The 57,671-nt window shown below is 38.1% G+C and carries 50 protein-coding genes, 2 pseudogenes and 3 riboswitches (2 of these 55 cut by a window edge); of the genes and pseudogenes, 42 read left to right on the top strand and 10 right to left on the bottom strand.

Annotated features, from left to right (window positions below):
* A protein-coding gene (locus tag ACFHWD_RS02425) for a hypothetical protein (RefSeq protein ID WP_378060091.1) crosses the window boundary here: on the top strand, positions 1-430 show its 3' portion. 68 nt of this gene lie to the left of the window's left edge; the window shows 430 of its 498 coding nt (coding positions 69-498); its start codon lies off the left edge, out of view; the stop codon is at positions 428-430.
* Here the strand turns inward: ACFHWD_RS02425 and ACFHWD_RS02420 are convergent.
* Complete coding sequence (locus ACFHWD_RS02420; RefSeq protein ID WP_150356900.1) at positions 427-1,176, bottom strand: polysaccharide deacetylase family protein; 750 nt, start codon at positions 1,174-1,176, stop codon at positions 427-429. The two genes, ACFHWD_RS02425 and ACFHWD_RS02420, sit on opposite strands and share 4 nt — an antisense overlap.
* A 128-nt stretch (positions 1,177-1,304) precedes the next feature.
* On the opposite strand from ACFHWD_RS02420, the gene ACFHWD_RS02415 reads away from it, so the two are divergent.
* Both ACFHWD_RS02415 and thiI read left to right on the top strand, forming a co-directional pair.
* Positions 1,305-2,441, top strand: a complete 1,137-nt coding sequence (locus ACFHWD_RS02415) for a cysteine desulfurase family protein (RefSeq protein ID WP_229981326.1) — start codon at positions 1,305-1,307, stop codon at positions 2,439-2,441.
* A complete protein-coding gene (gene thiI, locus ACFHWD_RS02410; RefSeq protein ID WP_378060088.1) occupies positions 2,438-3,580 on the top strand; it encodes a tRNA uracil 4-sulfurtransferase ThiI in 1,143 nt (380 codons plus the stop codon). Before ACFHWD_RS02415 ends, thiI begins: the two co-directional genes overlap by 4 nt.
* A 52-nt stretch (positions 3,581-3,632) precedes the next feature.
* On the opposite strand, the gene ACFHWD_RS02405 is transcribed toward thiI, so the two are convergent.
* The 3 genes from ACFHWD_RS02405 to ACFHWD_RS02395 are packed head-to-tail and all read right to left on the bottom strand — an operon-like array spanning position 3,633 to position 6,439.
* On the bottom strand, positions 3,633-4,772 hold the full coding sequence (locus ACFHWD_RS02405) for a S1C family serine protease (RefSeq protein WP_150356897.1): 1,140 nt from the start codon (positions 4,770-4,772) through the stop codon (positions 3,633-3,635).
* On the bottom strand, positions 4,759-6,084 hold the full coding sequence (locus ACFHWD_RS02400) for an FxLYD domain-containing protein (protein WP_378060086.1): 1,326 nt from the start codon (positions 6,082-6,084) through the stop codon (positions 4,759-4,761). Before ACFHWD_RS02400 ends, ACFHWD_RS02405 begins: the two co-directional genes overlap by 14 nt.
* Positions 6,085-6,106: 22 nt before the next feature.
* Positions 6,107-6,439 (bottom strand): HesB-like protein, encoded by a 333-nt coding sequence (locus ACFHWD_RS02395; RefSeq protein ID WP_150356895.1) that lies wholly within the window; start codon positions 6,437-6,439, stop codon positions 6,107-6,109.
* Positions 6,440-6,618: 179 nt separating this feature from the next.
* On the opposite strand from ACFHWD_RS02395, the gene ACFHWD_RS02390 reads away from it, so the two are divergent.
* The 7 genes from ACFHWD_RS02390 to sufU all read left to right on the top strand — a co-directional run bounded on the left by ACFHWD_RS02390 (position 6,619) and on the right by sufU (position 13,595).
* Positions 6,619-7,800 (top strand): DUF4317 domain-containing protein, encoded by a 1,182-nt coding sequence (locus ACFHWD_RS02390; RefSeq protein ID WP_179977811.1) that lies wholly within the window; start codon positions 6,619-6,621, stop codon positions 7,798-7,800.
* A gap of 117 nt (positions 7,801-7,917) precedes the next feature.
* A riboswitch (SAM riboswitch) is annotated at positions 7,918-8,029 on the top strand.
* Positions 8,030-8,151: 122 nt separating this feature from the next.
* Positions 8,152-8,313 (top strand): YezD family protein, encoded by a 162-nt coding sequence (locus ACFHWD_RS02385; protein ID WP_150356893.1) that lies wholly within the window; start codon positions 8,152-8,154, stop codon positions 8,311-8,313.
* Positions 8,314-8,534: 221 nt separating this feature from the next.
* Entirely contained in the window at positions 8,535-9,281 is a 747-nt protein-coding gene (gene sufC / locus ACFHWD_RS02380; RefSeq protein WP_150356892.1) for a Fe-S cluster assembly ATPase SufC, read from the top strand.
* A gap of 29 nt (positions 9,282-9,310) precedes the next feature.
* On the top strand, positions 9,311-10,717 hold the full coding sequence (gene sufB / locus ACFHWD_RS02375) for a Fe-S cluster assembly protein SufB (protein ID WP_179977809.1): 1,407 nt from the start codon (positions 9,311-9,313) through the stop codon (positions 10,715-10,717).
* An 11-nt stretch (positions 10,718-10,728) separates the two neighbouring features.
* Positions 10,729-11,904 (top strand): Fe-S cluster assembly protein SufD, encoded by a 1,176-nt coding sequence (gene sufD, locus ACFHWD_RS02370; RefSeq protein ID WP_378060082.1) that lies wholly within the window; start codon positions 10,729-10,731, stop codon positions 11,902-11,904.
* A complete protein-coding gene (locus ACFHWD_RS02365) occupies positions 11,897-13,159 on the top strand; it encodes a cysteine desulfurase (protein ID WP_150356889.1) in 1,263 nt (420 codons plus the stop codon). The genes sufD and ACFHWD_RS02365 overlap by 8 nt, the downstream gene beginning before the upstream one ends.
* On the top strand, positions 13,146-13,595 hold the full coding sequence (gene sufU / locus ACFHWD_RS02360) for a Fe-S cluster assembly sulfur transfer protein SufU (protein WP_179977807.1): 450 nt from the start codon (positions 13,146-13,148) through the stop codon (positions 13,593-13,595). Before ACFHWD_RS02365 ends, sufU begins: the two co-directional genes overlap by 14 nt.
* 68 nt (positions 13,596-13,663) lie before the next feature.
* On the opposite strand, the gene add is transcribed toward sufU, so the two are convergent.
* Positions 13,664-14,704: an adenosine deaminase gene (add, locus tag ACFHWD_RS02355; protein WP_150356887.1), complete on the bottom strand. Its 1,041-nt coding sequence runs from the start codon at positions 14,702-14,704 to the stop codon at positions 13,664-13,666.
* A 238-nt stretch (positions 14,705-14,942) separates the two neighbouring features.
* Here add and ACFHWD_RS02350 point away from each other — a divergent pair, with 238 nt between their 5' ends.
* From ACFHWD_RS02350 to ACFHWD_RS02255, 20 genes and pseudogenes are all read left to right on the top strand, one after another.
* Complete coding sequence (locus tag ACFHWD_RS02350) at positions 14,943-15,098, top strand: aspartyl-phosphate phosphatase Spo0E family protein (protein WP_150356886.1); 156 nt, start codon at positions 14,943-14,945, stop codon at positions 15,096-15,098.
* A gap of 581 nt (positions 15,099-15,679) precedes the next feature.
* Positions 15,680-16,312, top strand: a complete 633-nt coding sequence (locus ACFHWD_RS02345) for a class I SAM-dependent methyltransferase (protein ID WP_150358029.1) — start codon at positions 15,680-15,682, stop codon at positions 16,310-16,312.
* 3 nt (positions 16,313-16,315) lie between these two features.
* Positions 16,316-17,458 (top strand): PLP-dependent aspartate aminotransferase family protein, encoded by a 1,143-nt coding sequence (locus ACFHWD_RS02340; protein WP_150358027.1) that lies wholly within the window; start codon positions 16,316-16,318, stop codon positions 17,456-17,458.
* Positions 17,459-17,503: 45 nt separating this feature from the next.
* Entirely contained in the window at positions 17,504-18,415 is a 912-nt protein-coding gene (locus ACFHWD_RS02335; protein WP_150358026.1) for a PLP-dependent cysteine synthase family protein, read from the top strand.
* 70 nt (positions 18,416-18,485) lie between these two features.
* Entirely contained in the window at positions 18,486-19,781 is a 1,296-nt protein-coding gene (locus tag ACFHWD_RS02330) for a LysM peptidoglycan-binding domain-containing protein (protein WP_378060078.1), read from the top strand.
* Positions 19,782-20,166: 385 nt separating this feature from the next.
* Complete coding sequence (locus ACFHWD_RS02325; protein ID WP_179977805.1) at positions 20,167-20,346, top strand: hypothetical protein; 180 nt, start codon at positions 20,167-20,169, stop codon at positions 20,344-20,346.
* Between the two features lie 259 nt (positions 20,347-20,605).
* A complete protein-coding gene (locus tag ACFHWD_RS02320) occupies positions 20,606-20,857 on the top strand; it encodes a TM1266 family iron-only hydrogenase system putative regulator (RefSeq protein WP_150358023.1) in 252 nt (83 codons plus the stop codon).
* 229 nt (positions 20,858-21,086) lie between these two features.
* Positions 21,087-22,205, top strand: a complete 1,119-nt coding sequence (gene hydE / locus ACFHWD_RS02315) for a [FeFe] hydrogenase H-cluster radical SAM maturase HydE (protein ID WP_150358022.1) — start codon at positions 21,087-21,089, stop codon at positions 22,203-22,205.
* A gap of 70 nt (positions 22,206-22,275) precedes the next feature.
* Positions 22,276-23,016, top strand: a pseudogene (locus ACFHWD_RS02310) (nitrogenase iron protein NifH); the annotation flags it as partial.
* Positions 23,017-24,374: 1,358 nt separating this feature from the next.
* Positions 24,375-25,523 carry a nitrogenase component 1 gene (locus tag ACFHWD_RS02305; protein WP_179977803.1) on the top strand — a complete coding sequence of 383 codons (1,149 nt, stop codon included), beginning with the start codon at positions 24,375-24,377 and terminating at the stop codon, positions 25,521-25,523.
* A complete protein-coding gene (locus ACFHWD_RS02300) occupies positions 25,520-26,284 on the top strand; it encodes an AAA family ATPase (RefSeq protein WP_150358019.1) in 765 nt (254 codons plus the stop codon). Before ACFHWD_RS02305 ends, ACFHWD_RS02300 begins: the two co-directional genes overlap by 4 nt.
* On the top strand, positions 26,277-27,566 hold the full coding sequence (locus tag ACFHWD_RS02295; RefSeq protein WP_236035212.1) for a nitrogenase component 1: 1,290 nt from the start codon (positions 26,277-26,279) through the stop codon (positions 27,564-27,566). The genes ACFHWD_RS02300 and ACFHWD_RS02295 overlap by 8 nt, the downstream gene beginning before the upstream one ends.
* The gene (locus ACFHWD_RS02290) at positions 27,567-28,610 is read left to right on the top strand and encodes a nitrogenase component 1 (RefSeq protein WP_150358017.1); all 1,044 of its coding nucleotides are present in this window, start codon (positions 27,567-27,569) and stop codon (positions 28,608-28,610) included. It begins immediately after the preceding gene.
* Between the two features lie 39 nt (positions 28,611-28,649).
* Positions 28,650-30,956, top strand: a complete 2,307-nt coding sequence (hypF, locus tag ACFHWD_RS02285) for a carbamoyltransferase HypF (protein WP_378060073.1) — start codon at positions 28,650-28,652, stop codon at positions 30,954-30,956.
* A 49-nt stretch (positions 30,957-31,005) separates the two neighbouring features.
* A complete protein-coding gene (locus ACFHWD_RS02280; protein WP_150358016.1) occupies positions 31,006-31,212 on the top strand; it encodes a HypC/HybG/HupF family hydrogenase formation chaperone in 207 nt (68 codons plus the stop codon).
* A complete protein-coding gene (gene hypD / locus ACFHWD_RS02275) occupies positions 31,212-32,267 on the top strand; it encodes a hydrogenase formation protein HypD (protein WP_150358015.1) in 1,056 nt (351 codons plus the stop codon). Before ACFHWD_RS02280 ends, hypD begins: the two co-directional genes overlap by 1 nt.
* Positions 32,260-33,264: a hydrogenase expression/formation protein HypE gene (gene hypE, locus ACFHWD_RS02270; protein ID WP_150358014.1), complete on the top strand. Its 1,005-nt coding sequence runs from the start codon at positions 32,260-32,262 to the stop codon at positions 33,262-33,264. Before hypD ends, hypE begins: the two co-directional genes overlap by 8 nt.
* A gap of 450 nt (positions 33,265-33,714) precedes the next feature.
* Positions 33,715-33,810, top strand: a riboswitch (guanidine-I (ykkC/yxkD leader).
* Between the two features lie 160 nt (positions 33,811-33,970).
* Positions 33,971-34,660: a radical SAM protein gene (locus tag ACFHWD_RS02265; protein ID WP_179977802.1), complete on the top strand. Its 690-nt coding sequence runs from the start codon at positions 33,971-33,973 to the stop codon at positions 34,658-34,660.
* A gap of 120 nt (positions 34,661-34,780) precedes the next feature.
* Positions 34,781-35,260, top strand: a complete 480-nt coding sequence (locus tag ACFHWD_RS02260) for a MarR family transcriptional regulator (protein ID WP_150359065.1) — start codon at positions 34,781-34,783, stop codon at positions 35,258-35,260.
* A 266-nt stretch (positions 35,261-35,526) separates the two neighbouring features.
* Complete coding sequence (locus ACFHWD_RS02255) at positions 35,527-36,105, top strand: NAD(P)H-dependent oxidoreductase (RefSeq protein ID WP_179978315.1); 579 nt, start codon at positions 35,527-35,529, stop codon at positions 36,103-36,105.
* Positions 36,106-36,357: 252 nt separating this feature from the next.
* On the opposite strand, the gene ACFHWD_RS02250 is transcribed toward ACFHWD_RS02255, so the two are convergent.
* The gene (locus ACFHWD_RS02250; protein ID WP_179977801.1) at positions 36,358-36,924 is read right to left on the bottom strand and encodes a hypothetical protein; all 567 of its coding nucleotides are present in this window, start codon (positions 36,922-36,924) and stop codon (positions 36,358-36,360) included.
* Between the two features lie 445 nt (positions 36,925-37,369).
* Between ACFHWD_RS02250 and ACFHWD_RS02245 the strand changes: the two are divergent.
* The 6 genes and pseudogenes from ACFHWD_RS02245 to ACFHWD_RS02220 all read left to right on the top strand — a co-directional run.
* Positions 37,370-37,861: pseudogene (locus tag ACFHWD_RS02245) on the top strand (HAD-IC family P-type ATPase); the annotation flags it as partial.
* A 457-nt stretch (positions 37,862-38,318) separates the two neighbouring features.
* On the top strand, positions 38,319-39,077 hold the full coding sequence (locus ACFHWD_RS02240; RefSeq protein ID WP_378060069.1) for an SDR family NAD(P)-dependent oxidoreductase: 759 nt from the start codon (positions 38,319-38,321) through the stop codon (positions 39,075-39,077).
* 89 nt (positions 39,078-39,166) lie between these two features.
* Positions 39,167-39,934, top strand: a complete 768-nt coding sequence (locus tag ACFHWD_RS02235) for an EFR1 family ferrodoxin (RefSeq protein ID WP_179977799.1) — start codon at positions 39,167-39,169, stop codon at positions 39,932-39,934.
* A gap of 307 nt (positions 39,935-40,241) precedes the next feature.
* Positions 40,242-41,723 carry a B12-binding domain-containing radical SAM protein gene (locus ACFHWD_RS02230; protein ID WP_378060067.1) on the top strand — a complete coding sequence of 494 codons (1,482 nt, stop codon included), beginning with the start codon at positions 40,242-40,244 and terminating at the stop codon, positions 41,721-41,723.
* Positions 41,724-42,037: 314 nt separating this feature from the next.
* Entirely contained in the window at positions 42,038-44,527 is a 2,490-nt protein-coding gene (locus ACFHWD_RS02225) for an MMPL family transporter (RefSeq protein ID WP_378060065.1), read from the top strand.
* Complete coding sequence (locus ACFHWD_RS02220; protein WP_378060063.1) at positions 44,517-48,068, top strand: GLUG motif-containing protein; 3,552 nt, start codon at positions 44,517-44,519, stop codon at positions 48,066-48,068. Before ACFHWD_RS02225 ends, ACFHWD_RS02220 begins: the two co-directional genes overlap by 11 nt.
* A gap of 60 nt (positions 48,069-48,128) precedes the next feature.
* On the opposite strand, the gene sugE is transcribed toward ACFHWD_RS02220, so the two are convergent.
* Positions 48,129-48,449: a quaternary ammonium compound efflux SMR transporter SugE gene (gene sugE / locus ACFHWD_RS02215; RefSeq protein WP_378060061.1), complete on the bottom strand. Its 321-nt coding sequence runs from the start codon at positions 48,447-48,449 to the stop codon at positions 48,129-48,131.
* A 57-nt stretch (positions 48,450-48,506) separates the two neighbouring features.
* Positions 48,507-48,610: riboswitch (guanidine-I (ykkC/yxkD leader) on the bottom strand.
* A 303-nt stretch (positions 48,611-48,913) separates the two neighbouring features.
* On the opposite strand from sugE, the gene ACFHWD_RS02210 reads away from it, so the two are divergent.
* Positions 48,914-50,125, top strand: coding sequence for a PLP-dependent aspartate aminotransferase family protein (locus ACFHWD_RS02210; RefSeq protein ID WP_179977796.1), 1,212 nt, complete (start codon positions 48,914-48,916; stop codon positions 50,123-50,125).
* Positions 50,126-50,190: 65 nt separating this feature from the next.
* Here ACFHWD_RS02210 and ACFHWD_RS02205 read toward each other — a convergent pair whose 3' ends face one another.
* Positions 50,191-51,084, bottom strand: a complete 894-nt coding sequence (locus ACFHWD_RS02205) for a LysR family transcriptional regulator (RefSeq protein WP_229981620.1) — start codon at positions 51,082-51,084, stop codon at positions 50,191-50,193.
* A 100-nt stretch (positions 51,085-51,184) separates the two neighbouring features.
* Here ACFHWD_RS02205 and ACFHWD_RS02200 point away from each other — a divergent pair, with 100 nt between their 5' ends.
* The 5 genes from ACFHWD_RS02200 (at position 51,185) to ACFHWD_RS02180 (ending at position 56,298) form a co-directional block, all read left to right on the top strand.
* The gene (locus ACFHWD_RS02200; RefSeq protein WP_179977794.1) at positions 51,185-51,286 is read left to right on the top strand and encodes a group II intron maturase-specific domain-containing protein; all 102 of its coding nucleotides are present in this window, start codon (positions 51,185-51,187) and stop codon (positions 51,284-51,286) included.
* 95 nt (positions 51,287-51,381) lie between these two features.
* Positions 51,382-52,803 carry a sigma-54 interaction domain-containing protein gene (locus ACFHWD_RS02195; protein ID WP_378060059.1) on the top strand — a complete coding sequence of 474 codons (1,422 nt, stop codon included), beginning with the start codon at positions 51,382-51,384 and terminating at the stop codon, positions 52,801-52,803.
* Positions 52,804-53,057: 254 nt separating this feature from the next.
* Positions 53,058-53,876, top strand: coding sequence for a 3-keto-5-aminohexanoate cleavage protein (locus ACFHWD_RS02190; RefSeq protein WP_179977792.1), 819 nt, complete (start codon positions 53,058-53,060; stop codon positions 53,874-53,876).
* Between the two features lie 17 nt (positions 53,877-53,893).
* Positions 53,894-54,841, top strand: a complete 948-nt coding sequence (locus ACFHWD_RS02185; RefSeq protein ID WP_229981623.1) for a 3-hydroxyacyl-CoA dehydrogenase family protein — start codon at positions 53,894-53,896, stop codon at positions 54,839-54,841.
* Between the two features lie 140 nt (positions 54,842-54,981).
* Positions 54,982-56,298 (top strand): gluconate:H+ symporter, encoded by a 1,317-nt coding sequence (locus ACFHWD_RS02180; protein WP_179977790.1) that lies wholly within the window; start codon positions 54,982-54,984, stop codon positions 56,296-56,298.
* A 106-nt stretch (positions 56,299-56,404) separates the two neighbouring features.
* On the opposite strand, the gene ACFHWD_RS02175 is transcribed toward ACFHWD_RS02180, so the two are convergent.
* Both ACFHWD_RS02175 and ACFHWD_RS02170 read right to left on the bottom strand, forming a co-directional pair.
* Positions 56,405-57,178, bottom strand: coding sequence for a sulfite exporter TauE/SafE family protein (locus ACFHWD_RS02175; protein ID WP_179977789.1), 774 nt, complete (start codon positions 57,176-57,178; stop codon positions 56,405-56,407).
* A gap of 1 nt (position 57,179) precedes the next feature.
* Positions 57,180-57,671 carry the 3' portion of a TetR/AcrR family transcriptional regulator gene (locus tag ACFHWD_RS02170; RefSeq protein ID WP_150358653.1) on the bottom strand. The gene runs 84 nt beyond the window's last position, so only the last 492 of its 576 coding nucleotides appear in the window; its start codon lies off the right edge, out of view — the gene reads right to left on this strand; it ends in the stop codon at positions 57,180-57,182.

Genomic DNA, 57,671 nt, shown 5'->3' with positions numbered 1-57,671 from the left:
AATTTATAGATATAGAATAGCTAAATATAACAATGGCAAAAAAAATAAAACAGATGTGACAAATGTTGATAAAAAAACAGGACAAAAATCGAAGAGTAAAGAAAATGGGAAAAAGTACGAGAAAAGTACTTCTACTGATACTGAAAACGCCATAAAGAGTGAAGCTGGTGTTTCTGATGGTTCACAGAAAAATATTACAGTAGAACAAGCGGTGAAAACAGCTTCGGAGTGTTATGGAGATAAAAATGAAAATACTAAATTTGTGTTTGATCATGAGACCGTAAGAGATAATATACACTATTATGTCATACAAGTTTTTGACAGCATGGAGGATCATTCTGCCACCAGCGGTTGGTATTATATAAATAAAAAAAATGGCAAGGCATATGAATGGGACCTAAATGAGGATAAACTTATTCCTGTAAATTAGTTATATTCTGACACTCTAAAATGGTATTCGGGGGTGTTTCTTGTGATAGTTTTAAATTCATATCCTAAATTTATGTAATAGTCAATTATTTTTGGCAGTACCTTACAAGTGTTTTTATTCTGGCTGTCACAGTGTGCAAGCAAGAATATTTTATTGGGATTGATACATTTTTCTGTGCCCTCACTATATAGTTTTTGAACGGGTGTCCTGTAATCTATGCCATCTGATAGACATAGGTTCCAATCATATATTTTATATCCACAGGAATGTAATTTCTCTAAAAGATATTCATCCAGATGCCCTTTGCTTCCAGTTGGGAATCTTATTATTTTTGGTGCAAATCCTAAGATGTTTTTTACCTCTTTACCTGTTTTATTCATTTCATTTAAAAAAGAATCAGGGCTCGAATATATTTTACTGTACTTATGTGTATAGGTATGAAGTCCTATGCTGTGCCCTTCATTGTATATTCTTCTCAATATTTTTTCATGACCGTTTATTTTATATCCTATTACAAAAAAAGTTGCTTTTACATTTTTTTCTTGTAAAATATTCAGTATTTTACTGGTAACCTCTGTGCTGGGACCATCGTCGAAAGTGAGGTATATTGTCTTGCCGGCGGGCAATGTGTTCGATTTACCTCTTATGGAAGGTGAATCTTCTGAAAAGGATTTTACAGGAGTTATACAGTTTAATAATACATATAAGGTACATAGTATGACTAACAGAAAGTGCTTGATTTTCATTTTGAATCCTCCTATTTTATTTCTTTGGTTAGTATGTGCTCTTATTATTTTTTTATAAGTGTGATAATATATGTTATATTGGTTTTATTATATTTTAATTATTTTTACATATAGGGGTGACAATGATAATGGAAGCTTATTTTGACAATAGTGCTACAACCAGGCCTTATGATGAAGTGATGGATTCAATGGTGGATACTATGAGAAATTATTACGGAAATCCATCTTCAGCATATTCTCTTGGATTAAAAGCGGAACTTAAAATGAATGAGAGTAGAGATATAGTTGCAGATACACTGAATTGTGACAGAGATGAGATAATATTTACTTCTGGAGGGAGTGAGAGCAATAACTTTTTGATAAGAGGCTTTGTAAAACCTGGAAATGAAATCATAACTACAAAAATAGAACATCCAAGTGTGCTGAATACCTGTAAAGCTTTGGAAAATAATGGGGTTAAGGTTATATACCTTGATGTAAACGGTAGGGGGAAGATTGATTTAGGTGAGCTTGAAAAAAGCATAAATAAGCAGACTCAGCTGGTCAGCATAATGCATACCAACAATGAAGTTGGCACGGTTCAAAATATCAAAGCTATAGGAGAGCTTATAAAGGAAAAGAGCAGCAGAATAAAATTTCATGTTGATGCAGTTCAGGCTTATGGAAAATATGATATAGATGTTAAAAAAATGCATATAGATTTATTATCTGCCAGTGGTCATAAAATACATGGCCCCAGGGGAGTAGGAATTGCCTATGTTAGAAAAGGGCTTATACCAAGACCTCTGATATATGGAGGTGGACAGGAAAGAGGATTTAGATCAGGTACTGAGAATTTAGCTGCTGTTGTAGGACTTGCAAAAGCTGCTGAAAAGATATATAAAAACAGAGAGCAGAATTTTCACCACGTAGATGAAGTGAAAAAATATTTCATGGAGAAACTCAGAGATATGGAGGAAGTTAAAATAAACAGCTGTGGAAAAGAATATTCTCCTTATGTATTAAGTGTTTCTTTTATAGGAGTTAGAGGAGAAGTATTGCTTCATATGTTGGAGGAGAAGGGCATTTATGTTTCTACAGGTTCTGCCTGTTCTGCCAAGAGCAGCAAAGACAGCCACGTGCTGGAGGCAATTGGACTTCCTAAAGATCATATAAGGGGTACTATAAGATTTAGCTTTGGCGAGGATAATTCAAAAGAAGAAGTGGATTATGCTTTAGATGTGATAGATGAATCTTTAAAGTTTTTAAGGAGAGTAGGTAAATGAGAAAATTATTGCTTGTAAAATATGCTCCGGAAATATTCTTAAAGGGATTGAACAAGGGAAAATTTGAGAGAAAATTAAAAGGTAATATAGAGAATACTTTTAAGGACAGCAGGTACTCTTTTGTAGTAGATCAGGGAAGATGGTTTATAGAATGCGATGATTTAAAAGATGGTATAAAAAAGCTTAAAAATATATGCGGCATATCTGAAATATGTGTGGTAGATGAAATAGATTCCGATATAGAAAGTATTAAAAAGCAAGCTCTCAGTAATGCTCTGAAAAATCAGGGAAAGACTTTTAAAGTTGTAACTAAAAGGGCAAACAAAAACTTTCCAGGAACTTCTATGGATGTAAGCAGAGAAGTTGGGGCTTATATACTGCAGAATACTGAAAGATTATCGGTAGATGTGAGAAAGCCTGATTTCTTTGTAAATATTGAGATAAGAGATAAGACCTATGTATATTCAAAAAGAATTAAAGGTATAGGTGGCATGCCTTATGGTACTAACGGCAGTACTATACTTATGCTTTCAGGTGGTATAGATTCTCCAGTAGCCGGTTATATGATGGCAAGAAGGGGAGTTAGATTGAATTGTGTGTATTTCCACAGTCATCCCTATACCAGTGAAAGAGCCAAGGAGAAAGTCAAGGAACTGGCGGGTGTGTTGAAGAAATACACCGGGAGCATAAGCCTTTATGTGGTTCCCTTTACAAAAATACAGATGAGCATAATTGAAAACTGCAGAGAAGACGAATTAACTATAATAATGAGAAGATTCATGATGAGAATAGCCTGTAATTTAGCTGAAAGACATGGTATAAATTCTGTAACTACAGGAGAAAGTATAGGTCAGGTTGCCAGCCAGACTATGGAAGGTCTTGTTGTAAGCAATGATGTAGCAGATAGACCGGTATTTAGACCATTGATAGCCATGGACAAAGTGGATATAATGGACGTGGCAAGACAGATTGGGACTTATGAAATTTCCATATTGCCCTATGAGGACTGCTGTACCATATTTGTACCAAAACATCCTAAAATTAAACCCAGAGTTGAAGAGATAAGGAAAGCAGAAAGTGTTTTGGATATAGATGCTCTGGTAAAAGAGTCCGTGGAAAATACTGAATTTTTTAGCTGAGATCATATGAAAATGCAGTTCACTAAAATATTAAGTGATCTGCATTTTTCATTTATTCTTGAGGTGTGCTTTTGCCGCTCAGGATCTTAAGATTATTATTTTCATATCCTATGGTATACACCACATTGTATTTACTGACTTTCGAATTTGATGTATTTCCTTCAACAGCCTGAATTACAGCGGAAACTTCTATGTTTCCATTTTCTGTCCCATGACAGATCATATTGTCTATTTTTACAGATAAAGTTTGAAGGTAGCCTTTTCTAAAGTCTTCATAGGTAGTACTTTGCTGCCAGTTTGCTCCAAGTAAAGAATAGGCAGTTACATAGTCATTGGAATTTAAACTGTTGTAGAAATATGAAACTAAATAAGCGGCATCCTCTGTGGAAAGCTTTGAATCTCCAGTTGAAGCAGTATTTTGGGATGAAAATTTATAGGTATTGGGATTAGCTGCCCAGTTGTCTATCATGGGAATAACTTGAGTTATTGGTATGCTGAAACCTATGGATTCATCGTCTACTTTTGCAGAGTTTATACCTATAACTTGTCCTGTGCTTCTATCCAAAAGAGGGCCTCCGCTGTTGCCTGGAGATACAGGGGCAGAAATTTGGTAGACATTTTTATACTGGTAATTTTCTAGGTTGAAATTTCTATTCAAACCGCTTATTATACCTGTAGTAGCTGTATTCTGAAGACCAAGAGGGCTTCCAAGGGCTATTATCTCATCTCCTATATCAGCCTTTTTGTTTTTTGAAATTTTCATCGGACTTTTTCCTTTTAAGTTATCCACCCTGACTAAAGCTATATCTGTAAGCTCACTTTTACCTATAAGCTTACCTTTATATGTTGCGGTATCGGCCATCTTTACAATTATGGCGGAGCCGTCTTTTACCACATGTGCATTAGTTACTATATCTCCTTTTGTATCATATAAAAAACCAGAGCCAGTTATATTTCCACTGCTATTCTTTACTTCTAAAGATACCACTAATTTTTGATTTTCATGTATTATTGTCTTTAAATCCTTGGATTTGGGTGTGCCGAGTACTTCAGACACATTTCCCAATTTAGATGAACCTCTGGAGGATTTAAGACTTATATTTTTATGTATAGCAAAACATGCTGTAATGCCAATTACTAAGAAGGTTATTGTGGTAAGAAGAGAAACTATAAAAATTTTATTTATTTTCATAACTATCCTCCTGCGGCAATATCCAGGTTATTTTTGTGATTTTAATGTGATGGCCTTTTGACATCCCATATTCTGTATTTTCAAATTGACCTGTGTCATTTATAGATAGGTAATTGGGATATACATAGGTAGAATCGTTTCCAAGTTCGGCATTACTGGAATTATATATGGTATAGTATATTTGTATAGAGCTGATGGGCTTTGTAGCTATGTTTTTGATAGTTCCTTTAATTACGAAATCTCCGTATTTATTTATATTAGTAGAAGTAGAAACTACCTCTACTGCATTGGTTTTATTGTTTTTGTTCTCCAGGGCAGCTGAAGCCATGGCGTTCTGAATTCTAGTCTGTTCAGCTGTTTCAAAAGAATTTTTCTCGGATATTATGACCTGTTTAAAATTGTTGAGTTTTTTATCATTTGGATTATAAACGATACCTTTGTCTATAGTTTGAAGGGCAGAGGTGAAATCATTGTTTTTCAAATATTCATTCGCAGTGTTGTAAGCCACAGCGCTTATTCTTTTTCTAAGTTCTGAAGCAGTTTCACTGGCCTCTTTCACATTGTAATTGGATATTTTGTTTAGCAGTCCAGCTAAATCCTCTATGCTGCTTTTATTATTCATTTCATTTTTTATTTGTAATACAGTTATGCCCATTTTCTTATTTTCTATATTTTTATTTAACAGGGAATAAAAAGCTCCGGTTTTATCCGATATTAAATTAACAGCTTCGTCTAATTCATTTAAAGCCCCATTGTAATTTTTATCCTTTATATAACTATCTACGGCACTTATATGTAAGTTTACAGCTTTGCCATCCTGCAAAAATATTTTATCTGCTTTTAGGGTTTCATTATTTGGACGTAAACTCAGGGCCTTGTCTATTATTGAATACGCACTATATATATTTCCCTGAAGAGCTATATTTTCGGCAGTAGTTCTATTTTTTTCAACATTTTTAGAAACAGAGGCTTCATATAAATAATAAGTGCAGGTTAAACTCACGGCAAGTACTGCTGACAAAAGGGGCATTGCTATATTTATATTTTTATAAAATGGAATTTTACAACAGGTATTATCTCCAACTTTCTTATTTAAACTAAAATTTGTTGTATTGTCTTTTGATTTATCTAAAGCTAGGGCGTTTAACTGATCCTCTTTTATATTATGCTTTAAGGCTTGTCTGATATTATGAATTTTAATTGTACTTTCATTTAAATTTTCTATTTCCAGGTTTTTATTTAACCTGGTTCCGCATTTTTCACAAAATAGAGCTTGATTAGAAACCTTGGCTCCACATTTATAACAAAACATTCTAGTATTCTCCTTAAATTTATTAATTTTTACATCCATTGCAGTTTTCACAGTCTGGAAGGTTAGGTTTAAATACGGGTTCTATAGAAAAACTTCCGAGTCCGTTTTCGCTTCCACATAGGAATATAAAACCACTAAACTGCATGAATAAGTTTTTGTCTACTATAAAATTTATATCCTTTATTTGCTGAGTCAAATCATTGTCGTTTTTTTTATCGGCACTCATGTTGAAATGAGGACCGTGACAGGACATACCATCTAAATAAATTCTTATTGTAGAATAGGTAATATTATTCTCAGTCAAAAATTTTTTAAATTCATTGTAAGCTGTATTACTTATTTTTATAAAATTCATATAAAATCCTCGCTTAATGATCAAATTTTTATAATTGTACAGATATACTTATATGTATTGTACCAAAAATTTTATAATTGTACTATAGTAATTTATTCATAGCAAATATTATTATATTTTGTTAAAATAAGTATGTATAGAATGGGATTAGAACTTATTTTTAGAGCGGAGATGTAAAAATGAACAAAAAAGATTTGGCGAATATAAGAAAAGAGTTTAAGTTGGGAAGTTATATGCTTCCTATTAAGGAAGTTTACAGCGTATATTTAAAAAAAGATAATGGAGAAATAATAACCAGGGAACTAGAGCATTTTGAAATGATGGAAATAGAGAAGAGGGAGCTTTACCTGAATAATTTCAAAAAGGTGCTTACAGGTTCTCTGGATTCCAAAATATTTGAATTGGATTTTAAGGAAACGGATGGGAAAGAAGGCCATGAGGTTGGTGAAAGCACACAGCAGATATTGTATGGTGCTTTGAATTCTGGGAAGAGTGCGGCTGAATTTGGAGATAAGATAGTGGATAAAATATCTAAAAATTATACCTATGATACGGATGTAGTGATAAATTTTATAAAAGCAGAGTATTATAACAGCAGAAAAAATAAGAATGGAGATGAAAGTGATGTAGAAGATTATGTTCAAGCTGTGGAGTTTATATTGTGCAGTGTAAACAAGGTGGAAATTCCCAAAAAGGTATTGAAATTTGATTATACCGAGATGAAATTCAAGCCCAATTCTGCACTGGATATGATCGTGAATTTAAATTCTCCTCTAGACGGATTCATGTTTCCAAGTTTTACATGTGAATATGTAGATGTGAACAAGATAATATATTATTCTTCTAAAACGAAGCAGGTTAACGGCACTTTTGTAGAAAAAGTCCTTGAGTGTACTGTAAAACCCACGGCTGTAGAAGAAAAAGAAAGTTTTAAAAGTATACTGGGTACAGTGACAGGAGGCAGAATAAAGCCGGATATCATGAAGGATGTATATGAAAGAATAAATGAAAAACTTGATGGAGGAGATAGGGAAGAGGAGGCAGTACTGGATGTAAATGAAGTTACCAGGGTTTTAAAAGAAAGCGGCCTTAAACATATACAGTCCGTCAAAAGCGCCTTTCAAGAGGTATGTGGTGGAGATCATGAATTTAAAGCCAGAAATGTAATCCCTGATTTTAAAAGTAAATCTGTAAAGATTGAAAATGAAAATACAAGTATAATTATAAGGCCTCAAGATCTGGGTAGTGTAAAGCAGGTAATAGACAAGAGAGGGAAAAAATGTTTATTGATAGAACTTAAAGAAGATATGGTTATAGACGGGCTTAATTTGGAGACTGAGAAAATGGAAGATTATATCTAATTGAAAACAATTCTTTTAAGGATAAAATTTTAATGTTAAACTTCTTAATTTGATTAAAAATTAATTTGACCGTAAGAATGTTATAAGGTATAATTAAAGTCAATAATTTAATATTAACCCTTATCAAGAGAAACTTAGGGAATGGCCCGATGAAGTTTCAGCAACCCATGTATTAATTGGTACATGTAAGGTGCTAAGTCCATCAGAACACAGTTCTGGAAGATGAGGTAAATATAAAACTTCAACTTGAACATTTTATATTTATTATAATATAGAAAAATCCTCTTCTTCATAAAAGGGGATTTTTTAGTTATTAATTTATAAATTAATGTAAAAGGGGGCAATATGAAAATGGGAGAAAAAACTGCGCGAAAAAATAACCAGATCTCAGAACAGTACATTAAAGAGATATTGCAGTCATTGAAGAGTATAAATTATGGTTCAATAACTTTGGTGATTCAAGATGGAATAGTAATTCAGGTAGAGACAAAAGAAAAAATAAGACTAAAATAGAGATTGAATAAACTTAAGATATTATCAGAAAATAAAAACTTTTAGAGAAAAATATAAAATGATATTTTAATTATTGATTATCCTTTAAATAAATAGTAAAATGTAATCAGATACAATGTTGAGTATTTAAGTCGGATATTTTATCCTGATGCCCATTTATAATGGGATTGATTTTTGGAATTAAATATGACTTAAATACTCGGATATAAAGGAGAGGTATAATGGGAAAAAAGTTACTGGAAATAAATAAGCTGAAAACGGAAGTTGAAGGTAATGAAATATTAAAAGGACTTGATCTAGAAATTGGCAAGGGTGAAATACATGCCATAATGGGTCCCAATGGGGCAGGGAAATCTACTCTTGTAAATACTATAATGGGTCATCCTAAATATGTAATATCATCAGGAGATATAGTATTTGATGGGGAAAAAATAAATGATTTAAAGGTGGATGAAAGGGCAAGAAAGGGAATATTCATGTCTTTTCAGTATCCGCAGGAGATACAGGGAATAACTGTTGAAAATTTTTTACGCAATGCTAAGGCTGCTGTTACAGGTAAGAGAGGTGGAATATTGGCATTTAGAAAAGCTTTAAAAGAAAAGCTAAAGCTTTTAAAAATAGATGAAAGTTATGCTAAAAGATATTTAAACGTGGGGTTTTCAGGTGGAGAAAAAAAGAAAAATGAAATACTCCAGATGGCGGTACTTGAGCCCAAGCTTGCTATGCTGGACGAAACGGATTCAGGACTTGATGTAGATGCAGTTAGAGTAGTATCGGAAGGGGTGAGCAAACTCCGAACAGAGGATAACTCCATACTTATAATTACACATCACGATAGTATATTAGAATATTTGAAACCGGATTACGTTCATATACTTGTAGATGGAAGAATAGTTAAAACTGGTGATGCATCTTTAGCTGAGGAAATAGAGAAAAACGGATATGACAGGTTTAAGGCATTGGCTTAACAGGATGTTTTAAAAGAGAGGTGTTTTTATTGGAAAAAGAAAAAACTCATATAGAAGATATAAGAAGAAATATTTATGATATAAAAAATGAAGACAAATCCAGTTATAAAACTGGCTCGGGTCTTACAAAAAAGATAATAGAAGAAATATCAGATGAAAAAAACGATCCTGAATGGATGAGGGAGTTTAGACTTAAATCCTTAGATATTTACAATAAGATGCCTATGCCGTCCTGGGGACCTGATCTTTCGGATCTGGATATGAATAACATAGTTACCTATGTAAGGCCTGATACCAGCATGAAACATGATTGGAAGGATGTGCCCAAAGATATAAAAAGAACTTTTGATTTACTTGGAATACCTAAAGCGGAGCACGAATCCCTGGCAGGTGTGGGTGCACAATATGATTCGGAGATAGTCTATCACAATGTAAGCGAGGAGCTGAAAAAGCAGGGCGTTTTATATATGGATATGGAAACGGCTATAAGGGATTACGAAGATCTGATAAGACCTCTTTTTATGAGGCTTGTGCCTCCAACAGATCATAAATTTGCAGCACTTCATGGAGCAGTTTGGTCTGGCGGCTCATTTGTATATGTTCCTGAGGGAGTTCAAGTTGATATACCAATACAATCTTATTTTAGATTAAATGCCCCTGGTGCAGGACAATTTGAACACACCCTTATAGTAGTTGAAAAAGGAGCAAAAATTCACTATATAGAGGGATGTTCGGCACCTAAATACTATGTAAACAATCTACATGCAGGTTGTGTTGAGTGTTATGTGAGAGAGGGAGCTTCATTAAAGTACAGTACTATAGAGAATTGGTCAAGAAATATGTACAATTTAAATACCAAAAGGTGTGCAGTGGATAAAAGTGGGCATGTAGAATGGGTTACAGGTTCTTTTGGATCTAAAGTATCCATGTTGTATCCTATGAGCATACTGAGGGGAGAGGGAGCAAGATGCGATTTCACAGGAATAACTTTTGCAGGTGCCGGGCAGTATCTGGATACTGGCTCTAAAGTAGTTCATGCAGCTCCAAATACTACGTCAGTGGTAAATTCTAAATCCATTTCCAAGGATGGTGGAGTTTCAATTTACAGAGGCCTGTTGAGTTCTACTAAAAATGCAGTTAACTCCAAGTCCAGTGTATCCTGTGAATCATTGATGCTTGACAGTGAATCCAGATCGGATACTATACCTATTGTAAGTGTGGCAAACAACAATGTTGATATAGGACATGAGGCTAAAATAGGTAGAATAAGTGACGATGCCATTTTTTATCTTATGAGCAGAGGTCTTACGGAAGAAGAGGCAAGAGGGATGATAGTTACAGGATTTGTTGAGCCTGTAGCAAAGGAACTTCCACTTGAATATGCAGTGGAAATGAATAATTTGATTAAATTAGAATTAAAGGGAACCATAGGATAAGGAGGTAGTTTATGATAGATAATAGGGGAAATTTAAGCAAAAGTAAGAGAATAATTTCCGAATTGCAAAACAAGAAGGAGTTTAGACTAAATCAGGCCTATGTACCTACATGGAAGCATCTTGGATTAAATAATTTTCACCTTGATAATTATAAGTTTCCTGAAATAGAGGCATATGATGCAGGGTATATGGATTTTAAGGCTGAAGATTTTGAGGGGGTAACCTTAAAATTCATGCAGGAGATTGATGGAGAAAATCTTGCTCAATATTCTAGTTTTAAAGATGCTACTTCTGTATCAAAAGATTTTGTCAGACTTGGGGAGAACGGATTTAATTCAGGAATATTTGTAAAAGTTCCAGAGAATAAAATTTTGAATTCGCCTATAAGACTTAATTTCAATTTAAATGAACACAACCCTACAGTTATAGATCACAACATAATTGTAGCCGAATCAAATAGTAAAATTACTTTAGTGGTGGATTATTGTACTGAAAATAAAGACATAGATGCATTTCACAATGGTTTGACTAAAGTATTTGCAAAGAGCGGCTCAGTAGTAGATGTTATAAAAGTTCAGAGGATGAATGATAAGTCAACCCATTTTGATTCGAATATGGCTCAGGTGGAGAATGGAGCAAAAGTAAATTGGATTACTGTAGAGATGGGAAGCCATATAAATGTTACAAATTATAATTCGGATTTAAAAGGGGAATACAGCAGTGCAGATATATATTCAGCCTATTTAGTTGATGGAGACAGAAGACAGGATCTTTACTATACCACCAATCATTTTGGTAAAAAGAGCACAAGTAATATGGTCATAGAAGGGGTACTGAAGGATAGAGCCAGAAAAGTTTTTAAGGGAAATATAGATTTTAAGAGAGGCTCATCTAAATCCAAGGGAGCTCAGGCTGAAGAAGTTCTTCTTTTAGATCCAACAGTTAAGACGGATACTATTCCAATACTTCTCTGCCAGGAGGAAGATGTGGACGGACAGCATGCAGCAAGTGTAGGCAAAATAGATGAGAATCAACTTTTTTATTTGATGAGCAGGGGCTTTGATTATGGTGAAGCGGAAAAATTGGTTATAGAGGCTAGATTTAATCCTATATTTGATAAGATTCCAGCAGAAGATTTAAAAAAGTTTTTATCTGAAGAACTTAAAAGGAGGATTATAAATGAGTAATGGAAATGTAATACAGGAGAGTATAGATGTAAAGAGGATAAGAAAGGACTTCCCAATACTTTCTATAAAAGTGAAGGGTAATGATCTGGTGTATTTTGACAATGGAGCAACTACACAGAAACCACTTTCTGTCATAAAAGCCGTAGAACATTATAATGAGAATTTAAATGGAAATCCCCACAGAGGTGCCCACTATCTTGGAGTCACGTCTACAGAGGCTTATGAGGGAGCTCGTGAGAAAGTAAGGGCTTTTATTGGAGCAGAGAAATCCTCTGAGATAATATTTACAAGGAATACTACAGAATCCTTAAATTTGATAGCTTATAGTTATGGGCTGAATTTTGTAAATAAGGGAGATGAAATAGTAATTGCTATTTCAGAGCATCACAGCAATATACTCCCTTGGCAGATGGTAGCTAGAGTAAAAGGTGCAGTGCTTAAATATATGTATACTAATGAAGAGGGAAGAATAACTGAAGAAGAATATAAAAGTAAAATTACTGACAAGACAAAGATTGTATCCATTGCTCAGGTGTCAAATGTACTTGGAACGAAATATCCAGTTAAAGATATTGTAAAATACGCTCATGAAAAAGGAGCTGTAGCAATAGTAGATGGAGCACAGAGTACACCTCATATGAAGGTGGATGTATCTGATCTTGATACGGATTTCTTCGTATTTTCAGGTCATAAAATGCTAGCTTCTATGGGAATAGGAGTACTTTATGGAAAAGAAAAATTTCTCCTTGAAATGCCGCCTTTCCTAGGTGGTGGTGATATGATAGAATATGTTACAGAACAAGATGCTACTTTTGCAGAGCTGCCTTTTAAATTTGAAGCCGGCACTCAAAATGTGGAAGGTGCAGTGTCTCTCGGTGCAGCTATTGACTATTTAAATTCAATAGGACTTGACAAGATTGAAGCCTATGAGGAAGAACTTACGGAATATGCACTTAAAAAAATTTCAGATATAGATTATGTGACGGTTTATGGCCCTAAAAGTGCCAAGAATAAAGGTGGAATTATTTCATTTAATGTAAAAGATGTTCATCCTCATGATGTAGCAACTATATTAAATAATTACGGAGTAGCAGTTAGATCAGGACATCACTGTGCACAACCTCTTATGAAACATTTAGGAATCCAAGCATCTTCCAGGGCTAGCTTTTATTTTTACAACACTTATGAAGAAATAGATAAATTTATAGAAGCCCTTAAGAATGTTAGGAAGTGGTTGGGATATGGACGATCTTAGTCTTGTGTATTCTGAAATAATAACAGAACATAACCAGGATACCACTAATAAGAGAGAGCTGAAAAACCCTGATTTAAAAGAAAGAGGACATAATCCCAGCTGTGGAGATGATATAACTCTTTCATTGAAATTCAAGGGAGACATTATAGATGATATAGCTTATGAGGGAAGCGGATGTGCCATATCTCAGGCTTCAACATCTATAATGATAGATTTGATTAAAGGTAAAACTATTGAAGAAGCTTTGGATTATGTTAAGACATTTATAGGAATGATAAAAAAGGAAATTACAGATGAAAAAGAGTTGGAAAAATTAGAAGATGCTATAGCACTTAAAAATATATCCATGATGCCTGCCAGAGTGAAGTGTGCAGTCCTCGCCTGGCATACATTAGAGGAAGCTATAAAAAAAAGAAAGAAGGGTGTCTCTGAATAAGCTGTATTCAAAACCCAGAGCACAAATATCAAACTCCATTATTTGATATTTGTGCTCTATTTTTTCTGTTAACTGTCAATTGCTTTTGTATTGTTTATAAAAGAATAGTAGTCATTTCTCAAATTGTTTTTGTCTTCTTCAGAGGCAAAAGAACAATTTATTCCATTTTCAGTGACCTTTTTTATATCTTTGAAATCGAAATTTTGGTATTTTACAAGATATTTAAATTCCTGAATTATATCTGTGTTTGACACAGTGATATTGTCTGTGTTTACTGTTACCATAATATCCTCATCCAGGTATTTCTTTATTGGATGTTCTCTGTAGGAATTTACGGCAGATGTATTCACATTGCTGGTTATACATACTTCGAGAGGAATTTCATGCTCTATCAGATATTTAAGGGTTTCTTTGTCTTTATATGCATAAGTGCCGTGGCCTATTCTCTCTGCATGTAATATTTTTATAGATTTTAATATGTTTTCTGAAATACCCGTTTCGCCTGCATGGATTGTACGGTGAATGCCGTATTTTCTTGCTAAATTAAAGGATTCACTGTGAATTTCTGGAGGAAAATTTGTCTCATCTCCTGCAAGATCTATGGCAGCTACTCCCCTGGAAAAGTATTTTTTAGCTAATTCAACAACTTTTATCCCAAGTTGAGGAGACTCCTGTCTTAGGATGCATAGTATTAAATTTGACATGATCCCTAAATTTTTTCTACCGTAATCCATGGCAGAAAGTACGGTTTCTATGACCTGTTCAGGTTTTAAATTGCCAGCTAGATGATTAAAGGGGGCAAAACGAATTTCTATGTATTTAATATTTTTTTTAATAGCATCTTCCAGCAATTCGGTAGTCACTCTGTATATATTTTTTTCACTTTGCATAATTTTTATAGGTAGATTGAATTTATCAAGATATTGTTTTAGAGAATTGCATTTCCCAAGAACTTTAACTTGTTTTTCAAGAGTATTTAAATCGATATCTGAAGTAAGTATATTTTCTTTAGATGCAATGTCTAAGATAGTTTCGGGTCTTAAACTGCCGTCTAGGTGACAGTGGAGGTCTGTCTTTGGAATAAGTTCTAATATTTTATCGAGATTCATTATACTATTCTCCTTGTCAGATATTTTTGATATATCAATATTATATACCTAATTATATACCTAAATATTAATATACAATAGAAAGTATTTGAAAAGGTTATATAAAATGTTAATTTTAACTCTTGATATTATTGTATTTTTCTGGTATATTATAAAAGGTTTGTGTATTGCAATATTTATACAATAAAGTAATACACTAAATAAGATTGTTAGAATTTATAAGAAAGATGGTAAATTTATGGAACAAATAGAACGATTAAGGGAAAAATTAAATTTATTGGTTATTGAAAGTGAGGATCTCTACAAGGGAGAAATATTGGAGATAAGTCAACAGTTGGACAGGTTAATTTATCTCCAATATAGGAAAGTCAATGGTTCTGAGATAAGTATCTGATATTTGCAGTTTGTATTTTCTCTGTCAGTTGTGGATTGAAAATAGTGGTAGCCATTGAATAAAAGTATCGGGTAATTTGGTAACATTTTATAAGAATGAGTATATAATAAAATTAAAATATAGAAGTATTTGCAGTTAATTAAATTTTATGTTGTAATTTTTACTTGATCAAAATAAATTTATATAGTATTATAAGAGTGTAAATTTAATTCATAGTGAATTACTAAGAATTACGATGATGGGAAGAGTAGGTTACACAAAGTTATAAGAGAGAGTTTCCCTCGGGTGTGAGGAAACTTTAACTGGTGGTAATTGAATTGCATCTTGGAGTACTGGATTGAACGATAGTAGATTTCAGCGGAAACGTCCGTTAAAGCGTTGAGGTATGATTGTACCAATAAAAAAAAGAGTTTTGTCATGTAAATTTAATTTATTTTATGTGATATAAACAGAGTGGAACCGCGGAAGTAAACCTTCTGCCTCTGTATTGAGGCAGAAGGTTTTTTTATTTTTCAAATTCCGGAATTTGAAAAATAGTATGAGTAAAAATTAATTTAATATTTATTAGGAGGTTAATTATGATGAATTCAGTATCGTATTTTGATTCCATTGCAGATAAATGGAATGTGATAAGGTCAGAGTATTTTGAGGATAAACTAAAATATATTGTGCTCTCTAAGTTTAATATAGAAGATAAAATATGTGTGGATTTAGGATGTGGGACGGGATTTATTTCATTGGTTTTAGCTGAAAGTGCAAATTTGGTGTTTTCTATTGATAACTCGAGAAATATGTTAAAGCAGCTGCATGATGAAGCTGTAAATAGAAAGATTAAAAATATATATCCAATAAAGGGATCTATAACGGATATTCCACTATTTGACGAATCCATTGACGCTGTGTATATAAACATGGCATTACATCATGTTGTGGATGCAAGAAAAGCAGTAAAAGAAGCTTACAGGATTTTGAAAAAAGACGGGACATTTATCATAGCGGATGTAAAAGAGCACAATGGAGAGTGGGCAAGAACTGAAATGCATGATAAATGGCTGGGATTTTCCAATGAACAGATAAGTACCTGGCTTGCCGAAGCAGGATTTAGTGGAATAAATTTTGAAAATACAGAGTTAAAATGTAAGGCCTATTCAAGTAAAGGCGAATATACTGAAACTGGAATATTTATAGCAAGTGGAATTAAGAAGGGAGAATAAATTATGGAGATTGAGTCATTGTTAATACACGGAGGAATAGATGGAGATAAAAGAACAGGGGCAGTCAGTGTACCTATATATCAAACTTCTACCTATAAACAGGAGGCGCTTGGCAAAAATAGCGGTTATGAGTACTCTAGAACGGGAAATCCAACTAGAGAAGCTCTGGAAAAATTAATTGCAGATCTGGAAGGCGGATATAGAGGTTTTGCATTTGCTTCTGGACTGGCAGCTATATCGGCGGCTTTGATGCTTTTCAAAAGCGGAGATAAAATAATAGTTTCCAGTAATGTGTATGGAGGAACTTTCAGAGTTATAGATAAAATATTCAAGAACTTCAATTTAAATTATGTACTAGTGGATACCAGTGATCTGCAAAAAGTAGAGGAAAGCATTACTGAAGATGTAAAGGCAATATTTATTGAGACACCTACCAATCCACTTATGACCATAACGGATATATATAAGATAAGTGAAATAGCAAGGAAAAATAAGGTGTTAACTATTGTGGACAATACGTTTATGACACCTTATCTTCAAAAGCCTATAAAACTAGGTGCAGACATAGTGATCCACAGTGCTACTAAATATTTGGGCGGTCATAGTGATCTGATTGCTGGCCTTTTGGTGGTAAATAATGAAGAATTAGGAGAAAGGGTTCATTTTATTCAAAACTCAACGGGAGGCATATTAAATCCTTTTGACAGCTGGCTTTTAATAAGAGGAATAAAGACATTATCTGTTAGAATGGATAGGCACAATGAGAATGCCGAATATGTGGCCAATTTTTTGAAAGAGAATCCGCTAATAGACAAGATCTATTATCCTGGGTTTTCAACTCATCCTGGATATAAACTTCATAAATCCCAGGCTTCAGGGTATGGTGCAATTATATCCTTCGTTTTAAAAGAGGGTATAGATATAAATAAATTTTTTAAGGGATTGAAGCTTATAACCTTGGGCGAAAGCTTAGGAGGAGTTGAATCATTAATATCTCATCCAGCTACAATGACTCACGCAGCAGTACCCTATGAAATAAGACAAAAAATAGGAATAGTGGATAATTTGATTAGATTGTCCGTAGGACTTGAGAATAAAAAAGATCTAGTAGAAGATTTGAAAAATGCATTGGAATTTTCTAAATAAAACAGCATAATTGCGCAATGTGAAATGTGGTGGAGGGTTAACAACATGATATATTATAATGATATAAAAGAGATGATAGGCAATACGCCCATGTTAAAATTAAATAATTTTGATATAAAAGACGGTGTGTCTATATTTGCTAAATTAGAAAATTTCAACCCCGGAGGCAGTGTAAAAGACAGGATTGGGGCGTATATGATAGAAAGTGCAGAAAAGAGGGGAATTTTAAAGAAAGGGTATACTGTAATAGAAGCAACTGCAGGTAATACTGGCTTGGGTATTGCCCTGGGAGCCCTCAACAAAGGCTATAGAGTTATATTTGTAGTTCCAATGAAATTTTCTGTTGAAAAACAAACTCTTATGAAAGCACTTGGGGCAGAAATAGTAAATACTCCTGAAGATAAGGGAATGATTGGGGCTATAGAAAAATCACAAGAGCTCCTTGAAAGTATACCAAACTCAATTTCATTAAAGCAATTTGAAAATGCTGATAATCCACAAGCTCATTATTTAACTACAGGTCCTGAAATATATTTGGATATGGAAGGACGAATTAATTATCTTGTAGCAGGAGCAGGTAGTGGAGGTACTTTTACAGGGGTTGCGAGATATTTAAAGGAAAAAATAAAGGATATAAAATCAGTTCTGGTAGATCCGGAGGGATCCACTTTAGGTGGCGGCGAGGAAGGTCATTATGCGGTTGAAGGCATAGGAAACAATTTTGTTCCCTGTACCATGGACATGGATCTAGTTGATAAAGTTATAAAAATAAATGATGAAGAGGCTTTCGATATGGTTAAGAAATTAGCAAAAAAAGAAGGATTAATAGTGGGATCCTCTTCAGGTGCTGCAATGGCAGGAGCAATAAAATTGTCAAAGACTATAGAACAGGGAAATATAGTAGTTATATTTCCAGATAGAGGAGATAGATATTTTAGTAAAAATATTTACAATTAGTTCTAGAACAGAAATATAATTTACGAATATAATGGTTAATGATAGTAAGTGAAAAAGGAGTACTACGTTTTTGAATATATATGTAGTTCGTTCAGGCGATTCTATATGGTCCATAGCCCGTAGGTTTGGTGTTATTCCCGACAGCATAGTGGATGTCAATGGTCTTCGACCGGAGGAAAGTCTAGTAGTGGGGCAATCCCTTGTAATCCCTAGCGCAGAAAGGGCATACATGGTTAGACCAGGTGATTCTATATGGTCCATATCCCAAAAATTTGGAGTTTCTGTAGACAGCATAGTTCAGTTAAATAACATTGTAAATCCTGCATCTATTCATCCAGGCATGGTAATAAGAATACCAGAGAATTCAAAAAATTATGGTGTAATTGAAACCAATGGATTTATACAGCCATCCACTGCTGAACGGGAAAGAGCTGTAGTGAACAATGTAGGTCTCTATTTAACCTATGTAACGCCTTTCAGTCATCATGTCACTGAGCAGGGTGAACTTACACCTCTTAGGGATGAGACCATAATTGAAGCCGGCAGAAATAACAGAGTAGCACCATTGCTTTCAGTAACAAATATATCTGGTGCAAATTTTGATACTGATTTAATATCTGCCATATTAAACAATGAAAACCTTCAGGATACTTTGATAAACAATATAATTGATACCATGGATGAAAAAGAATATTATGGAGTTGTAATAGATTTTGAAAGAATTCCGCCTTCAGATAGAGAAAGGTACAATAATTTTCTTGAAAAGCTGGTATCAAAAGCTCATCCCCTGGGATATGTAGTCGGCACCGCACTGGCACCTAAAACATATGATGTAACCTCTGGTGCATGGCATGGAGCTCATGATTATGCTTCCCATGGCAGAATAGTGGACTTTGTTATAATAATGACTTACGAATGGGGTTGGTCGGGAGGCCCTCCTATGGCCGTAGCGCCTCTCAACGAGGTTAGGAGAGTAATAAATTATGCTGTGAGCGTAATTCCGCCTAATAAGATATTGATGGGCATACCCATGTACGGTTATGACTGGACATTACCCTATACGCCTGGCGGTGAATTTGCAGAGAGCATAGGACATCAGGAGGCAGTGAACAGGGCAAGAAGATATGGGGCAGAGATAAAATTTGATGAGAGAGCGCAATCTCCATATTTCAATTATGTGGATGAAGAGGGAAGAGAACATGTGGTTTGGTTTGAGGATGCGAGAAGTATACAGGCAAAGTACAGGTTAGTCAATGAATACGGCCTCAGAGGAGTAAGTTACTGGACGCTGGCTCAGCCTTTCCCTCAAAATTGGTATATATTGAATAATATGTTTGAGATTACGAAGGTTATACCTGCTGAGTAGGTTAGTGTGTCTACGAATTTGTGTAAAACAATGTGGATTATGATAAAAATTAATTTGGAATTACTATGGGATATATTCCTGTAGTAATTTTTTTATTTATAGTTTTTATATCAACTAATTTTTCCTCATCACGAATACATTCTAGAAATGAATTTATTTTATATTCAGCGATGTCGACTCTAAGTGAAAGGTTGATGAATCCGTTTTCCCTGTATCTTTTTCCACATAGTTCTGTTATTGTCTACAATGTTTCTGGCTTTAATAGAATTACGGGATATGATATAGTTTAAATGTAATAAGAAAAATTGTATAAGGGTACCTCTTCTTTAGTTATGGGTGGATCATGGTTAATAATGTCTGCGTATGAAGAAGAGGTGATGCGTTTATGTCAGAAGGATATTTAGTATTGTTCTTTAGTTTATTTTCAATCACTGTTATTTGTATAGTGGCATTATCTGATAAAAAATCAGATATTAAAATCGAAAATAAAATAACTTTGAGACCTGATGAAATATCATCCGGTACTAAAGTAAACATAAATAATTCCAAAAAGAATAATAGATAGTCCCTGACAAGACCTATCTATTATTTAAACTATACAATTTACTAAGCAGACTAAATTCATAATCCACCCTCTTATTACTAATAGTATATCATAAAATATAGGGATTATACAGTAGAAAATTTTAGTGTAAATGGAGTTTGTTTATAAGGGCTTACTCCATCTTAACCTTAATTAACGGTATTCTTATTATTTGACTTTTTACTGAAATTGAAATATAATCAATATCATAAAAGAATTGGTAAATTATGAGGTGGTGCCGATGGAAACAAGAGTGGCCATTATCGCAATCATTGCGGAAAGCAGGGAATGTGCAGAGCAGATCAATGATCTGTTGCATGAATACGGTTCCTATATTATTGGGCGCATGGGACTTCCCTATCGTGAAAAGGGAATCAATATTATTAGCATCGTGATTGATGCTCCGCAGGACAAGATCAATACTATTGCGGGGAAAATCGGTCGAATTAAAGGAGTTACTGCAAAAACGGTATATTCTAATGTTACAAATTAATAATTAAATCAAACAAATATCAGCCTGACGTCAAAATTTTTTTGAGACGAAAGATCGATATAGCTGTTAAATATGAAATAGCCGTATCCGTCAGGATACGGCTATTATTTGTCTAACCGAAATAAACCAGAAGCTTATAATAAGGGGAGGTAATGACTTTACCCAAAATAACCGGAGGCGCTGTGGAAGTTGGACGCTATGGTAAATGACAGAGAAGAGGTGGTGGGCGATGACGATTCAATTGAATGACGCAAATGACGCGTCGAAACTGACTGACTTTTTGAATAATGCCTGTAAAAGGGAACTTTCTGAAATATTGAGGTTTTTTTTACAGAATGCACAGACGGAGGTGCTTTCTCTGCTTGCCTGTCGTGCGGAAGAAATCAGGGAAAAATACTATGATCGAAAAATATATTTCCGCGGGCTTATAGAGTTTTCAAGTTTCTGCAGAAACGACTGCTATTACTGTGGTATTCGAAGAAGCAATTTTAATGCGCGCAGATACAGACTCTCAGATGAGGAAATCCTAAACTGTTGTACAATCGGATACAGGCTTGGATATCGGACTTTTGTATTACAGAGCGGTGAGGATATATATTATACCGATGAACGGATGTGCCATATTGTCTCAGCCATCAAAGCCAGTTTTCCTGAGAGTGCGGTTACGCTTTCATTGGGAGAAAGGAGCCGAGACTCATATAGGCGGCTTTTTGACGCCGGTGCAGATCGATACCTTTTGCGGCATGAAACGGCCGATGAAGCACATTACAGAAAGCTTCATCCGCCTGAACTGAGTCTCAGAAACCGTATGCAGTGCCTGTATAATCTCAAGGAAATAGGCTATCAGGTTGGTTCTGGATTTATGGTGGATTCACCTTATCAGACGTATGATACACTGGCTGAGGATTTTATATTTCTTCGAGATTTACAGCCTCATATGGTAGGAATAGGTCCTTTTATTCCGCATAAGGACACTCAATTCGCAAATTATTATGAACCTTCGTCAAGGACGACGCTGATATTGCTCTCGCTTTTAAGGTTTCTGTTGCCAAAATCGCTGCTTCCTGCAACGACTGCACTTGGTACTGTTGACCCAATTGGCAGGGAGAAAGGTTTTCAGGCAAGTGCTAACGTGGTTATGCCAAACCTTTCCCCGACGGAGCACCGCAGAGATTACTCTCTCTATGATAATAAAATCTGTATGGGTGAGGAATCAGCGGAATGCTTCCACTGCCTTGCCGGCCGGATACAAACCGCCGGCTTTGTTCCAGACTTCTCAAAAGGGGACCATTTTGATCGGCAGATGGAAGTACCAAACTCTGATCCCTGCCCTACAACAGAAATGTGAGAAAATATAACAATGATTTTGCGCTGAAGTATAATTTCAGTGCAGAAAAATTATGCAGGAGGTGGAAAAAATGATTAAGTTAGCTGTATATGGAAAAGGTGGTATCGGGAAATCAACCACGGTTTCAAATCTGGCGGCGGCGATGGCTGAAAAAGGGCTCAGGGTCATGCAGATAGGCTGTGACCCGAAGGCAGATTCCACCGCCATCCTTCACGGCGGTACAAAAATACCCACTGTGTTGGAGCTTGTGAGAAAATATAACAATGATTTTGCACTGGATGATATGGTATGCGTCGGCTTTGACGGAGTAATCTGCGTTGAAGCGGGTGGACCTTTGCCGGGGCGTGGCTGCGCGGGACGAGGTATCATCGCCGCACTTGAAAAGCTCGCCCAGAAGGGCGCATATGAAACATACAAACCAGACGTTGTAATGTATGACGTGCTCGGAGATGTGGTCTGTGGCGGATTTTCCATGCCCATGCACGGTGGCTATGCCGATAGTGTATTCATTATAACATCTGGAGAAAATATGTCGATTTACGCAGCGGCAAATATTGCTATGGCTGTGGAAGATTTTAAAGGCCGTGGCTACGCTTCTCTCGGCGGGCTGATCTTAAATCGCCGAAACGTAAAAAACGAGGAGAAAAAGGTGAAAGAACTGGCGGCTGATTTCCATACAGAAATCGCCGGAGCGCTTGATTTGAGTGAGACTGTACGAGATGCGGAACTGCTGAATAAGACAGTTATCGAAGCCTTTCCAGACAGCAAAATGGCTTCTCAATACCGCAGCCTCTCTGAAAATATACTGCACATGCATAAGCAAAAGAGAAGGAGAAACAGTGTGCTGAAAAAAATCAATGGAAAAGCAGGTATGATCGGAGAGGAAATAAGAATACGTGATGCCGAATTTCCGTCACCGTTTCTCTCCGGGCTGGAATACAATGCACCGGCCAGGGGACCATGGAACATCGTGCATACGGGGATGCTGATACCACAGTCGCACCAGGTATTCGTTTGTGCCGAGGGATGTCTGCGCGGTGTCATTCTCACCGCGGCTGAGATGAACGCCATGGATAGGATGTCCTGGGTTTCGGTTCATGAGAACGACCTTTTGGATGGCAGTATGGAGCGGAATATTGTCGATGGTACGGCTGATATTCTGAATAAAATGGATACGCTTCCACCGGCTGTGCTTGTGTTTATCAGCTGTATCCATCTTTTTACTGGTTGTGATTTCAAAGTAGCTCTGACTGAACTGAGCACGCGTTTTCCCGGCGTTGATTTTGTTGAGTGTTATATGACTCCCACGATGCGCAAGAGTGGACTGACAATGGATCAGATTATGCGCCGACAGCTGTACAGTCCATTAAGATCGGTGCAGAAGAATAAAAAATATGTCAATATCATCGGAAACGACAGGCCCACTGATGAATCGAGTGAATTTGTTTCCTTAATACGCGGCGCAGGCTTCGAGATCAGGGATATTGCACTCTGTAAAACTTATGGAGACTATTTGAAGATGGCGGAAAGCGCCGTCAATATTACATATCTTCCCGCAGCGTTTGCTGCTGGTGAGGAACTTTGTCAAAGGCTTGGACAGAATCATCTGTATCTGCCGCTGAGTTATTCGTACAAAGAAATCATGGAAAATTACAGGAAACTTTCTAATGTTCTTGAAATTAAGATGCCAGATTTCTCGGATGCCATGGACAGAGCGGACAAGGCGCTTAAAGACGCATACCGTATTATTGGAAATATACCGATTGCCATCGACTACACCTCGACACCGCGTCCTCTCGGATTAGCTCGCCTGCTTGTGGAACACGACTTTGCGGTGAAAAAAGTCTATGTGGACAGTTTTCTCGATGAGGACGGGCGGGATTTTGTCTGGCTGAAAGAAAATAAACCGGAACTTGTGCTGTCCTCGACGGTTCACCCGAAGATGCGGTTTGCCGCTCATGGCAGCCATGATGAAAAAGTTTTGGCTATCGGCCAGAAGGCTGCGTATTTCAATGAAACAGGCCATTTTGTAAATATCGTGGCAGGCGGCGGAATGTACGGTTTTGATGGGATCGTCCATCTTGCCGAAATGATGACCGATGCATATCTGCACGAAAAGGACGTGAAAACGGTCATCCAGTATAAAGGATTGGGGTGTGAGAGCTGCTTATGAGACAGACGGCAAGAATTATATCAACTTATACGGCGGATATTTCGGGTGTCTGCTCCGCTCTCTTTGAGCTTGGGGGAATGACTGTAATTCATGACGCATCGGGATGCAATTCTACATATACAACGCATGACGAGCCCAGGTGGTATGATCTGGACAGCATGATCTATATATCCGCACTGACGGAGACGGAGGCCATCCTGGGTGACGACAATAGATTGATTGGCGATATTGTGAATACGGCTGGGGAACTTTCGCCGAGGTTCATCGCCATATGCGGTTCTCCGGTGGCAATGATGATCGGGACGGACTTTAAGGCAATTGCCAAGGTGATCGGTGAAAAGACCGGTATCCCGACCTTCGGCTTGAGCACAAATGGCATGCACTCCTATCTTACCGGTGCTTCCTGTGCATTGGAGACTGTCGTGAAGTATTTTTGCCATGGAGATGTTGCCAGGTCTAAAGATCTCTCCGTGAATATTATCGGGGCAACACCATTGGACTTCTCAATAAATGGCAGCGTGGAATCGATCAAACGGTGGCTCGCCGAAAGTGGATTTAGGCTTGTATCCTGCATGGCAATGGGGAGTGATTTGGATCGTATCAGCCTGGCGGGCAGTGCACATGTCAACCTTGTTGTGTCATACAGCGGTCTTGCCACCGCAAAAATGCTGCAAAAACAGTTCGGTACTCCATACGTTGCCGGTGTTCCATTTGGAATCGGGTTTGCCGACATCCTTGCCCATGTACTTAGAAGAGCTGCAAAGAGTGGAAAAAGCAGTGTGCCCTGTGCAGAGCGGAAAAGTGGATCGGATGGCGGACTGACAGTTGTCGGCGAAAGCATATTTGCTGGATCGCTTGCACGTGCAATCGAGGTGGAATCCGGTAGATCAGTCAGGGTACTCTGTCCGCTGGAAACAACGGAAGAACTGACGGCGGAGGGGGACGTTCTCATTCCGAATGAGGATGATGCAGCGAGACAGTTTGCTTTAGCCGGCAGTGTCATAGCGGATCCTCTCTATAAGCCGATATGTCCGGATGACGTATCGTTTTACAGTCTGCCGCACGAGGCATTTTCCGGAAGGTGCTACCGGGAACAAATACCGAATTTGATTAATAGAAAGCTGAAACTGGAGGAAACGATATGATAAAAATAGCTGTTTACGGGAAAGGTGGAATAGGAAAATCAATGATTACGAGTAATCTAAGTGCTGCATTTGCTTCTCTTGGGAAAAAAGTAATCCAGATTGGCTGCGATCCGAAAGCGGATTCGACGATCAACCTGCTTGCCGGGAATCGGGTCATGCCAGTTATGGATTATTTGCGAAAATTCGACCGAGAGCCGGATCATCTGGAGGAAATCACAAAAGAGGGCTTTGGGCATGTCTTGTGCATCGAGACCGGTGGGCCGACTCCGGGGCTCGGGTGTGCGGGCCGTGGAATCATTACGACATTCAGCTTGTTGAACGATCTGGATCTTTTTGAAAAATACCGCCCCGATGTTGTCCTTTACGACGTGCTCGGAGACGTTGTGTGCGGTGGATTTGCCGCACCGATACGGGAGGAGTATGCATCAGAGGTGCTGATCGTTACTTCCGGTGAAAAAATGGCACTTTATGCTGCAAATAATATCAACACCGCCGTCCATAATTTTGCCGACCGCAGTTACGCAAAGGTGCGCGGCATCGTATTTAATCGTAGAAATGTGGATCATGAGGAGGAAAAAGTCCGGGCGTTTGCCTTAAATGTCGGTCTGCCAATTGTTGCGGATATTCCGAGAAGTGACGATATTATTCGATACGAAGATATGGGGAAAACTGTCATAGAGGGGGATGCTTCACTGCCTGTAAGCTGCAAATTTTTCGACCTGGCAGAGTTATTGTCTGGGGATGAAGAAACCGATGAATAAGGCATATTACATAAGCGCCGAAGAACTAGTGCACCGTGGGTATTCCGATATACCAGATGAGCTGCTTTCGTCTACGCACTTGATTTACAGTTCACCTGCAACGCTGGCGTTCAACTCTCCGGGCGCACAGGGTTTCGGCGTCAAACGTGCTGGACTGGCCATCCCAGGCTCCGTAATGCTGCTTATTTCACCGGGCTGTTGCGGAAGAAACACAGCTGCACTCAGCCAAAAGGGCTATGAAGAACGATTTTTTTACATGACGATGGATGAAACTGATATTGTCACAGGGCGGCATCTGACCAAAATTCCAAATGCAGTTAAGGAGGTCTGTGAGGCATGTGATACGGTGCCAACGGCTGTCATGATCTGCATTACCTGTGTTGACGCACTGCTTGGAACGGATATGGAACGTGTATGCAAAAGGGCATCTGAGCATGCGGGAGTTCCCGTGATTCCATGCTATATGTATGCACTGACACGGGAGGGGCGTCTACCGCCCATGGTCGCGGTGTGCCAGTCCATTTATTCCCTGCTGAAACCTGTCCCTAAAAAGCCGGATGCAATGAATATCATCGGATATTTTTCGCCGCTGAGGGACGACTGCGAGCTGTATGCTCTCCTAAGACAGGCGGGTATACATCAGATCCGTGAAATTTCCCGATGCCGGGATTTTGGTGAGTATTTGACCATGGCTCAGGCGAACTTCAATCTTGTTCTGAGCCAGGAGGCGAGACATGCCGTGCTGGACATGGAAAAAAAGTTGAATATCCCGAGTATTGAACTGACAAGGATGTATCAGCTGGACAAAATACGCAATCAGTATCATCTTTTCGGTCAGGCCTTGGGTGTGACCTTCGACGACCGAAAATATTACAATATGGCATCCGCATCAGTTGAAAAATTTCGCAGTGATCACAACAATGTCACGTTCGCGGTAGGTGAATGGGCAAATGCCGACCCCTTTGAGTTGTCACTGGCGTTAATCCGATATGGATTCGCGGTTTCCGAAATCTACGGCACTGTGGGCGATGTGAATTTTGCCTACCTCAAAAAAATTGCACGGCTCAGTCCGCAGACAAAAATTTATTCCAATCTTTCTCCGACCATGCTCTATTACGACTCAGATGATTCGAACGTAAACGCCGTCATTGGCAAAGATGCGGCCTATTATCATCCGGGATGTGTCGGAGTTGACTGGAATGAGGAACTCCAACCCTTTGGATATGCCGGTGTGACGGCACTTTTTGAAGCGCTCGATACAGTATTTAGCAAGGAGGACTGAATGAATATGATTAAATATCTGTCGCCGTTCGCTCCGGATATATCCGGAGCCGTATCGGTACTCTTCGAACTTGGAAGTCTTATTGTGATCTGTGATGCAGGTGGATGTACCGGGAACGTATGCGGCTTTGATGAGCCGCGCTGGTTCCAGAAAAAAAGTGCCATTTTCAGTGCTGGGCTGCGGGACATGGATGCGATACTCGGATGTGACGAACGGTTGATTACAAAACTGCAGGATGCCGTATCAAAGATAGACGCAGCGTTTACGGCGATTATCGGCACACCTGTTCCGGCGGTCATAGGAACGGATTTTCGTGCACTTAAGCGCATGGCCGAGAAAAGGACTGGACTTCCGGCAATTACTATTGAGACGAGCGGGACCAGCCTCTATGATGAGGGGGAAGAGAGCGCCATGCTGAAACTTTTTCAGGGCTTTGCCACGGAGGGCTTTCCGGTAAAACGCGGCACCGTCGGCGTGCTGGGAGTGACACCGCTTGAATTTTCTAGCCTGCAGGCCGGGGAGCTTATGGCTTCGGCGGTGGAGCACAGTGGCCTTGGCAGGGCCGTTTGCTATGGAATGGGCCGCGGTCTTGACAGTGTACAGCACGCCTCTGCCGCAGAAAAAAACCTGGTTGTATCTCCTGCTGGCCTTAAAACTGCGAAATACCTGAGATCAACCTTCGGGACACCGTATACCATAGGTTGTCCCCTCATTTCGAAAAATCTGAAGGAAAAGTTAACAGGACTTGCCGGAAAACGGGTGCTTGTGATCCATCAGCAAATACTGGCAAACTCGGTACGCAATAGAATACTTGATAGTGTCGATGCCGACGTGACGGTTGCATCGTGGTTCATGCTGAAGGATGATTTGAAGCAGAAGGGGGACTTCAGACTCACGGACGAGCGGCAGTTTGCCGCTGCTGTGGAAGACGGCGGCTATAACGTGGTTATCGGTGACAGTTTTTTGAAACGTGCACTCAGGCACTATTATGGCCAATTTATTGATTTTCCGCATTTCGCAGTATCCGGCAGACTAGAAGAATGAACCGTGTAAAGCGGTGGTATAAAGAAAGGGAGTGAATTGATGAAAATGTCTTCTCTGATCATCAGGATTTACGGTATTGTCCAGGGTGTGGGCTTCCGGCCGTTTGTCAGCAGAATTGCCCACCGGTTCGGCATCAAGGGAAGTGTGGCCAACAAGGGATCTTACGTGGAAGTGCATGTACAGGGAACGGACAAAGCACTTCATGCGTTTTTGAAAGTGCTTAAAAACGAACCTCCTGAGAGATCGACGATTTTAAAGATAGATTTAAACAAGACTGACGAAAAGACTGCGGAGAGCTTTGAAATTATTGAAAGCGAAAAAGAGGTTGGAGATATTTTTGTTTCACCGGACATTGCCACATGCGACAAGTGTAAACAGGAGCTTTTTGACAGAAACAATCGGCGTTATCTGCACCCTTTTATCAATTGTACTGCCTGCGGCCCGAGGCTGACTATTCTCGATTCCATGCCCTATGATCGTGTCCGCACAAGCATGGGAGAATTCCCGATGTGCCCTGCCTGCAAATATGAATACACCCATGCCGAAACCAGAAGGTACGATGCACAGCCAGTTTGCTGCAACGACTGCGGTCCTCAGGTGTATCTGCTTGAACGTTCGGAGCGTGGTGCGGATGCGATTACCTATACAAGACGTGCCATAATGGATGGAAAAATTGCGGCGGTCAAGGGAATTGGTGGTTTTCACCTCTGCTGTGACGCATCGAATGAAAGAGCCGTCAACCGTCTGCGTGCACTAAAAAGTAGACCTATAAAGCCGTTTGCGGTTATGCTGCATGATCTGAACACAGTAAAACGCGAGTGTATGATTCTCCCTGGGCAGGAGAAAATATTGAACGGTCCCCAAAAGCCCATCATCCTTCTGAGAAAGAAGCCAGTCAGCCGTCTTTGCGATCAGATTGCGCCAGATAACCCGATGGTTGGAGTTATGCTGCCCTATGCGCCAATACAGATGCTGCTCTTTACTTATAATGACGATGTTCAAATGACGGACTGCCTGGTAATGACGAGCGGAAACGTATCGGGTGCGCCGATTTGCAAAAGTGATGAGGATGTCTTACACGAAATCTCAGGATTCTGCGATGTGGTTTTGTCGCACGATCGGAAAATCCGCTTGAGAGCCGACGATTCTGTCATGGATTTTTTTCAGGGAAAACCCTATATGATTCGGAGGTCACGCGGATACTCACCGCTGCCATTTATGCTCTCAAGTGATTTTCACGGACAGGTCCTTGGTATTGGCGGCGAGCTGAAAAATGCGTTTTGCATTGGGAAAAATAGACTGTTTTATCCGTCCCCCTATGTTGGAGATATGGCGGACATACGCACCGTCTGTGCCCTGCGCGAATCTGTTGAAAGAATGGAAACTCTGCTTGAAGCAAAGCCGCAGATTGTGGCGTGCGATATGCACCCGAGATACAACACAACGGCTATTGCGGGAGAACTTGGCCTACCGATCATGAAGATACAGCATCATTACGCTCATATTGTTTCGTGTATGGCGGAAAACGATTATGCAGATGATGTGATCGGAGTCTCTTTTGACGGCACTGGCTATGGGGCTGACGGAACCATCTGGGGAGGCGAGTTTTTAAAATCGTCTTACGGCGGATTCGAACGGCTCGGCAGTATCCGTCCGTTTTTGCAGATTGGTGGTGATGTCTCGGCTCAGGAGGGATGGCGTATTGCCGTTTCGATGCTTTACGCTCTATATCAAGATAAGGCAGCTGATGTTATCTCCGCGCTGGGCCTATGCAGCCCAAAGGTAATGCGTGTGCAGATGATGATGGCGGATAAGAAGCTCAACAGTGTCCTTTCCACCAGTGCTGGACGGCTTTTCGACGCGGTCAGCGCCATTCTCGGCATAAGGGGAATTTCAACATTTGAGGGTGAGGCATCAATGGCGCTCCAGTTTGCCGCCGAGACTTACTGTGAACAGTATCCGGATACCTCGGAAAAAGTTTCCGGCGCCGTCCATCGAATGTTGATTTCCGTAAAAAACAGGTTTGTGCTTTGCACGGATGAACTGGTGAAATATCTGACGGATTTGGTGCTTTCGGGTGAAGACACACAAGAGCTCGCCTATACGTTCCATGTTGCCTTGGCGGAAATGATTACGGCAGGTTGTGAAAAGGCCCGGGATATAACAGGGCTTGATGTGTGTGCGCTCAGCGGCGGCGTTTTCCAGAACCGGCTCCTCACTGGAATGTGTACTTCACGGCTGCGGGAACATGGATTTACTGTGTTGCTTCACAGTCTTATCCCTCCGAACGACGGCGGGATCGCGCTCGGTCAGGCAGTTGCCGCCATGTACCATCTAAATCAATAAAACCATGTATTTAAATGAATTATATTATCAAATATTGGAGGTATGAATTATGTGTGTAGGAATATCAGCAAAGGTTGTCAACATCGATGAAGACACGGCGGTTATTGACATGTCCGGGGCCAAAAGGAAGGTATCGGTAGATCTGATGGAGGATCTCGAACCCGGTGATTATGTTATGGTTCATGCAGGAATGGCTATTGCCAAAATTACTGACAGCGATGCTGATGAAACTAGTAAAATTATGGAGACGCTTTAATGGGAAATCGTAATGCATCCGCAAAGGAAATTATTGAATCTTATAATGGCCGGCATCTTCGCATTATGGAAGTATGCGGCACGCATACCCATGAAATTTTCAGACTGGGAATCCGGAAAATCCTGCCCGAAGCCGTTGAACTGATCTCCGGCCCCGGGTGTCCGGTCTGTGTTACGCCGGTTGGATTTATCGACGAGGCCGTCATGCTCGCACTTGATCATGGTGCGGTTATCTGTACTTTTGGCGATCTAATCCGCATTCCCGGATCAAAGGTAAGTCTAGCCGGCGCCAGGCCGAAGGGTGCGGCTATTAAGATGGTATATTCTCCGCTGGATGCCGTTGAATACGCTGGGAAAAACCCGGATAAAAATGTTGTTTTTCTTGCAGTGGGATTTGAAACTACAGTGCCGGCAGCGTGTCTCGCTGTCAAAAAAGCTAAAATGGCGGGCCTCAAAAATTTCACTATCCTCGGTGCCAACAAGACGATGCCAAATGCTTACAAAGTACTGAAGAACAGTGCTGACGCATTCCTCTATCCGGGACACGTCAACGCTATTGCCGGAACGTATGTCTGTGAACAACTTGTTAAAAAGGGAATCTCCGGTGTCGTGACGGGTTTTACTGCGGACGAGCTTCTTACCGCACTTGCTGTTGTGATCAAGTTGAGTCAGAAAGGAAAGCCATTTTTCCGGAACTGTTATCCGCGGGTGGTGAAGCCCGAAGGCAATGTACTTGCGCAAAAGCTTATAAAAGAAGTCATGGAGCCCTGCGATGCCGAATGGCGTGGGCTTGGAATGATAGAAGGTTCCGGTCTTAAACTTCGAGATGTGTATGGTGGTTTTGATGCAAGGCTTCGGTTCAGTCTACCGAAGATCACTGGCAGGAGCAGCCCCGCATGCCGCTGCGGCGATGTACTTCAGGGAAAATGCAGGCCATCAGACTGCAAAGCGTTTGGGACTGGCTGCACACCGCAGCATCCAGTGGGTGCTTGCATGGTGTCCAACGAGGGTGCATGCTCAGCCTATTATCAGTATGGAGGAGATTTAAATGTATAAAACGGTTATGCTAGCTCACGGTGCAGGCGGAAAGCAGACGTCAGAGCTGATTGATCAGATATTTAAGGTTCATTTTTCTAATCCGGATTTAACTGCAGATGACGCGGCGGTCCTGCCAATAGAATCAGGGAAGATTGCATTTACTACGGACGGTTTTATCGTTTCACCCTATGAGTTTCCAGGTGGGAACATCGGAAAACTCAGTATATGCGGAACAGTCAACGATTTGTCCTGCATGGGCGCAAAACCGCTTTACCTATCCTGTGCCTTTGTAATTGAAGAGGGATTTCCGATGGAAAAACTGGAGCAAATTGCGGAGGCGATGGAAAAGACGGCGAAGGAAGCCGGCGTGAAGATTGTGGCCGGCGATACCAAGGTGACGGGAAAAGGTCAGGTGGACAATATTTTTATTACCACTACCGGAATTGGTCGGATATTGGCGGGTGCGAATCCTTCAGGAAAGCTGGCCCGGCAGGGTGACGCCGTTATCGTAACCGGTGATATAGGGCGGCACGGTTGTGCAATTCTGCTTGCCAGGGATGAGTTCGGCATTGATGCAAACATCACAAGTGATTGCGCTCCTCTGTGGGATACGGTTAAACAAATGTTCAATACCACTAAGAATATTCATGTTATCCGTGACGCCACACGAGGTGGTGTCGGTACAGTGCTGTATGAGATCGCAGGACAGAGTGGTGTTGGAATACGCCTGGATGCTGAAAAGATCCCGGTTGCCGGAGAGGTGTCCGGTATCTGCGGCATGCTTGGGCTGGAACCTCTGTATCTGGCCTGCGAGGGCAGGCTTGTAGTATTTGTACCAAAGGAAGAGGCTCTGTCGGTCATTGAGACACTTCACGGTTGCCCTTATTCGAAGAATGCCGCAATTATCGGTGAGGTTACCTCTGATATGCCCGGCAAGGTAATTATGAAAACAGCCATTGGTTCACAGACGCTTCTGCCTCAGCCAGGTGGAGAACTACTGCCTCGCATTTGTTGACATAATATTAAATGAATATTTTCTTGCAAGGCTTATCAGCAATCGAGTAGGAAGCTGCCCATTCGTTGAGCAGCCGCCTCTCACACAATCCGTGCGTACTGTTTAGTACAGGGTTGTTCAATTCCATCCACGGATGTAAACCTTCATGTTCTCCGTAACTTTATGCACTTCCTGCGCTGATCACCTTGTTTTTCTGGGCATTCATCTCGAGCTTCAGCTCTAAGCCGGTACGAAGAGTAGAAATATCAAAAGATAACGTGAAGAAAAGATAGTTTTAGGAATATCAATAAGTATGTTATGAAAATATAATTTTAAGTAATATGAAAGAAAATGGTTTATATATGAGATACTGAGAGTCATAGAAGAAAAAATATTGACTTGATTTAAATCAACTATTATGCTAAATTAAATTTATAAGTTGCAACTTATAGGTTACAAGAGATTTTATATATTTGAGTTTTCTAGGGTTCCGCAGTTTGCAGCTGGCTGGTCCGAGAGAGAACGCACATTTAGTTGTGTACACGGAAGGATAAAAGCCCGGGAGATATTTTTATAATATTTCCTTAGGGTTTTTTATTTTCTTTTTAATAAGCCATAAAATATTATCTATATAATTTAAAAATAGTAAAAATAAGTATAGTTTTACTCAAATCTTAATATTAACAATAAAGAAGTATCAATAAATTAATTTGAGGGGGATAAGGTAATGGGTGATTTTAGCTATAAAGATATTTATGTTGAAGATGGAAAAAGAGTACTGGAAATTAACATACTTCCAGAAAAGTACTGCAACTTTGACTGCATATTTTGTCCTATTGGAAGATCGAAAAATAAGGTAGATACCCAAAAGTCATTTAATAAAATAGAAAGTTCATTGATTGAACTAGAAAGCATAATAGAAAATACAAAACCAGAATTAATTTTTATTAACTCAAAAGGAGAAGCCTTAGTAAATGACAAAATCGATGATATTATTAACTTTATTAAAGGCAAAGGTCTATCTGTAAGGCTGTTTTCTAATGGATATTTATTAGGTAGAGATGAATATATGAAAATTGCCAATAAATGTGATGAAGTTGTTGGAGAACTAAAAATAATAACAGAAGAGGGCTTCCAAAAAATCCAAAGACCTATTGAAGGGTATACATTAGCAAAATATATTTCAAATATGATTGCTTTTAATAAACAATACAAAGGAAAGTTTATATTTGAAATTACTATCATTAAGGGTTATAACGATGATGAAGAATCAATTCAGAGGATAAAAAATATTATCAATAAAATATCTCCTCACAAGATAATTATTGCCAGAATGGAAGATGAAAGATTCAGAAAAAAACTTGGTATAACTGATGAAAGATTTGAAAAAATTTCAAATGCATTACTAAATATTTAGTAATGCTAATACGTTGATTGATGTAGTTTAATTCTTAGAATAATTATTTTAACATTGTTGAAATAGAAACAAAAATTTAATATAATATTGTTAATACATCAACAGATAGGAGGACAGGCCATGGACAAAGAAGAACAGGCCATGATGGGTTTATGGAATATATTTAAAAAAAGAATGTGGCTTGATAGCTTTAAGATGAAAGACAGGCTTAAGGGTTATAATCCTTCTGAAATACATTGTATTGCTTATATCGGAAAAGATGAAGATTCCAATGTGACAAAGCTGGCGGAGTCCTTTGACATGACCAGAGGTGCTATAAGCAAACTAACTAAGAAGCTCGTAAAAAAAGGGCTTATAGAAAGCTATCAGAAGCCGAATAACAATAAAGAAGTCTATTTTAAACCCACCGAGCAAGGAAAAGCAATTTATAATATCCATGAGGAAATGCACAAAGAGTTTAAGGATAGAGATCAACCTTTTTTTGAACAAGTAACCGAGAAACAGCTTGATGTTATACTCGACTTTGCGGAAAAGTATAATATACATTTGGATACGGAAATAAAGAAACTAGGTGTAGATATAAAATTTGATAAACTATAGTTATACAGAGTCCCATTGAAATACATTAAGAAATACGAAATCACTGGCATCCCACCCTCATTGAGGATGGGATGCATTTTTGTGCGCCTTTAAATCCGTGAGCCTTATTGTTTCCTTTTTAATATTAATGTTGACAAGGAAACAATAAAATGATAAAATGATTACGTTGACAAGGAAACAAAAATGCCATTATGAGAGGAGATCGTACAATGAACAAATCTGCAGAACAAAGGAGAAACAAATCTTATATGCAAAGAGGAAAAAGAATGAATATCATCGGAATTATCGCAAGTCAGCGTGAAGAAGGCAATACTACATTTATTGTAAACAAAATACTCGAAGGTGCGAAGAAACAGGGCGCCGAAACGAGTACCTTCAGTTTTAGCAATCTTAATATCAAACCATGCCGTGGTTGTTGGGCCTGCCACAAGGGCGATCAGGGTTGTGTTATCAAGGACGACATGCAGAAAATTTATGACGCACTTGAGCATGCCGATGCCATTGTTTTAGGCTTACCGATTTACATGGGGCAGATGAGTGCCCAAGGTAAGATATTCACCGACAGGCTGTTTGCACGATTTTCTCCGCGATTCTCCCCGTTTTTCAAAGAAAATGCTGTGAAACAAAAATTGATTCTTTCGTTTAATCAAGGGAATCCTGATGCCGACCTGTTCAAATCGTATATTGATTACACGAAACACATGTTTGAGGTACTGGAATTTGATGTGAAAGAAGTACCTGTTATTACTGGTTTGCGGAATGGGCCGGCGTGTGAAAGAGAAGATCTGCATACGGGCCTAAAGGATTTCGGTTCAGCGTTGGTTTTGGAAGGGTGCCAGAAATAATATAGGGGGAACACGATAATGCAGGAAGAAAATAAGAACGGCAAGCACCGCATATTTGCCTTAGTCATGCTTTTGTTCGGCACGTTTATGGACATATTGGATACCATTAATTGTACTGAACCTTTTCCAGTTTAAGAGCTTTATCGGAGGGATATCGGTATTCATCTTATTCAATGTTGCCATGGGTGGCTATTTTCTCGCAGCCAACACAGTTTTTGTTGTCCAGCCGTTTGGTGTAGCGAATGTTTGTAATTAAACCCTCAAATCCCGTTTTTGATAAGACATGTAAGTTATAAAAGTAAGTAAACCTAAAATTAAGATTGACAGAAGCAGATATGTTGAGCTAAACCCACCACGTCCAAGAATAAGTTCCGCTTCATAATACTTGATAGGAGTGAACCATCTTAAGAAATCAAAGTCCCTGCTCATATCTGCAATTTTAGCAATCATGAGGAAAACAAGCACTACAACAATTGCAACAGGAGTAGAAATTTTTAGATTTTTCCCATAAGCTGCAATGGCAGACCCCATGAGTAAAAAGATCAGCTGAATAATAAACATCCCAGCCATGAGTTTTACAATTTCAGCAGCCAAACTGTCGCCATGATTAAAATAGCCTACCATAATAATGGAAAAAACAAGAGTAACCACATTAAACAAAAGAATATTGAGCAACCCGACCAGTTCGTTCAATGATTGATTCGAACTGTATTCCGCTCCGAACTTCCACATGCTGGCTGCGATTATATAGAAAATGCAAATACACCAAATCAAAAGAGATTTCCGGTGCGCTTTCAGCTCTCTTAAAAGTAAGTTCATCTATAAGACCTCCTAAACTAAATTTGGTTCATCATGCAGCATGGATATCCTTTTTTCGATAAAACGTATGGGATAGAAATATATTGATCACAATAAGAATTAATGTCATCACTACGAATGGCATCTCATATGCCGTATGCTGTATCAGATAATCGGTGCTGAAATATTTGATGGGGACAAGATAACGCACCGAATATCCGCCCATGATCGGTTTAAAAATATCATAAGTGATTTCACTTGCCAGTGAGGTGGCTGCCGAAACCGCAATTCCGGACTTCATTTGTGTGAAAACAGTCGCGACCAGCGCTCCAAACGTCATGAAAATCAGTTGCACAAAAAACAAGGAGAAGATTATGAGCAGCAGTTTGGTTATGTTAACAGGGGCGGAAGACATCATAAAGGACATAATCATTGAAATTATGGTGCAAATCAAATTGGCGTTAAGAAAAAAATAATGCTTACTGGAGATTTAGAAGCTGTTGGCAATAAAATTGGAAGGCAATTGGGCCTGGATGAAGTTTATTCAGAGTTGTTACCAGCTGATAAAGTAGATAAGATTGAATCTTTAGAGATGAAAAAATCTCCTAAAGGAAAGATTGTATTTGTTGGAGATGGAATAAATGATGCACCAGTACTTGCAAGAGCAGATATAGGTATTGCAATGGGTGGGCTTGGATCAGATGCTGCCATTGAAGCTGCAGATATTGTGATCATGACTGATGAGCCATCTAAGGTAGCATCTGCAATAAGAATTGCAAGAAGAACTCAGGGTATAGTATATCAAAATGTAGTATTTGCATTAGGGATCAAAGCAATATTTCTCGTATTAGGTGCATTGGGAATAGCTTCAATGTGGGAAGCTGTATTTGGAGATATGGGAGTTGCGTTGATTGCAATCTTTAACTCAATAAGAGCAATAAATACAAAAAACTTATAGAAGATTTTATCGAAGGCTTTCGTCGAGAGCAGCTCAAACATAGTACCAGAAAAGGTGTCTAAGGTTTGTTTTGCTCCTTTCGTTACTTTTTTCGTAATATCATATTTCATAAATATACCTTTTTGCAGATTTCATGATTTTGTCTAAATTTGGGCAAAAGCGTATTTTTGATTCTTGATAATATTTGTATCTTAGTCTACAATGAAGTACAAAAGCTTGCAATTGTCTATTATTTTTCAATTGAAAATTATTCACAAGTTTATATGCAGCCTGACCTTGCGGGAGAAATCCTGAAGGTACGAGAAAACGGATCGAAGACTTTCATGTACCATACAGGATGCTATTGGTTACGCGACCGAGGAGTTGTGAAGAGCTTCAAACTAGAAAATTTTACAATGTAAATGTAGCGGCACAAACCGGAAAAGTAAAATTATAAAAACAGAAAGGAGTCACCACGATGTCTATTGCAGTTATAACTGGTTCGTCCTCTGGACTTGGCAGGGAATATGTCGACGTAGTAGTCAACGAATTTCCCGAAGTAGATGAAATATGGATGGTTGCTCGCAGATTGGAACGTCTTAATGAAATTGCAAAGCAGTACCCACAGAAAAAATGCAAAGCCATTGGACTTGACCTCTCAAAGGATGAAAGTTACAAAACACTCGGTAGAATTCTGGAGGAAAACAAACCCGACATCAAACTGCTCATCAGCAATTCCGGTGTTGTCACACGCGGCAATTTTGATGAAGCAGATCTAAAAAGCCAAATAGCTATGTGTGATCTAAATGTTAAAGGCTCTACAGCAGTAACCCATCTTTGCCTGCCCTATATGAAAAAGGGCAGCATCATTCTGGAAACTTGTTCAACTTCAGCATTTGCACCAAATCCGCATTTAAATGTCTATAGTGCAACAAAAGCTTATTTAATGAACTTTTGCACAGGTTTACGACAGGAATTGAAGCCGCGCGGTATCAATGTTTGTGCAGTTCACCCAGGCTGGATGAACACTGAAATGAATGTTGGCGCAAGAAACACAAGTCATACTGGTGTCTCTAATTTTTTACCGGAAGTGAATGTTAAAAAACTTGCGTCGAAATCACTGGCAGCAGCAAAGAAGGGAAAGGCTTCCTATACGCAAGGTGCTTTTTATAAATTTTACCACTTACTGGCCAAAGTTCTGCCTCATACCCTAATCGTGAAATTTTCAGCAATGTAATTATCATTGAATAGCTGCAGATATGGTTTCCCTGATTGAATAATTTCATCATTTTGGTGCTATATTAAGGAAATAAGGAGGGTAAAAATATGATCTTTTATTTTTCAGCAACGGGAAACTGCAAATATGTCGCTTTGAAAATTGCGGCAGAAACGAAGGAGGAACCCGTTGCAATCACTGATTGTGTAAAAAAACAGGAATTCATATTTGAGGTAAAGGATAAAGAAAGAATCGGTTTTATAACACCCACCTATTTCTGGGGCTTGCCTTCCATTGTATGTGAGTTCCTTAAAAAACTGGAATTGCGTATGCTGAATTTGCACCATCCCTACATCTATCATGTTGCAACATTCGGAACCACAACCGGACAGACCGGTCATATGGTTGATGGGTTTCTGAGAAAAAAAGGATTGTCCTTAGACGGAAAATTTAGTGTGCAGATGCCTGATACGTGGACTCCTATCTTTGATCTTACTGATAGAGAGAAAATAGAGAAAATCAATTATGAAGCCGAGAAGCAGATTGCGGATGCGACCCAAAAGATCAAACAGAATGTTATTGGAGATTTCAGCCGTCGAAAGATGCCTATGGTCGCAGTTAAATTATTTTACCCGCAATATGAGAAGCAGCGTCAGACAAAATATTTTTCAGTTGAGCATAGCTGTATCGGGTGTGGGCTATGTGCGAAAAAATGCCCGGTTACGGCTATTGAAATGAAGGAGGGAAGGCCGGTATGGGTCAAGGAAAAGTGTACCCTTTGTCTTGGGTGCTTACACCGCTGCCCAAAGTTTGCGATCCAATATGGAAACAAAACTAAAAATCACGGTCAGTATGTTAATCCAAATGTAAAGATGTAAGGTGGGATTAATACTGGCATTTTCAAAATATACTATGATATCAATAGATTTTGTTTGCTTTGAGATAGTCTGGTACAATTAGGCCAAAACTTAATTAAGTTGAATATTGCATGGTTCTAAACAGAAAAGTATAATAAATATATGTATATAAGTAAATAACAGATCAATAAATAATTCACTAGCATAAAATGGTAAAATGATGAAACATTTTTTAAAATATGTGTAATAGTTATTGATGCTGGCTTGGTCTGCTATCTAGTGAGAAGAGAATATGTCCATAATATTTAGCGAAAGACAGGTGATATTTATGAAGATACTATTGGCTTATCCGAAGTCGCCGGAAACATTCTGGGGTTTCAATCATGCACTTAAATTTATATCCAAAAAAGCAGCGTTTCCCCCCCTGGGACTGATAACTGTTGCTGCAATGCTTCCTGCTGCCTGGGATAAGAAACTAATTGATATGAATGTCAAAACGATCAAGGACGATGATATTAAATGGGCGGATTTTGTTTTTATAAGTGCAATGGTTATACAAAAGCAATCCGCAAGGGAGTTAATAAGCAGATGCAAAAAACTCGGAGTTAAAACTGTAGCAGGTGGACCTCTTTTTACCAGCGAATATCAGGATTTTGATGATGTTGATCATTTAGTATTAGGTGAAGGAGAATTGACTATTCCAGAATTTCTTCGTGATCTGGATAACAATTGCCCGAAGCATATATATACAACTAATGAATGGGCTGATCTGACACAAACTCCAGCTCCGCTGTGGAATCTTATTGATATGAGTAATTATTCAACTCTAAACATCCAATACTCACGAGGATGTCCGTTTAATTGTGAATTCTGTAATATCACAACACTTTTCGGACGAATTCCAAGAACTAAACCGGTTAGACATCTTATCAGTGAGCTTGATGCCATATATGAAATGGGATGGAAAGGTTCAATTTTCTTTGTTGATGATAATTTCATAGGCAATCGCAAAAAGCTTAAGGAGGAAGTTTTACCAGCTCTTATAGAATGGCTGGAGCAAAGGGATTATCCATTCAGTTTTTTTACGGAAGTCTCTATAAATCTGTCTGATGACGACGAACTTATGAACTTAATGGTTAGAGCTGGATTTAAAACAGTTTTCATAGGAATAGAAACAGTAAGTGAAGAAAGCCTGACTGAATGCAACAAACTTCAGAATAAAAACCGCAATCTGGAGGAATGCGTGAAAAAAATACAGCGTAACGGTCTTCAGGTACAGGGAGGATTTATTATAGGCTTTGATAGCGACAACAAGACTATATTTAAAAAAATGATCAAGTTTATTCAGGACACAGGTATTGTAACAGCTATGGTAGGTTTATTGAATGCACCAAGAGGAACATTACTTTACAAAAGGCTGAAAAAAGAAGGAAGAATTGAAGAAGGATTTTCTGGCAACAACACAAGCTTATCAATTAATTTTAAGCCCACAATGAATCTCAAAGAATTAATTAGTGGTTACAAGTATGTTGTCAGTACGCTATACTCACCAAAACATTATTACGAACGTGTTACTAATTTTCTAAATGAATTTCGTCCAAGTAACTTTGGCAAGCGGCACATTGGCTTAAGCGAGATAGAGGCATTTCTTAAAGCAAATGTTTACCTTGGTTTATTTGGAAAAGAAAGGAAATATTACTGGAAGCTGTTTTTTGGATGCATGTTCAAGCGGCCCAAAGTATTCGACTTGGCAATTACCTTTGCTATTTATGGATATCATTTTAGGAAGATATTTGAAGAGTATACATAATTTAAAATTATAAAAACAGCATTTAATTTATATGTGGAAAAGTATTTGAATCTCTTGATGCGTTAAAATAGCAACTTGTAGATTATGTTAATTGGCTCGATAATCGCAGAATTCATTCATTTTGTATATATTGTTTCATAATTTTGCGGATTAATCTAATTTGTCTAAATATAGACAAAATCTTTTATTTGATTCTTGATAAAATTTGTGTCTACTTCTATTATTAAAAGGAGTAGGCTATTGTCTATAAATTTGCAAACGCATGAAAAACAATTACTTTTTTATTGATGAAAGTAGGAAATTGGAAATAAAGAATGAGACATGAGGATATTACAATGGAAAATAAATCACAAGATAATAATATTATGAAGAAAATTTCAACATTTATTGTCGATAAACGGCAGGGCTTTTTTCTGTTGTTTATTGTTGCCATAATCTACTGCATTATTTCAATTCCCAAAGTCTCAATCAACAATGATATCACTACCTACTTACCGGCTAATTCGGAAACACGTCTTGGCCTGAACGTAATGCACAAAGAATTTACTACATTTGGTACAGCCAGCGTAATGGTAGCCAATATCAGTTATGACCAGGCGGAAGAAATCAGCAAAAAGATAAAGGAAATCAAAGGGGTTTCTTCTGTTGATTTCGATAACAGCAGCAAGCATTTCAAATCGGCATCTGCCCTGTTTGATATTACATTTGATGGACAGGAAAAGGATAAAGTAAGCATTGATGCCATGTCCGAGATTAGGAGAATGCTTTCAGGATATGATTTTTACGTATCGAGTACTGTGGGTGTAGATAATGCGAAAATCCTGGCAAAGGAAATGACCTCTATACTTGTGATTGCGGTTATAATCATTTTGGGGGTTTTGCTGTTTACCTCCAAGACATATATGGAAATTCCTGTTCTATTAATTGTATTTGCTGTTGCAGCTGTTCTGAATATGGGAACCAATTATTTATTAGGCACAATATCTTTCATTACAAATGCTATAGCAATTGTGCTGCAATTGGCCCTTGCTATTGACTATGCCGTTGTTCTGTGCCACCGTTATACAGAAGAAAGAGAGACGAAAGAACCAAGGGAAGCCACCATTGCAGCGCTGAGCAAGGGTGCTATAGAAATTGGATCCAGCAGTCTCACGGCTATTGTAAGTTTAGCTGCTCTCATGTTTATGCAGTTCCGGCTCGGTTATGATATGGGAATTGTCATGATCAAGGCCATTGCATGCAGTCTTGTGAGCGTTCTTCTCTTAATGCCTGGTTTACTCATGCTTTTTCATAAAGGAATTGACAAAACCGGCCATCGGAACTTTGTGCCTGCAATAGATTTTATCGGAAAGCTGGCTAACAAGACGAGGTACGTTGTGCCTTTGTTGTTCATACCTCTTCTGATTACAACTTTTTATCTAAGCCGTCAGACTGAATTTGCCTTTGGTCAGAAGGACATCCCCACAATTAGACAAAACGAAACACAGATTGCTGATCAGAAAATAAAAGAGACTTTCGGGCAGCCGAATATCCTGGCAGTGGTTGTTCCTTCCGGAAATTATGAAAAAGAGGGAGAGCTGCTGAAGGCTCTGGGCAAAATAAAACATGTTACAGCAGTTACGGGTCTTGGGAATATAAAAGTAGGCGATTATGTGCTGACGGATAAGATGACTCCGAGAATGTTTGCTGAACTTACAAATATGGACATTAATGATACAAGGCTGCTTTATGCAGCTTATAGCCTCGAGCATGAAGAATACGGGTATCTGGTAAACGAGTTTAACAATCGGAGTGTAACACTTTATGAAATGTTCATGTATGCATATCAAAAGGTTCAGGAAGGCTATGTGACACTGCCTTCCGATACAAGAGAAAATTTAGACGAAATCCATAAGCAGCTTGTAATGGCGACAAAGCAACTGCAGGGGAAAAATTATTCTCGAATGGTTATTAAGCTGGATCTGCCGGAAGACAGTAAGGAAACCTTTGAGTATCTGCCGACTGTACGGAAGGTGGTATCGGAATTTTACAAGGAAAATACTTTTCTCGTAGGAGAGTCAATTAATAATCATGATCTGGCAACCTCATTTGAAGTTGACGATATAGTTATATCTGTATTGACTCTACTGTTTGTTGTGTTTGTCTTGCTGTTTACATTCAAATCCGCAGGATTACCCATACTTTTGGTTACTACGATTCAGGGAAGCATTTGGATTAATTTTGCGATCCAGGCATTATCCCATAACCGTGTTCATTTTATAAGCTATTTGATTGTTTCAGCGATTCAAATGGGGGCCACCATCAACTATGCTATTTTTATAACAAACAGATATCTTGTGGCAAAGAAGCGTATGTCGATTTCAGAAGCAATCAACGAGGCAGTCAATGGGGCTTTTCCGACGATTATGACGTCGGGTTCCATCCTCTCATCAACTGGAATTCTGATAGGCCTCCTCAGCTCGGATCCTGTTATCTCTGCCATAGGCAGCTGTCTTGGGAGGGGAACAATCATCTCCATTTTTCTTGTTTTATTTGTTCTGCCTCAGATACTGCTCCTCGGTGATATTATTATCGAAAAAACAAGATTCACACTGCAGGTGGATACTTATCAAAAAGTTCAAAGTGGCAATGTGCGTCTGAACGGGCATATTAGAGGCTATGTTTCAGGAACGATAAATGCCAACATCAAGGGAGACTTGAAAGGAAAAATTGATGCGGTGATTGACAGCCAAAATACATCAATAGAGCATATTGATGAAACCGAAAGCACAGCACAGGAGGAGAAAAAGCAGGATGAAACTTAAAAAGAGAATTGCAGCTTTACTGATAATTATTGCAATATTTATTAATATTGCCGGTATTCCTGCAATGGCAGCACAGGATGAAAAAGTTATCTATATAAATTCCGTAGAGGATCTTGTCAAACTCGGCAATGACTGTTCTTTGGATACATATTCGCAGGGGAAAACAGTATACCTGAAGCGTAACCTGGATATTTCCAACAGTAAATTTGCCGCCATTCCTACATTTGGAGGGACTTTCAATGGTGGCGGGCATACAATCAGCGGATTGAAGATTACAAAAGCAGGCTCTGTACAGGGCGTATTTCGATATATACAGAGCAGCGGCAAAGTTATTAATTTAAATGTATCGGGAATCATCCAGCCATCTGGAAGCAAGCAGGAATTGGGAGGAATTGCCGGGATCAATTACGGAGAAATACTGAAATGTTCTTTTTCAGGATCTATTGTGGGGAGCAAGTCTGTTGGAGGTATTGCGGGAGTGAATGAAACAATAGGAACAATCAAAGGCTGCAGCTCCTCAGCTACTGTTACATCGGATCGCTGGGCAGGCGGCATTACAGGTAAGAATTTAGGCTCCGTTTTTTATTCAACCAATAAAGGCAAAGTTAATGCAGTCTATACGCAAAAGCGTACTCCCAACACGACTGTCGATTCTAAGAACAGTAATTCTGATATTCTTCCAAAGTTTGGTGTGGGAACTGATGCTTCCAGAAATCAAACATCGGAAACTGGTACAGGTGATTTGCTGAATGAGCCGGGAAGTTATATGGATGCCGGCGGAATTGCTGGGCATTCTTCTGGAATAATACAGTATTGCAAAAACTCCGGGGAAATAGGTTATCCCCATGTGGGCTATAATGTAGGTGGTATTGCAGGCAGACAAAATGGTTATCTTACAAACAGCAGCAACCAGGGAGAAATCCAGGGCCGTAAAAATATAGGCGGTATTGTGGGGCAGATGGAGCCGAACCTTTCTCTTCAATATTCAGAGGATACCTTTCAAAAAGTAGGAAGCCACCTGCAGAAAATGTCAAGATTGTTTGACAACCTGCTGGACGATGTACACGGCAGCTCAAATTCCATATCGAATCAGATTACTGATACTATGAAAGCCATTGACAGTGCTTTAGCGACAACAAACACTCTTGCCCATCAGACAACCGACTTGATTTCGGAAGGTAGTGAGTCCATTAATAACTCAAGCGAGAGAATAACAAATTCCCTGGCAAAATCAGAGCAGGTTTTCGAACAGCTTGAAAATGCAGCGGACAACATGTCGGCTGCTGCGAAAAATGCTGCAGATGGATTTGAAAGCTTGCGGGGAAGCAGTTCCAAGGCAGCTGAGGCCATGGAGGATTTATCGGATGCTTTCGATAAATTTGGAGATGGTGCAGATAAGCTTCAGGATGCTTCGGATAAAGTTGTTGAAGCTTTTGATAAACTGATAGTAGCACCAAACGAGGACGAAAGAAAAGCTGCCCTGGAAGATCTGCAAAATGCTCTGGCTAGTGCTCAGTCTGCTTCTCAAGAGATGAATTCCGCCCTTCAGAATGCGGTGACTGCGCTACAAAAAATACGCGAAGAAGATCCTGAAGCTTATGATGAACTCAATCAGGCGCTTGCCGATTTGTCTTCCGGTACTGCGAAGCTCATTACAGCTTTTTCACAGATCAGTGCCGATTTGTCCGTTGTTATTAGCAATTCTTTACCATCAATCGATCTTGATGGTTTTGCAAGTGGGATGGCTTCTGCATTGGAGTCTTTTAATGAGGCGGTTGATAATGTGACCGAAGGTTTCGAGAAAATTAGTGGTGCTTTTAATGAAATGTATAAGGCAAGTAATGATCTTGGTGAAGGTCTTGGATCTTTTAAGGACGCATCAAACAACCTGTCTTCGGCACTTGCCAATTTAAGTGATGCCTCTGCAAAAATGGAGCAAATTATTTCAGAATTGACAGAAGAGCCGATTATTCAGCTTCCAGTTCCTGATGAATCCTATTCTGATCATCTGGATCAGCTTTATGACTCCCTTTCTGAAATAACCTCCGGCATTGAAACAATAAACAACCTTGCGGCAGATGCAGGCACTGCGGTAACAAATGATCTAAAAGCGATTACTGCGGAGATGAATAATATTGGTGAAGAATTAGCCAGCTCCAATGAACAAAAGGAGGATGCCAATCTTTTTCAGGACATTTCGGATAAAGAACTGGCCGATGCTAAGGAAGGAAAGGTTGCTTTCTCTGAAAACACCGGTGTTGTGAGCGGAGATGTTTCTGCAGGTGGGATAGCGGGTTCCATGTCAATATTTTATGAATTTGACCGAGAGAATGATGTTCTCAATCCTCAAACTACTGGAACAAAATCACTGAATTTCGCATACAAAACAAGAGCTGTCATTTATCAATCCTATAACAGAGGAGAGATTACTGCAAAAAAGAACTGCGCCGGCGGAATTGCAGGAGAAGCAGATTTAGGAACTGTATATGGCTGCCAGAATTATGGCAATATCAAAAGCACTGATGGAAATTATGCAGGAGGCATTGCTGGCAGTTCCTTGTCCACAGTTCGCCTTAGCTATGCTCTCTCGGAGATTTCCGGAAAAAGCTATGTTGGAGGAATTGCAGGTTCGGGAGAAAATATTGAAAACTGTTATGCTTTTGTTCGAATAAACAGTGACGGAGAATACCTGGGATCTATTGCGGGAGCTGGTGACGGAAACATTACTAATAACTATTTTGTTGGAAATCAGTGGAATGGGATTGACGGAATAAGCTATAGTGGAAAAGCAGTTCCTCAGGAATACAGTAATTTTATCATGGCAGAAGACATGCCGACTGAATTTAAAAATCTAAGACTCCGCTTTCTGGTGGACGGCAAGGAAATAGCCGTAATTCCATTCCATTATGGCGAAGCCATTTCCACCAAGATATTGCCTGAGATCAAACCAAAATCCGGGTATTCTGCGAAATGGCCTGATTATGATTACAGCAATTTGACTTTTAATGAGACATTTGAAGCAGAGTATGACCCTCTGGTTACTGCCATTGCCAGTAAGCAGACTCGAGGGAAACCTGCACGCCCAATTCTTATAGCGGAATCCTCTTTCGAGAAGGGCGCGGTTATTAACCTGTCAAAAGCAGAGACGAAAAGCAAAATGATTTCAGTAAATGATCAGAGTATCCTGGAGTCCTGGAAGGTGACGGTCAACGGCCTGCATGACGTAAGTGCAAGAGAAATCAAATTTCGATACCTTGTACCCGAAACAAGTGGTAAAATTCATATTTGGGTCAAAAAGGGTTCTAGTTGGGAAGAAGAAGCTTATAAAGCGGATGGCAGCTATCTCATTTTTACGATGGAACCACAGAGTGTGTTTACTGTTACGATGCAGCCAAATATTTTTCTGAAATATCTGGCTGTCTGGATAGCTTTAGCGAGTCTGCTTATCCTTATTGCTATATTTTTCCTGATGTATCGCAGAGGAAAATTGCTTCCAGTGCAGACTTATTTTAAAAAATTATTTAAAAAAATAAGGTCATAGCATTGCTATTTATTCTTACTCACTCAGACTATGAAAAATTATATAATGGCAAAAAGCTTATTAATGTGGGGATACAAGTTTTAATCCTAATATACCCACTATTATAAAGCCAATACAAATTATCCTAATTATATTAATAGGCTCTCTAAATAATATTATTCCGAAGATTACAGTACCAATAGTTCCAATTCCTGTCCAGATTGCATATGCTGTACCCAAGGGAAGAGTCTTTAGTGTTAATGATAAAAAATAGAAACTTCCTATCATTCCTATTATTGTAAATATACTTGGTATAAGTTTTGTAAATCCCTGTGAATATTTTAATGCTATCGCCCACCAAACTTCTAATAAACCTGCAATGAATAATATTAACCATTTCATGATTTTCACTCCCTATAAATGTAAAAAATAAAAAAGCTCCGGTTGATATTATGAAATATCTCCCGGGCTTTTATCCCTCCGTGAACACAATAAGTTGTGTGTTTCATCTTGGACCTGACCAGTCATAAATTTCAAACTGCGGAACCCTATAAAACTTAAAACTGTGTTATTATTTTACTCATATTAAAATAATAGCAAAAAATATATGGTTAATCAATAGACATTTAATTTCAAATTATTTTATAATTATAAATTAAGGCTTGATCTCAACCTACTAAAAGTGAAATATATTCATTTATAATGTGAATATAATGAACTTTACTAACCTATAAAATGGATATATATTATAAATAAAGTAGCTGCATAAAAATATTACGTACTCTACTAAAAATTAAAAAACTGGTCAGATAAATAAGTATATGTGAAATATTTTGATAAAAAAGTATTAGAAGAGGAGGTAAATAATGGATACAAAAAAACTATTGTTTAACGCAAGAGCAATACATGTAGGGAGTGAACCAGATCCAGCTACTGGCGCGCATGTTGCTCCGATTTGCCGTACTTCAACATTTGTAATGAAAAATGTTGAAAAAGCAATTGCTGCAGGTTATGGAGATGAAGAGGGAGTTTATGCATATACTAGATATGCAAATCCGACAGTAGATGCTGTACAACGTAAGATAGCAGCTTTGGAAAATGCAGAAGCGTGTTTAATGGCTGCATCAGGAATGTGTGCTATAACTACATCATTGCTTGCAAATTTAAATACTGGCGATCACTTAGTCGCTGGTAATACTGTTTACGGAGGAACTTTTGCTTTTATTAAAAACATTATCCCTCGTTTTGGAATTGAAGCAACTACAGTTTCAACAACTGGTGATAATATTGAAAACATTAAAAAAGCAATGAAACCTAATACGAAGATTGTTTATATTGAAACACCATGTAATCCAACTTTGGGAATTACAGATATCAGGAGGGCGGCGGAAATAGCACATGAGGGTGGAGCATTACTGTATGTTGACAGCACATTTGCAACACCATATCTGCAAAATCCACTTTCATTGGGTGCAGACATTGTGCTGCATTCAACAACTAAATACTTGAATGGACATGGAGATATTTTGGGCGGAGCAATTGTAGGAAATAAAAAATTAATTCATAAAATAGATGCCGAGTTTATGAAGTTTATGGGTGGAATTATGTCACCTGCAGATGCAGCAGAACTTTCTAAAGGTATTAAAACTTTAGGTGCTAGAATGGATAGGCATTGTGCAAATGCCAGAAAAGTAGCCGAATTTTTAGATAACCATGATATGGTTGAAAAAGTATTATATCCTGGACTAAAATCTCATCCAGGTCATGAGATCGCGAAAAGACAAATGAAAGATTTTGGAGGAATGATGAGCTTCAATGTCCGCGGTGGATTTGAAGCAGGAAAAATGTTGATGGATAGCGTGAAAATGATAAGTTTAGCAACTTCTTTAGGTAATGTCGATTCACTGATCCAGCACTCAGCATCAATGAGTCATGCTTCTATGAGCAGAGAAGAACGTGAAGCAGTTGGGATTGCAGATGGGCAGGTTAGGCTATCGGTAGGAATTGAAGAAGCAGAAGAAATTATCAAAGACTTAGATCAAGCTTTGAATAATGTTAAAAAACGATTAAATTTATAGGTTAAAATTTATACTACACATTTTAATTATAAAATATCCTTTATACTAAACAAGATAGTATCGTTTCAAATGATGTTATCTTGTTTTATTATACTTTTAATATATGAAACAATATGATCAAACATTTTTAAAGTTGCGGGAGAAAGTAATTGTTTTTTATGTGTTACTAGTCCAATAGTACGAAACTCATTTGGCACTATTGGATAGATATTTACATTGCATCGCACTTTATTTAGAATTAATTCTGGAACAATACTTATACCAAGTCCACTCTCAACAATTGCAATGATGGATTGGTCATCTTCTATGAAAAATTGTGGGCGGATAGATAAATTGTATTTTTTAATAAAAGAAATGGTGTCTGAATTATAACCTTCTTGTTGCAAAATAAAGGGATGATCCCTTATATCATCAATGGTGACATATTTAAAATGAACAGGTTTAAAATTTTTCGGTGTAATACACAGAAGTCTATCCATATACAGAGGCGTTTCCGTAAGATCTTCTTTAACAGGCAGAGTAGCAAAGCCAATATCTACAACACCTGTTTTTACCCAGAGCAGAACATCTTCATAATCCCCTTGCATAATATTGATATCAATGTTTGGATAAAAGTTGTGAAAAGATTTTACAATATCGGGAATCCAATTGGTACAAACACTGCTAAAGGTACCAATTACTACAGTTCCCTTTTCCAGTCCATTAATTTGCGCTGCTTCTTGCTGCAACTGTTTTTCGCAGCTTAGAATTGCACGTATACGTATAAGCATAAGTTCTCCTTCGCTTGTAAGTTTTACGCCAGTTCTGCTTCGTAAAAATAGTGGGAAACCCATCTTACCTTCCAGTGAGGATATAGAATGACTAACAGCCGATGGAGTTAAATTCAAAACTTCAGCCGCTCGTAAAAAGCTTTGTTGCTTTGCCACAGCATCAAAAATTTGATATGAAAATATTGACATATATGTTTCTCCTTATAGGTGAATATTATTCATTTAAATAGTATAATGATGAGCTATATTTTAGATAACTTAATAATACAGTTAAATAATAAAATAGTCAATGTCAATTACATCTTCGATGATAAATCCTACTATCAGAGGTTGGTTCAACTATTTTACAAAATATAATCCTTCAGCAGTTAAATATACCATTTTATGCTAGTTATAAGGTTAAATATTTTATCTTTATTATTTGATATAATAAAATTTATAAGGAAGGGTGTGTTTATAAACTATTCTTAGGAGGATGAATAAAATATGGAAGATGATACACAAATAGGAAAGATAAGTAAATGTGACTTTGAAGAAATTGTTGATAATTTATATGATGGTATTTATTTTGCTGACGGAGAGGGAAATACATTGTATGTAAATAGAGCCTATACAGAAATGACTGGATTGAACCGAGATAAGCTTATAGGTAGAAATGTGAAAGACTTGCTTAAGGAGGGCGTTTATTATAATGCTGTCACACTAGAGGTTATTAAGCAGAAAAAAACTGTTACTTCAATAGGAAAAGCTAAAAAAGGCGTGGAAATGCTTATAACTGGAAGCCCTATTTTTTCCCATGGGGGAACTGTAAGGCGAGTTGTAGTTATTGATCGGGATATTAGTGAATTAAGAAGAATACAAAGGGAATTAGAACTTTCACTAAAGAAAATTAAAGTAGTGGAAAAAATAAACTCCAAGAAGGAACAGGAAATTGAACATTTGAGAAAGCAGCAGCTAAATAATAATTTTATAGGCAGCAGCAAAGAAATGAAAGAAATATTGAAGATGATTTCAAAAGTTGCACCTTTAGATGTAACCGTTTTGATTACTGGCGAATCCGGCGTGGGAAAAGAAGTAGTTGCAAATCAAATTTTTAGAAAGAGCCTTCGTAATAAGGGAGCATTTATCAAAGTAAATTGTGCCGCTATTCCTGCAAATTTATTGGAATCTGAATTATTTGGTTATGAAAAGGGCGCTTTTACTGGCGCTGTTAACAGAAAAATAGGTTTGTTTGAATTGTCAGATAAAGGTACATTAATGCTTGATGAAATTGGAGACATGTCATTGAATTTACAGGCGAAACTGTTGCGTGTTATTCAAGAGAAAGAAATAACTAGAATAGGAGGAGAAAAAACAATTCCCGTAGATGTGCGAATTATTGCCGTAACAAATAAAAATTTAAAAAAGATGGTGAAGCAGGGAACATTTAGAGAAGACTTATATTACCGGATAAATGTGTTTCCAATTCATATTTTACCATTACGTTCACGAAGGAGTGATATTTTAGATTTATTAGATCATTTTTTAAAAATTTATAATACCAAGTACAGTAAAGAAGTTGTAATTGATAAAAGGGCTATTTCGGTGTTTCAAAGATATCCTTGGCCGGGAAATATTAGAGAATTGAAAAATATAATCGAAAGAATTGTTATTATTTCTGAACCACATACTTCTATTACTCCAGATGATGTAGCTAGTTTATTGATGATGAAAGAAGAGAGAGCTGATATGTCACAATCCAAGTTGGGGCTAAGAGAGAGTATTCAAAATGTTGAACGGGAATTAATTAAAGAAGCGTTAAAAAGAGGCGGAAGTACTAGGAAGGCAGCAGAAATTTTAAAAATTAGCCAATCGGCTGTAGTAAAAAAAGCAAAAAAATTATCGATTGATTTTAATAAGCAGCAATAATAGATAATTTTGATTATAAATAGAATCAATTTGATTACAAATGGAATAATTTTTAAATATGGTCATAATCAATGAATAAGGGCAGTTGTAGTCAGGATTGATTTCTTATTTTCAGAATATTGATGAATTAATTCATCAATATTCTTTTTATTTTGTCAAAAAAGCTAGTAAATGAGGAAATTTAGATTTGGTATAGTATTTGCTGATATAGATACGTGTAAAAAATAAAAATCAAATTGAAAGGATGTTTTAAAATGGAAAAGATAATTGTTACAGCAGCATTGACAGGAGCGTTTCCTCGAAAAGATAAAAACCCCAATATTCCTACTACACCACAGGAAATTGCCAATGAAGCATATGAATGCTGGAAAGCTGGAGCAGCTATTGTCCATCTTCACATGATAGATGAAGAAGGCAGGGGAACAATGAATAAAGATAAATTTGCAGAGACTGTGGAATTAATTAAAAGTAAATGCGATGTTGTTATAAACTTAACAACTTCTGGAGATTTAAATGCTACGGATGAAACTAGAATGGCACATCTAGTTGAATTAAAGCCTGAAATGGCCTCTTATGATGCAGGTACAATGAATTGGATGAATAACTCAGTGTTTTATAATACTCCGGCATTCCTAGAAAAGTTGGGTAATTGTATGAAGACCAATAATGTTAAACCAGAAGTAGAAATTTTTGATGCAGGAATGATATACAATACATTGTATTATGTAAAAAAAGGAGTTTTAGATGTACCAACACATTATCAGTTAGTTTTAGGAGCAGCTGGAGGAACTGCAGCAACTGTTGAAAACCTTGTCTATTTAAAGAATTTACTTCCTAAAGGTTCTACCTGGTCAGCTTTTGGTATAGGGAAACAACATTTGCCAATTCTCTATGCAACTATTGCACTTGGTGGACATGTTCGCGTAGGACTAGAAGATAATATTTATTATTCTTATGGGAAAATTGCCAAATCAAATGTAGAATTTGTAGAAAGAGCAGTTAGAGTAATTAAGGAAGCTAATAAAGAAGAGGCTACGCCAGCAGAGGCAAGAGAAATATTAGGTATAAAATAACTAGGAGGAAATATAAAATGATAAAAAAAATAGCTGTAATTGGTGCAGGAACGATGGGACACAGTATTGCAGAATGTTTTGCCCTTTATGGATATCCAGTAAATTTGTTTGATACCAATTCGGAGACATTAAAAAATGTAAAAAAGACAATGGATAAGGATTTGTCAGAATTAGTGGAAGGAGGTCTATTTAGTGAGGAAGCTATCGTAAAGTCGCTGGATAATGTTACACTTTTTAATGATATGGAGAAAACAGTAGAGGATAGAGATTATATAATCGAAGCTGCACCTGAAAAAATTGATATAAAGAGAGATATATTTTCTAAATTGGATAAATATGCACCTAAAAATGCAGTTTTTGGAAGTAACACCTCCAGCTTATCATTAAGTGAAATGCTGACAGCTGTAAGTGATGAAAGGAAAAAGAGAATGTTAGTGGATCATTTTTATAATCCGGCACTTTTGATGCCGATTATTGAGCTGTCGTTTTTTGGAAATATGCCAGAAGATATTTTCAAAGAAATACAGGAGATCTACAAATCCATAAAAAAACAAACAGTTAAAATTTTAAAAGATGTACCAGGACTTGTTGCTAATCGTATTCAACAGGGAGTTGCCAGGGAAGTGTTTTCACTTATGGAACAGGGAGTTGCCGAACCAGCTGAAATAGATAAAGCGTTAAAATTTGGTCCGGCATTTCGTTATGCCACAACAGGTCAATTGGAAGTTGCTGATCTTGGCGGTTTAGATATTTGGTGTACTGTAGGAGATAATTTGTTAAAAGTGATGGACAACTCAACTTGTGCAAATCCGATTTTACGTGAAAAAGTTGAAGCTGGAAAACTGGGAGTTAAATCCGGAGCAGGTTTTTATGACTATAGGCCGGAGGAAATTGAAGCTCTTAAAAAAGAATTTAATAAACGCTTAATTCATCAGCTGAAGGCTTCTGAATTCTATATTAAATGAAAACGGTGCAAAAATCATCTGTATTATTTTGTATGTTAATTGAGTATGACCTTGAGTTAGTAATAGAGTAATATTACTGGCTTAAGGGTGATACTGAAATAATTTAGAGATCAATTTTGGAAGAAGGAGTGAATTATATTATGCCTCTTATTATTTTGGCAGTAGGTATCGCATTTCTTTTTGTACTATTAGTTAAATTTAAACTCAACGGATTTTTATCCCTTATGCTGACCTGCTTGGTAGTAGGTGTGGCAGAAGGATTGCCAATAATGAAGACCATTAGCTCAATTGAGTCAGGTGTAGGAGGAACACTAGGACATCTTGCAATAATTTTAGGCCTTGGAGCAATGTTTGGCAGGCTTATGGCAGATGGTGGAGGAGCTCAGCGTATTTCGATGACTTTAATTGAAAAGTTTGGTAGGAAAAATGTTACCTGGGCAGTTGCATTGACAGGATTTATTGTTGGTATAACACTATTTTGGGAAGTTAGTTTTGTTGTACTTATTCCGATTATATTCACCATAGCTGCAACTGCTGAGATTCCATTATTAGAAGTTGGTATTCCAATGTTGGCGGCCATATCGGTGACTCATTGTTTTTTGCCGCCGCATCCTGGTCCAGTTGCTGTAGCAGGAATTTTTAAAGCCAATATTGGGTTGACATTAGCTTATGGAATAATAATAGCAATACCAGCCTTAATTGTTTCCGGGCCATTATATTATAAATTGGTTAAAAACAACAAATCTGAAATACCAAAAGGCCTGGCTATTGCCAAAGTATTTAAAGAAGAGGAACTTCCTGGTTTTGGAATAAGTGTTACCACAGCTCTTATACCTGTAATTCTTATAGCAGGATCATTATTAATTGAATTTTTTGTTCCCGAAAATTCATATGCACATACGTTTTTATCCTTTATTGGAAATACAGATATGGCATTGTTAATAGCTTTCTTTATTTCATTATATACTTTTGGATTTCGTGTGGGTAAAAAGATGCCTGAGTTAATGAATAGTACGGTAGAAGCGGCCAAGTCTATTGCAATGATTTTACTCATTATTGGAGGTGGTGGTGCCTTTAAACAGGTTATAGTTGACAGTGGAGTAGGAAAATATGTAGCAACCTTAGTAGTAGGACTGCCTATATCACCATTAGTATTGGCCTGGGTTATTACAGCTCTTATAAGAGTAACAGTTGGCTCTGCGACAGTAGCATTATTTATGTCTGCTGGAATCTTATTGCCATTGCTCGCACAAACAGGTGTTAGTCCAGAATTAATGGTGTTGGCTGTTGGATGTGGCTCTATGTTCTGTGATCCTCCTACTGATGCGTCTTTCTGGATGGTTAAAGAATATTTTAGTTTGACTTTTCCTCAGACACTTAAAATTTGGTGCGTACAGACATCGATTATTTCAATAATGGGATTAATTGGTGTAATGGTTTTGAGTCTGGTAGTCTAAAATAAGTACAGGTTATTGATAGGTATAGATTTATACAAAACTAAATCTATATCTATAATTTAAATAATTATGAAAACTGAACTATATACCAGCAGAGCATATGCGTCTATTTAAAAATCAGCATTCCACCCATTACAACGATCATGGTGAAAAGTGCTGGTCGAAGAATCTTTTCTAATTTTTTCTTATCTATGCGCTTGAGAAGGAACGGGCTTGCAAAAGCTCCACATACTGTACCCACAGCTAAAAGTCCTACGAGTTTCCAATCGATATTTCCCAATCCAAGATGTGTGATAAATCCAGTAATAGCTATGCCAAGTAACACGAGTACTGAAGTCCCCACTGTTTCAAGTACCTGACATCCTAAAATCATAAGTCCTGCTACAATTGGACCGCCGCCGCTTAAACCGACAAGCCCGGACATGACTCCCCCCAGCAGGCCAAAACAAACCGCTTTAATAATATTGGATCTCTTAGTTTGACTAACATCTTGGGAATCATCTTTCTTTTGGTTACTTTTTGTGAATGAAATAAGCATCTGTACGGCCAGTAATACCAAGATAATTCCGGTCAGTTTATTATACAAGTTCTGTGGCAGCAGTCCGGAACACAGTGAACCTATAATTGAACCGACTACACCTCCGATTAGCATGGTAAGGCCTAAATGTAAATTTACATTTCCAGCCTTCCAGTGGCTTAAGGTCCCAACCGCGGTGGTAGGAATTATAGTTGCAAGCGAAGTTGAGGCTGCAATGGCAGGAGGAATGTTGAAGAAAGCAGTGAGAATCCCCACATAGACAGCTCCACCGCCGCCGCCAAGGGAAATAATAAGCAGACCGACTGCAAATCCAACTATAGGTAAGGCAATATATTGAACCATGCTAATTATCCTCCCTTGTATTTAAAGTTGATATCAGACATGAAACAAGCTGTTCGAAGCTTTTATCCACATCGGCTTCGGTGCTCTGAAAAAACCCTACCTCTTCTAGGGAGACAAATCCGTGAAGGGCACTGCGGAACCCGCGGACAAAATGAATGGTTTTTTCTTTACTGTAGTGATAAGATTCCATGACCTGGTATAATATATGGACAACAGCATGACCTGCTTCCTGAATACTTCTATCATTGTAAGCGGGAAATCTCAAAATTGCCTTGTAAAGTTCCGGATTTTCTCTTGCAAATTTACGATATGCCAAAGCAATTGTCATTAACGCATCGCCCTTTGACCGACCAACTGCTGCACTGCGGATGGTGTCTCCGAGTCTGGAGATAGCAAGCCTTGCAATGCCCAATGAGAGTTCTTTAAATCCACTAAAATGATTGTACAGTGATGGTGATTTTACACCCAATTTTTCCGCAACCTGTAGTAAGGA

This window comes from Clostridium sp. MT-14 (assembly GCF_042436595.1).
Taxonomy (GTDB): domain Bacteria; phylum Bacillota; class Clostridia; order Clostridiales; family Clostridiaceae; genus Clostridium_B; species Clostridium_B aromativorans.
Note: the sequence above shows the minus strand (reverse complement) of the source record. Positions and strands in the feature narration are given on the sequence as shown.

What these genes read in the sequence shown, in the direction of transcription:
- ACFHWD_RS02420 (WP_150356900.1), bottom strand. Translation starts at nt 1,176, where the DNA reads ATGAAAATCAAGCACTTTCTGTTAGTCATACTATGTACCTTATATGTA.
- ACFHWD_RS02415 (WP_229981326.1), top strand. Translation starts at nt 1,305, where the DNA reads ATGGAAGCTTATTTTGACAATAGTGCTACAACCAGGCCTTATGATGAA.
- thiI (WP_378060088.1), top strand. Translation starts at nt 2,438, where the DNA reads ATGAGAAAATTATTGCTTGTAAAATATGCTCCGGAAATATTCTTAAAG.
- ACFHWD_RS02405 (WP_150356897.1), bottom strand. Translation starts at nt 4,772, where the DNA reads ATGAAAATAAATAAAATTTTTATAGTTTCTCTTCTTACCACAATAACC.
- ACFHWD_RS02400 (WP_378060086.1), bottom strand. Translation starts at nt 6,084, where the DNA reads ATGTTTTGTTATAAATGTGGAGCCAAGGTTTCTAATCAAGCTCTATTT.
- ACFHWD_RS02395 (WP_150356895.1), bottom strand. Translation starts at nt 6,439, where the DNA reads ATGAATTTTATAAAAATAAGTAATACAGCTTACAATGAATTTAAAAAA.
- ACFHWD_RS02390 (WP_179977811.1), top strand. Translation starts at nt 6,619, where the DNA reads ATGAACAAAAAAGATTTGGCGAATATAAGAAAAGAGTTTAAGTTGGGA.
- ACFHWD_RS02385 (WP_150356893.1), top strand. Translation starts at nt 8,152, where the DNA reads ATGGGAGAAAAAACTGCGCGAAAAAATAACCAGATCTCAGAACAGTAC.
- sufC (WP_150356892.1), top strand. Translation starts at nt 8,535, where the DNA reads ATGGGAAAAAAGTTACTGGAAATAAATAAGCTGAAAACGGAAGTTGAA.
- sufD (WP_378060082.1), top strand. Translation starts at nt 10,729, where the DNA reads ATGATAGATAATAGGGGAAATTTAAGCAAAAGTAAGAGAATAATTTCC.
- ACFHWD_RS02365 (WP_150356889.1), top strand. Translation starts at nt 11,897, where the DNA reads ATGAGTAATGGAAATGTAATACAGGAGAGTATAGATGTAAAGAGGATA.
- sufU (WP_179977807.1), top strand. Translation starts at nt 13,146, where the DNA reads ATGGACGATCTTAGTCTTGTGTATTCTGAAATAATAACAGAACATAAC.
- add (WP_150356887.1), bottom strand. Translation starts at nt 14,704, where the DNA reads ATGAATCTCGATAAAATATTAGAACTTATTCCAAAGACAGACCTCCAC.
- ACFHWD_RS02350 (WP_150356886.1), top strand. Translation starts at nt 14,943, where the DNA reads ATGGAACAAATAGAACGATTAAGGGAAAAATTAAATTTATTGGTTATT.
- ACFHWD_RS02345 (WP_150358029.1), top strand. Translation starts at nt 15,680, where the DNA reads ATGAATTCAGTATCGTATTTTGATTCCATTGCAGATAAATGGAATGTG.
- ACFHWD_RS02340 (WP_150358027.1), top strand. Translation starts at nt 16,316, where the DNA reads ATGGAGATTGAGTCATTGTTAATACACGGAGGAATAGATGGAGATAAA.
- ACFHWD_RS02335 (WP_150358026.1), top strand. Translation starts at nt 17,504, where the DNA reads ATGATATATTATAATGATATAAAAGAGATGATAGGCAATACGCCCATG.
- ACFHWD_RS02325 (WP_179977805.1), top strand. Translation starts at nt 20,167, where the DNA reads ATGTCAGAAGGATATTTAGTATTGTTCTTTAGTTTATTTTCAATCACT.
- ACFHWD_RS02320 (WP_150358023.1), top strand. Translation starts at nt 20,606, where the DNA reads ATGGAAACAAGAGTGGCCATTATCGCAATCATTGCGGAAAGCAGGGAA.
- hydE (WP_150358022.1), top strand. Translation starts at nt 21,087, where the DNA reads ATGACGATTCAATTGAATGACGCAAATGACGCGTCGAAACTGACTGAC.
- ACFHWD_RS02305 (WP_179977803.1), top strand. Translation starts at nt 24,375, where the DNA reads ATGAGACAGACGGCAAGAATTATATCAACTTATACGGCGGATATTTCG.
- ACFHWD_RS02300 (WP_150358019.1), top strand. Translation starts at nt 25,520, where the DNA reads ATGATAAAAATAGCTGTTTACGGGAAAGGTGGAATAGGAAAATCAATG.
- ACFHWD_RS02295 (WP_236035212.1), top strand. Translation starts at nt 26,277, where the DNA reads ATGAATAAGGCATATTACATAAGCGCCGAAGAACTAGTGCACCGTGGG.
- ACFHWD_RS02290 (WP_150358017.1), top strand. Translation starts at nt 27,567, where the DNA reads ATGAATATGATTAAATATCTGTCGCCGTTCGCTCCGGATATATCCGGA.
- hypF (WP_378060073.1), top strand. Translation starts at nt 28,650, where the DNA reads ATGAAAATGTCTTCTCTGATCATCAGGATTTACGGTATTGTCCAGGGT.
- ACFHWD_RS02280 (WP_150358016.1), top strand. Translation starts at nt 31,006, where the DNA reads ATGTGTGTAGGAATATCAGCAAAGGTTGTCAACATCGATGAAGACACG.
- hypD (WP_150358015.1), top strand. Translation starts at nt 31,212, where the DNA reads ATGGGAAATCGTAATGCATCCGCAAAGGAAATTATTGAATCTTATAAT.
- hypE (WP_150358014.1), top strand. Translation starts at nt 32,260, where the DNA reads ATGTATAAAACGGTTATGCTAGCTCACGGTGCAGGCGGAAAGCAGACG.
- ACFHWD_RS02265 (WP_179977802.1), top strand. Translation starts at nt 33,971, where the DNA reads ATGGGTGATTTTAGCTATAAAGATATTTATGTTGAAGATGGAAAAAGA.
- ACFHWD_RS02260 (WP_150359065.1), top strand. Translation starts at nt 34,781, where the DNA reads ATGGACAAAGAAGAACAGGCCATGATGGGTTTATGGAATATATTTAAA.
- ACFHWD_RS02255 (WP_179978315.1), top strand. Translation starts at nt 35,527, where the DNA reads ATGAATATCATCGGAATTATCGCAAGTCAGCGTGAAGAAGGCAATACT.
- ACFHWD_RS02250 (WP_179977801.1), bottom strand. Translation starts at nt 36,924, where the DNA reads ATGAACTTACTTTTAAGAGAGCTGAAAGCGCACCGGAAATCTCTTTTG.
- ACFHWD_RS02240 (WP_378060069.1), top strand. Translation starts at nt 38,319, where the DNA reads ATGTCTATTGCAGTTATAACTGGTTCGTCCTCTGGACTTGGCAGGGAA.
- ACFHWD_RS02235 (WP_179977799.1), top strand. Translation starts at nt 39,167, where the DNA reads ATGATCTTTTATTTTTCAGCAACGGGAAACTGCAAATATGTCGCTTTG.
- ACFHWD_RS02230 (WP_378060067.1), top strand. Translation starts at nt 40,242, where the DNA reads ATGAAGATACTATTGGCTTATCCGAAGTCGCCGGAAACATTCTGGGGT.
- ACFHWD_RS02225 (WP_378060065.1), top strand. Translation starts at nt 42,038, where the DNA reads ATGAGACATGAGGATATTACAATGGAAAATAAATCACAAGATAATAAT.
- ACFHWD_RS02220 (WP_378060063.1), top strand. Translation starts at nt 44,517, where the DNA reads ATGAAACTTAAAAAGAGAATTGCAGCTTTACTGATAATTATTGCAATA.
- sugE (WP_378060061.1), bottom strand. Translation starts at nt 48,449, where the DNA reads ATGAAATGGTTAATATTATTCATTGCAGGTTTATTAGAAGTTTGGTGG.
- ACFHWD_RS02210 (WP_179977796.1), top strand. Translation starts at nt 48,914, where the DNA reads ATGGATACAAAAAAACTATTGTTTAACGCAAGAGCAATACATGTAGGG.
- ACFHWD_RS02205 (WP_229981620.1), bottom strand. Translation starts at nt 51,084, where the DNA reads ATGTCAATATTTTCATATCAAATTTTTGATGCTGTGGCAAAGCAACAA.
- ACFHWD_RS02200 (WP_179977794.1), top strand. Translation starts at nt 51,185, where the DNA reads ATGTCAATTACATCTTCGATGATAAATCCTACTATCAGAGGTTGGTTC.
- ACFHWD_RS02195 (WP_378060059.1), top strand. Translation starts at nt 51,382, where the DNA reads ATGGAAGATGATACACAAATAGGAAAGATAAGTAAATGTGACTTTGAA.
- ACFHWD_RS02190 (WP_179977792.1), top strand. Translation starts at nt 53,058, where the DNA reads ATGGAAAAGATAATTGTTACAGCAGCATTGACAGGAGCGTTTCCTCGA.
- ACFHWD_RS02185 (WP_229981623.1), top strand. Translation starts at nt 53,894, where the DNA reads ATGATAAAAAAAATAGCTGTAATTGGTGCAGGAACGATGGGACACAGT.
- ACFHWD_RS02180 (WP_179977790.1), top strand. Translation starts at nt 54,982, where the DNA reads ATGCCTCTTATTATTTTGGCAGTAGGTATCGCATTTCTTTTTGTACTA.
- ACFHWD_RS02175 (WP_179977789.1), bottom strand. Translation starts at nt 57,178, where the DNA reads ATGGTTCAATATATTGCCTTACCTATAGTTGGATTTGCAGTCGGTCTG.